At 52.2% G+C, this 57,671-nt stretch carries 57 protein-coding genes and 1 pseudogene (2 of these 58 cut by a window edge); 41 read left to right on the plus strand and 17 right to left on the minus strand.

Annotated features, from left to right (window positions below; genetic code table 11):
- The 11 genes from folC to rpnB form a co-directional block, all read left to right on the plus strand.
- Positions 1-198: the end of a bifunctional tetrahydrofolate synthase/dihydrofolate synthase gene (gene folC / locus FC814_RS05515; protein ID WP_105290559.1), read on the plus strand. The gene continues 1,071 nt to the left of window position 1, outside the view; only the last 198 of its 1,269 coding nucleotides appear in the window; its start codon lies off the left edge, out of view; it ends in the stop codon at positions 196-198.
- Positions 188-847 (plus strand): cell division protein DedD, encoded by a 660-nt coding sequence (gene dedD / locus FC814_RS05520; protein WP_137325623.1) that lies wholly within the window; start codon positions 188-190, stop codon positions 845-847. The genes folC and dedD overlap by 11 nt, the downstream gene beginning before the upstream one ends.
- A 349-nt stretch (positions 848-1,196) precedes the next feature.
- Complete coding sequence (cvpA, locus tag FC814_RS05525) at positions 1,197-1,685, plus strand: colicin V production protein (RefSeq protein ID WP_000262113.1); 489 nt, start codon at positions 1,197-1,199, stop codon at positions 1,683-1,685.
- Between the two features lie 36 nt (positions 1,686-1,721).
- Positions 1,722-3,239, plus strand: coding sequence for an amidophosphoribosyltransferase (gene purF / locus FC814_RS05530; protein WP_000334227.1), 1,518 nt, complete (start codon positions 1,722-1,724; stop codon positions 3,237-3,239).
- Between the two features lie 94 nt (positions 3,240-3,333).
- Complete coding sequence (gene ubiX / locus FC814_RS05535) at positions 3,334-3,903, plus strand: flavin prenyltransferase UbiX (RefSeq protein ID WP_000825691.1); 570 nt, start codon at positions 3,334-3,336, stop codon at positions 3,901-3,903.
- A gap of 264 nt (positions 3,904-4,167) precedes the next feature.
- A complete protein-coding gene (gene argT / locus FC814_RS05540) occupies positions 4,168-4,950 on the plus strand; it encodes a lysine/arginine/ornithine ABC transporter substrate-binding protein ArgT (RefSeq protein WP_000748236.1) in 783 nt (260 codons plus the stop codon).
- Positions 4,951-5,170: 220 nt separating this feature from the next.
- Complete coding sequence (gene hisJ / locus FC814_RS05545) at positions 5,171-5,953, plus strand: histidine ABC transporter substrate-binding protein HisJ (RefSeq protein ID WP_000737621.1); 783 nt, start codon at positions 5,171-5,173, stop codon at positions 5,951-5,953.
- Between the two features lie 89 nt (positions 5,954-6,042).
- Positions 6,043-6,729 (plus strand): histidine ABC transporter permease HisQ, encoded by a 687-nt coding sequence (gene hisQ, locus FC814_RS05550; protein WP_000965518.1) that lies wholly within the window; start codon positions 6,043-6,045, stop codon positions 6,727-6,729.
- Positions 6,726-7,442, plus strand: coding sequence for an ABC transporter permease (locus FC814_RS05555; RefSeq protein WP_000569947.1), 717 nt, complete (start codon positions 6,726-6,728; stop codon positions 7,440-7,442). The genes hisQ and FC814_RS05555 overlap by 4 nt, the downstream gene beginning before the upstream one ends.
- A 7-nt stretch (positions 7,443-7,449) precedes the next feature.
- On the plus strand, positions 7,450-8,223 hold the full coding sequence (hisP, locus tag FC814_RS05560) for a histidine ABC transporter ATP-binding protein HisP (RefSeq protein WP_137325624.1): 774 nt from the start codon (positions 7,450-7,452) through the stop codon (positions 8,221-8,223).
- Positions 8,224-8,419: 196 nt separating this feature from the next.
- Entirely contained in the window at positions 8,420-9,322 is a 903-nt protein-coding gene (rpnB, locus tag FC814_RS05565) for a recombination-promoting nuclease RpnB (RefSeq protein WP_137325625.1), read from the plus strand.
- A 47-nt stretch (positions 9,323-9,369) separates the two neighbouring features.
- On the opposite strand, the gene FC814_RS05570 is transcribed toward rpnB, so the two are convergent.
- The 3 genes from FC814_RS05570 to yfcG are packed head-to-tail and all read right to left on the minus strand — an operon-like array spanning position 9,370 to position 11,350.
- Positions 9,370-10,263, minus strand: a complete 894-nt coding sequence (locus FC814_RS05570) for a TIGR01777 family oxidoreductase (protein WP_001028348.1) — start codon at positions 10,261-10,263, stop codon at positions 9,370-9,372.
- A gap of 20 nt (positions 10,264-10,283) precedes the next feature.
- Entirely contained in the window at positions 10,284-10,646 is a 363-nt protein-coding gene (gene folX, locus FC814_RS05575; protein ID WP_000068453.1) for a dihydroneopterin triphosphate 2'-epimerase, read from the minus strand.
- Between the two features lie 56 nt (positions 10,647-10,702).
- On the minus strand, positions 10,703-11,350 hold the full coding sequence (yfcG, locus tag FC814_RS05580; RefSeq protein ID WP_137325626.1) for a GSH-dependent disulfide bond oxidoreductase: 648 nt from the start codon (positions 11,348-11,350) through the stop codon (positions 10,703-10,705).
- Positions 11,351-11,484: 134 nt separating this feature from the next.
- Between yfcG and yfcF the strand changes: the two genes are divergently transcribed.
- The 3 genes from yfcF to yfcD are packed head-to-tail and all read left to right on the plus strand — an operon-like array spanning position 11,485 to position 13,336.
- A complete protein-coding gene (yfcF, locus tag FC814_RS05585) occupies positions 11,485-12,129 on the plus strand; it encodes a glutathione transferase (RefSeq protein ID WP_137325627.1) in 645 nt (214 codons plus the stop codon).
- 55 nt (positions 12,130-12,184) lie between these two features.
- Positions 12,185-12,736, plus strand: a complete 552-nt coding sequence (gene yfcE / locus FC814_RS05590; RefSeq protein ID WP_010346680.1) for a phosphodiesterase — start codon at positions 12,185-12,187, stop codon at positions 12,734-12,736.
- Positions 12,737-12,793: 57 nt separating this feature from the next.
- Positions 12,794-13,336: an NUDIX hydrolase YfcD gene (yfcD, locus tag FC814_RS05595; protein ID WP_000437935.1), complete on the plus strand. Its 543-nt coding sequence runs from the start codon at positions 12,794-12,796 to the stop codon at positions 13,334-13,336.
- A gap of 31 nt (positions 13,337-13,367) precedes the next feature.
- On the opposite strand, the gene yfcC is transcribed toward yfcD, so the two are convergent.
- From yfcC to ackA, 3 genes are all read right to left on the minus strand, one after another.
- Positions 13,368-14,888: a putative basic amino acid antiporter YfcC gene (gene yfcC / locus FC814_RS05600; protein ID WP_001274494.1), complete on the minus strand. Its 1,521-nt coding sequence runs from the start codon at positions 14,886-14,888 to the stop codon at positions 13,368-13,370.
- Positions 14,889-15,077: 189 nt separating this feature from the next.
- Positions 15,078-17,222: a phosphate acetyltransferase gene (gene pta / locus FC814_RS05605; protein ID WP_016158687.1), complete on the minus strand. Its 2,145-nt coding sequence runs from the start codon at positions 17,220-17,222 to the stop codon at positions 15,078-15,080.
- Positions 17,223-17,296: 74 nt separating this feature from the next.
- Entirely contained in the window at positions 17,297-18,499 is a 1,203-nt protein-coding gene (gene ackA, locus FC814_RS05610) for an acetate kinase (RefSeq protein WP_000095696.1), read from the minus strand.
- Between the two features lie 337 nt (positions 18,500-18,836).
- Between ackA and yfbV the strand changes: the two genes are divergently transcribed.
- From yfbV to FC814_RS05630, 4 genes are all read left to right on the plus strand, one after another.
- A complete protein-coding gene (gene yfbV / locus FC814_RS05615) occupies positions 18,837-19,292 on the plus strand; it encodes a terminus macrodomain insulation protein YfbV (RefSeq protein WP_000106624.1) in 456 nt (151 codons plus the stop codon).
- Between the two features lie 83 nt (positions 19,293-19,375).
- The gene (locus FC814_RS05620) at positions 19,376-19,870 is read left to right on the plus strand and encodes a YfbU family protein (RefSeq protein ID WP_000426118.1); all 495 of its coding nucleotides are present in this window, start codon (positions 19,376-19,378) and stop codon (positions 19,868-19,870) included.
- Positions 19,871-19,880: 10 nt separating this feature from the next.
- Entirely contained in the window at positions 19,881-20,531 is a 651-nt protein-coding gene (hxpA, locus tag FC814_RS05625; protein ID WP_001203421.1) for a hexitol phosphatase HxpA, read from the plus strand.
- Between the two features lie 86 nt (positions 20,532-20,617).
- Positions 20,618-22,450, plus strand: coding sequence for an SLC13 family permease (locus tag FC814_RS05630; RefSeq protein ID WP_001012872.1), 1,833 nt, complete (start codon positions 20,618-20,620; stop codon positions 22,448-22,450).
- Positions 22,451-22,536: 86 nt separating this feature from the next.
- Here the strand turns inward: FC814_RS05630 and yfbR are convergent, their stop codons facing one another.
- Entirely contained in the window at positions 22,537-23,136 is a 600-nt protein-coding gene (gene yfbR / locus FC814_RS05635; RefSeq protein ID WP_000813872.1) for a 5'-deoxynucleotidase, read from the minus strand.
- 83 nt (positions 23,137-23,219) lie between these two features.
- On the minus strand, positions 23,220-24,437 hold the full coding sequence (alaA, locus tag FC814_RS05640; protein ID WP_000074519.1) for an alanine transaminase AlaA: 1,218 nt from the start codon (positions 24,435-24,437) through the stop codon (positions 23,220-23,222).
- Positions 24,438-25,357: 920 nt separating this feature from the next.
- Between alaA and lrhA the strand changes: the two genes are divergently transcribed.
- From lrhA to nuoN, 14 genes are all read left to right on the plus strand, one after another.
- Positions 25,358-26,296: a transcriptional regulator LrhA gene (gene lrhA / locus FC814_RS05645; RefSeq protein WP_000622296.1), complete on the plus strand. Its 939-nt coding sequence runs from the start codon at positions 25,358-25,360 to the stop codon at positions 26,294-26,296.
- Positions 26,297-26,924: 628 nt separating this feature from the next.
- Positions 26,925-27,368, plus strand: a complete 444-nt coding sequence (nuoA, locus tag FC814_RS05650) for an NADH-quinone oxidoreductase subunit NuoA (protein ID WP_000062994.1) — start codon at positions 26,925-26,927, stop codon at positions 27,366-27,368.
- 15 nt (positions 27,369-27,383) lie between these two features.
- Entirely contained in the window at positions 27,384-28,046 is a 663-nt protein-coding gene (nuoB, locus tag FC814_RS05655; protein ID WP_000386733.1) for an NADH-quinone oxidoreductase subunit NuoB, read from the plus strand.
- An 88-nt stretch (positions 28,047-28,134) separates the two neighbouring features.
- Positions 28,135-29,937 (plus strand): NADH-quinone oxidoreductase subunit C/D, encoded by a 1,803-nt coding sequence (nuoC, locus tag FC814_RS05660; protein ID WP_137325628.1) that lies wholly within the window; start codon positions 28,135-28,137, stop codon positions 29,935-29,937.
- A gap of 2 nt (positions 29,938-29,939) precedes the next feature.
- Positions 29,940-30,440, plus strand: a complete 501-nt coding sequence (gene nuoE / locus FC814_RS05665) for an NADH-quinone oxidoreductase subunit NuoE (protein WP_000545042.1) — start codon at positions 29,940-29,942, stop codon at positions 30,438-30,440.
- Positions 30,437-31,774 (plus strand): NADH-quinone oxidoreductase subunit NuoF, encoded by a 1,338-nt coding sequence (nuoF, locus tag FC814_RS05670; protein ID WP_137325629.1) that lies wholly within the window; start codon positions 30,437-30,439, stop codon positions 31,772-31,774. The genes nuoE and nuoF overlap by 4 nt, the downstream gene beginning before the upstream one ends.
- Before the next feature lie 111 nt (positions 31,775-31,885).
- Positions 31,886-34,612, plus strand: coding sequence for an NADH-quinone oxidoreductase subunit NuoG (gene nuoG / locus FC814_RS05675; protein WP_085461033.1), 2,727 nt, complete (start codon positions 31,886-31,888; stop codon positions 34,610-34,612).
- Entirely contained in the window at positions 34,609-35,586 is a 978-nt protein-coding gene (nuoH, locus tag FC814_RS05680) for an NADH-quinone oxidoreductase subunit NuoH (protein ID WP_000118685.1), read from the plus strand. Before nuoG ends, nuoH begins: the two co-directional genes overlap by 4 nt.
- A gap of 14 nt (positions 35,587-35,600) precedes the next feature.
- Complete coding sequence (nuoI, locus tag FC814_RS05685) at positions 35,601-36,143, plus strand: NADH-quinone oxidoreductase subunit NuoI (RefSeq protein ID WP_000172749.1); 543 nt, start codon at positions 35,601-35,603, stop codon at positions 36,141-36,143.
- 11 nt (positions 36,144-36,154) lie between these two features.
- Positions 36,155-36,709 (plus strand): NADH-quinone oxidoreductase subunit J, encoded by a 555-nt coding sequence (nuoJ, locus tag FC814_RS05690; RefSeq protein ID WP_000393513.1) that lies wholly within the window; start codon positions 36,155-36,157, stop codon positions 36,707-36,709.
- Positions 36,706-37,008, plus strand: coding sequence for an NADH-quinone oxidoreductase subunit NuoK (nuoK, locus tag FC814_RS05695; protein WP_000612644.1), 303 nt, complete (start codon positions 36,706-36,708; stop codon positions 37,006-37,008). Before nuoJ ends, nuoK begins: the two co-directional genes overlap by 4 nt.
- Complete coding sequence (gene nuoL / locus FC814_RS05700; protein WP_001056602.1) at positions 37,005-38,846, plus strand: NADH-quinone oxidoreductase subunit L; 1,842 nt, start codon at positions 37,005-37,007, stop codon at positions 38,844-38,846. The genes nuoK and nuoL overlap by 4 nt, the downstream gene beginning before the upstream one ends.
- A gap of 230 nt (positions 38,847-39,076) precedes the next feature.
- On the plus strand, positions 39,077-40,606 hold the full coding sequence (gene nuoM / locus FC814_RS05705) for an NADH-quinone oxidoreductase subunit M (RefSeq protein WP_000926452.1): 1,530 nt from the start codon (positions 39,077-39,079) through the stop codon (positions 40,604-40,606).
- Between the two features lie 6 nt (positions 40,607-40,612).
- Complete coding sequence (nuoN, locus tag FC814_RS05710) at positions 40,613-42,070, plus strand: NADH-quinone oxidoreductase subunit NuoN (protein WP_000156703.1); 1,458 nt, start codon at positions 40,613-40,615, stop codon at positions 42,068-42,070.
- Positions 42,071-42,138: 68 nt separating this feature from the next.
- Here the strand turns inward: nuoN and FC814_RS05715 are convergent, their stop codons facing one another.
- The 3 genes and pseudogenes from FC814_RS05715 to rbn form a co-directional block, all read right to left on the minus strand.
- Positions 42,139-42,642, minus strand: a complete 504-nt coding sequence (locus FC814_RS05715; RefSeq protein WP_085460970.1) for a YfbM family protein — start codon at positions 42,640-42,642, stop codon at positions 42,139-42,141.
- 101 nt (positions 42,643-42,743) lie between these two features.
- Positions 42,744-42,943, minus strand: a pseudogene (locus tag FC814_RS05720) (hypothetical protein); the annotation flags it as partial.
- Between the two features lie 145 nt (positions 42,944-43,088).
- Entirely contained in the window at positions 43,089-44,006 is a 918-nt protein-coding gene (gene rbn, locus FC814_RS05725; protein ID WP_137325630.1) for a ribonuclease BN, read from the minus strand.
- Between the two features lie 64 nt (positions 44,007-44,070).
- Here rbn and FC814_RS05730 point away from each other — a divergent pair, with 64 nt between their 5' ends.
- The 9 genes from FC814_RS05730 (at position 44,071) to pmrD (ending at position 52,342) form a co-directional block, all read left to right on the plus strand.
- Positions 44,071-44,532, plus strand: a complete 462-nt coding sequence (locus FC814_RS05730) for a GNAT family N-acetyltransferase (RefSeq protein WP_000568146.1) — start codon at positions 44,071-44,073, stop codon at positions 44,530-44,532.
- 54 nt (positions 44,533-44,586) lie between these two features.
- The gene (gene elaB / locus FC814_RS05735) at positions 44,587-44,892 is read left to right on the plus strand and encodes a stress response protein ElaB (RefSeq protein WP_000070617.1); all 306 of its coding nucleotides are present in this window, start codon (positions 44,587-44,589) and stop codon (positions 44,890-44,892) included.
- Between the two features lie 78 nt (positions 44,893-44,970).
- The gene (menF, locus tag FC814_RS05740; protein WP_001191450.1) at positions 44,971-46,266 is read left to right on the plus strand and encodes an isochorismate synthase MenF; all 1,296 of its coding nucleotides are present in this window, start codon (positions 44,971-44,973) and stop codon (positions 46,264-46,266) included.
- A gap of 88 nt (positions 46,267-46,354) precedes the next feature.
- A complete protein-coding gene (menD, locus tag FC814_RS05745) occupies positions 46,355-48,025 on the plus strand; it encodes a 2-succinyl-5-enolpyruvyl-6-hydroxy-3-cyclohexene-1-carboxylic-acid synthase (protein WP_137325631.1) in 1,671 nt (556 codons plus the stop codon).
- Positions 48,022-48,780 (plus strand): 2-succinyl-6-hydroxy-2,4-cyclohexadiene-1-carboxylate synthase, encoded by a 759-nt coding sequence (gene menH, locus FC814_RS05750; RefSeq protein ID WP_032225771.1) that lies wholly within the window; start codon positions 48,022-48,024, stop codon positions 48,778-48,780. The genes menD and menH overlap by 4 nt, the downstream gene beginning before the upstream one ends.
- A 14-nt stretch (positions 48,781-48,794) precedes the next feature.
- Positions 48,795-49,652, plus strand: a complete 858-nt coding sequence (gene menB, locus FC814_RS05755; RefSeq protein WP_000640000.1) for a 1,4-dihydroxy-2-naphthoyl-CoA synthase — start codon at positions 48,795-48,797, stop codon at positions 49,650-49,652.
- The gene (gene menC, locus FC814_RS05760; protein WP_001255575.1) at positions 49,652-50,614 is read left to right on the plus strand and encodes an o-succinylbenzoate synthase; all 963 of its coding nucleotides are present in this window, start codon (positions 49,652-49,654) and stop codon (positions 50,612-50,614) included. The genes menB and menC overlap by 1 nt, the downstream gene beginning before the upstream one ends.
- Positions 50,611-51,966: an o-succinylbenzoate--CoA ligase gene (gene menE / locus FC814_RS05765; protein ID WP_000577540.1), complete on the plus strand. Its 1,356-nt coding sequence runs from the start codon at positions 50,611-50,613 to the stop codon at positions 51,964-51,966. Before menC ends, menE begins: the two co-directional genes overlap by 4 nt.
- Positions 51,967-52,075: 109 nt before the next feature.
- The gene (gene pmrD, locus FC814_RS05770) at positions 52,076-52,342 is read left to right on the plus strand and encodes a signal transduction protein PmrD (protein WP_000455127.1); all 267 of its coding nucleotides are present in this window, start codon (positions 52,076-52,078) and stop codon (positions 52,340-52,342) included.
- Here the strand turns inward: pmrD and arnF are convergent.
- The 6 genes in view from arnF to arnC are tightly spaced (at most 2 nt apart) and all read right to left on the minus strand, a layout consistent with a single transcriptional unit that may run on beyond the window.
- Positions 52,336-52,722: a 4-amino-4-deoxy-L-arabinose-phosphoundecaprenol flippase subunit ArnF gene (gene arnF / locus FC814_RS05775; RefSeq protein ID WP_000523886.1), complete on the minus strand. Its 387-nt coding sequence runs from the start codon at positions 52,720-52,722 to the stop codon at positions 52,336-52,338. The genes pmrD and arnF overlap by 7 nt on opposite strands.
- Complete coding sequence (arnE, locus tag FC814_RS05780) at positions 52,722-53,057, minus strand: 4-amino-4-deoxy-L-arabinose-phosphoundecaprenol flippase subunit ArnE (RefSeq protein ID WP_137325632.1); 336 nt, start codon at positions 53,055-53,057, stop codon at positions 52,722-52,724. The genes arnF and arnE overlap by 1 nt, the downstream gene beginning before the upstream one ends.
- The gene (gene arnT, locus FC814_RS05785) at positions 53,054-54,706 is read right to left on the minus strand and encodes a lipid IV(A) 4-amino-4-deoxy-L-arabinosyltransferase (RefSeq protein WP_032225766.1); all 1,653 of its coding nucleotides are present in this window, start codon (positions 54,704-54,706) and stop codon (positions 53,054-53,056) included. The genes arnE and arnT overlap by 4 nt, the downstream gene beginning before the upstream one ends.
- Entirely contained in the window at positions 54,703-55,596 is an 894-nt protein-coding gene (arnD, locus tag FC814_RS05790; protein ID WP_137325633.1) for a 4-deoxy-4-formamido-L-arabinose-phosphoundecaprenol deformylase, read from the minus strand. The genes arnT and arnD overlap by 4 nt, the downstream gene beginning before the upstream one ends.
- A gap of 2 nt (positions 55,597-55,598) precedes the next feature.
- Entirely contained in the window at positions 55,599-57,575 is a 1,977-nt protein-coding gene (arnA, locus tag FC814_RS05795) for a bifunctional UDP-4-amino-4-deoxy-L-arabinose formyltransferase/UDP-glucuronic acid oxidase ArnA (RefSeq protein WP_137325634.1), read from the minus strand.
- A protein-coding gene (gene arnC, locus FC814_RS05800; RefSeq protein ID WP_000461630.1) for an undecaprenyl-phosphate 4-deoxy-4-formamido-L-arabinose transferase crosses the window boundary here: on the minus strand, positions 57,575-57,671 show its end. It continues 872 nt past the right edge of the window; only the last 97 of its 969 coding nucleotides appear in the window; its start codon lies off the right edge, out of view — the gene reads right to left on this strand; its stop codon occupies positions 57,575-57,577. Before arnC ends, arnA begins: the two co-directional genes overlap by 1 nt.

A 57,671-nucleotide genomic window follows, 5' to 3' on the forward strand; every position in this document is an offset into this window, starting at 1 on the left:
GAAGGGCCGCGCGGTGCCACGGCAGAACAACTGCTTGAGCATTTGGGTAACGGCAAATCATTTGATAGCGTTGCGCAGGCATGGGATGCCGCAATGGCAGACGCTAAACCGGAAGATACCGTGCTGGTGTGTGGTTCATTCCACACGGTCGCACATGTCATGGAAGTGATTGACGCGAGGAGAAGCGGTGGCGAGTAAGTTTCAGAATCGGTTAGTTGGCACAATAGTGCTGGTGGCGCTGGGAGTGATTGTGCTGCCAGGGCTGCTGGACGGGCAGAAAAAACATTATCAGGATGAGTTCGCGGCAATCCCGCTGGTGCCTAAAGCGGGCGATCGTGATGAGCCTGATATGATGCCAGCCGCTACCCAGGCATTGCCGACACAGCCGCCGGAAGGGGCTGCAGAGGAGGTGCGTGCGGGCGATGCTGTGGCACCTTCGCTCGATCCGGCAATCATTGCAGCCAATAATACCGAGTTTGAACCGGAACCTGCACCGGTCGCTCCGCCGAAGCCGAAACCGGTGGAACCGCCTAAACCGAAAGTGGAAGCACCTGCGCCGAAGCCAGAACCGAAACCGGTCGTGGAGGAAAAAGCTGCACCGACGGGTAAAGCGTATGTTGTGCAACTGGGTGCGCTGAAAAATGCCGACAAAGTGAATGAGATTGTTGGTAAATTGCGCGGTGCGGGATACCGGGTTTATACGTCGCCGTCAACGCCAGTACAGGGCAAAATTACCCGTATTCTGGTTGGGCCGGATGCCTCGAAAGAGAAGCTGAAAGGCTCGCTGGGTGAGCTTAAGCAACTTTCTGGCTTAAGCGGCGTGGTAATGGGCTATACGCCGAATTAATACGGTTTTGCCTGATGCGACGCTGGCGCGTCTTATCAGGCCTACGCAGGGGTAGAACCGTAGGTCGGATAAGGCGTTTATGCCGCATCCGACAGCCGTTGCCTGATGCGACACTGGCGCGTCTTATCAGGCCTACGCAGGAGTAGAACCGTAGGTCGGATAAGGCGTTCACGCCGCATCCGACATGTATTGCCCGATGCCGCAAAGGCAAAAAAAAACGATGGCGTTGAATGTTTTTTCAGCGCCATTTTTATTGATGCGCGGGAAGGAAATCCCTACGCAAACGTTTTCTTTTTCTGTTAGAATGCGCCCCGAACAGGATGACAGGGCGTAAAATCGTGGGACACATATGGTCTGGATTGATTACGCCATAATCGCGGTGATTGCTTTTTCCTCTCTGGTTAGCCTGATCCGTGGCTTTGTTCGTGAAGCGTTATCGCTGGTGACATGGGGTTGTGCTTTCTTTGTCGCCAGTCATTACTACACTTACCTGTCAGTCTGGTTTACGGGCTTTGAAGACGAACTGGTTCGAAATGGGATTGCCATCGCGGTACTGTTTATTGCCACACTTATCGTTGGCGCTATCGTGAACTTCGTGATAGGCCAGCTAGTGGAGAAAACAGGGTTGTCAGGCACCGATCGGGTGCTGGGCGTCTGTTTCGGTGCGTTGCGTGGTGTGCTGATTGTTGCTGCCATTCTTTTCTTTCTGGACTCCTTTACCGGAGTGTCGAAAAGCGAAGACTGGAGCAAATCACAGCTGATTCCACAGTTCAGTTTTATCATCAGATGGTTTTTTGATTATCTGCAAAGCTCGTCAAGTTTCTTGCCCAGAGCGTAAGTGCTCTGAGATGTGGCTTAACGAGGAAAAAGACGTATGTGCGGTATTGTCGGTATCGCCGGTGTTATGCCGGTTAACCAATCGATTTATGATGCCTTAACGGTGCTTCAGCATCGCGGTCAGGATGCCGCCGGCATCATCACCATTGATGCCAATAACTGCTTCCGTTTGCGTAAAGCGAACGGGCTGGTGAGCGATGTATTTGAAGCTCGCCATATGCAGCGTTTACAGGGCAATATGGGCATTGGTCATGTGCGTTACCCTACGGCTGGCAGCTCCAGCGCCTCTGAAGCACAGCCGTTTTACGTTAACTCCCCGTATGGCATCACGCTTGCCCATAATGGCAATCTGACTAATGCTCACGAGTTGCGTAAAAAGCTGTTTGAAGAAAAACGCCGCCACATCAACACCACTTCCGACTCGGAAATTCTGCTCAATATCTTCGCCAGCGAACTGGACAACTTTCGCCATTATCCGCTGGAAGCCGACAACATTTTTGCTGCCATTGCCGCCACAAACCGCCTGATCCGTGGCGCGTATGCCTGTGTGGCGATGATTATCGGTCACGGTATGGTTGCTTTCCGCGATCCTAACGGCATTCGTCCGCTGGTGTTAGGAAAACGCGATATTGATGAGAATCGCACAGAATATATGGTCGCTTCTGAAAGCGTTGCGCTCGACACCCTGGGCTTTGAGTTCCTGCGTGATGTCGCACCGGGTGAAGCGATTTACATCACTGAAGATGGTCAGTTGTTTACCCGCCAGTGTGCCGATAATCCAGTCAGCAATCCATGCCTGTTTGAGTATGTTTACTTTGCCCGCCCGGACTCGTTCATCGACAAAATTTCCGTTTACAGCGCGCGTGTGAATATGGGAACGAAGCTTGGCGAAAAAATTGCCCGTGAATGGGAAGATCTGGATATCGACGTGGTTATTCCGATCCCGGAAACTTCCTGCGATATCGCACTGGAAATTGCTCGTATTCTGGGTAAACCGTACCGTCAGGGGTTTGTCAAAAATCGTTACGTTGGTCGCACCTTTATCATGCCGGGTCAGCAACTGCGTCGTAAGTCCGTGCGGCGTAAACTGAACGCTAACCGTGCCGAGTTCCGCGATAAAAACGTCCTGCTGGTCGATGACTCTATCGTCCGTGGCACCACCTCTGAGCAAATTATCGAGATGGCGCGTGAAGCCGGAGCGAAGAAAGTGTACCTCGCTTCTGCGGCACCGGAAATCCGCTTCCCGAACGTTTACGGTATTGATATGCCGAGCGCCACGGAGCTTATCGCCCACGGTCGTGAAGTAGATGAAATTCGCCAGATCATCGGTGCTGACGGTCTGATTTTCCAGGATCTGAACGATCTGATCGAAGCCGTTCGCGCTGAAAACCCGGATATCCAGCAGTTTGAATGCTCGGTGTTCAACGGCGTCTACGTCACCAAAGATGTTGATCAGGGCTATCTCGATTTCCTCGATACTTTACGTAATGACGACGCCAAAGCAGTGCAACGTCAGAACGAAGTGGAAAATCTCGAAATGCATAACGAAGGATGATGCCTTCACTCAGGGTGCCAGTCTGGCACCCTGACTTGCAACTCTCACCGAAATCCTGCAAAGTCTGCCTGCAAGTCTGACAGGGCAACTCTTTATGAAACGACTCATTGTGGGCATCAGCGGTGCCAGCGGCGCGATTTATGGCGTGCGCTTATTACAGGTTCTGCGTGATGTCGCAGACGTTGAAACACATCTGGTGATGAGCCAGGCGGCACGCCAGACCTTATCCCTCGAAACGGATTTTTCCCTGCGCGAAGTGCAGGCATTAGCCGATGTCACGCACGATGCGCGCGATATTGCCGCCAGCATCTCTTCCGGTTCTTTCCAGACACTGGGGATGGTGATTTTACCCTGTTCAATCAAAACACTGTCCGGTATTGTCCATAGCTATACTGATGGCTTACTGACCCGTGCGGCAGATGTGGTGCTGAAAGAGCGTCGTCCGTTGGTGCTCTGCGTGCGTGAAACTCCGTTGCACTTAGGCCACCTGCGTTTAATGACTCAGGCGGCAGAAATCGGTGCGGTGATTATGCCTCCCGTTCCGGCGTTTTATCATCGCCCGCAATCCCTTGATGATGTGATAAATCAGACGGTTAACCGTGTTCTTGACCAGTTTGCGATAACCCTTCCTGAAGATCTCTTTGCCCGCTGGCAGGGCGCATAATTCCGCTGTTGCCCTGTTTCAGGGCAATTTTGCAACCGCGATCAAATCCTCGACATTTTGTTCCTGCCATTCAATCGAAACGCTGCGATTCAACCGCCATACCTGCTATCTTCAACTTTAGGACAATAGTGCAACGTCTTATTAACATATTTAACGTTGAATGTTAATGTTGCCGTCAAGATGGCATAAGACCTGCATGAAAGAGCCTGCAAACACACAACACAATACACAACATAAAAAAGCCATTTCACTTGAGGGTTATGTATGAAGAAGTCGATTCTCGCTCTGTCTTTGTTAGTCGGTATTTCCGCAGCGGCCTCCAGCTATGCGGCGCTACCGGAGACGGTACGTATCGGAACGGATACCACCTATGCACCGTTCTCATCGAAAGATGCCAAAGGTGACTTTGTTGGCTTTGATATCGATCTCGGTAACGAGATGTGCAAACGGATGCAGGTGAAATGTACCTGGGTTGCCAGTGACTTTGATGCGCTGATCCCCTCACTGAAAGCGAAAAAAATCGACGCCATTATTTCGTCGCTCTCCATTACTGATAAACGTCAGCAGGAGATTGCCTTCTCTGACAAGTTGTACGCCGCAGATTCTCGTTTGATTGCCGCCAAAGGTTCGCCGATCCAGCCGACGCTGGATTCACTGAAAGGTAAACATGTTGGCGTGCTGCAAGGCTCTACCCAGGAAGCGTATGCCAATGATAACTGGCGTAGTAAAGGCGTCGATGTGGTGGCCTATGCTAACCAGGATTTGGTCTATTCCGATCTGGATGCAGGCCGTCTGGATGCCGCTTTGCAGGACGAAGTCGCGGCCAGCGAAGGATTCCTCAAGCAACCTGCCGGTAAAGAGTTCGCCTTTGCTGGCTCATCAGTGAAAGACAAAAAATACTTCGGTGATGGTACAGGCGTAGGGCTACGTAAAGATGATGCCGAACTGAAAGCCGCTTTTGATAAGGCGCTTGGCGAACTGCGTCAGGACGGCACTTACGACAAGATGGCGAAAAAGTATTTCGACTTTAATGTCTACGGTGACTGATACGTCGCTGGGAAGCTGTACCTGATGGAATGATCATCATGGTGCACGCCAGGTTTGTTGCACTATCGTGGTGCATTGAAATGCATACTTAAGCATTTTTAATGAAAAATAATACGTCTAACGGGGCGGGATATTTTGCCTTGATGGTCAATTTTATGGCACGATAAGTGTAACAAACCTGTAAATATTCCCTATAAAAAGACTGTCAGTTGAGGACATTATGAAAAAACTGGTGCTATCGCTCTCTCTGGTTCTGGCCTTCTCCAGCGCAACTGCGGCATTTGCTGCGATTCCGCAAAACATCCGCATCGGTACCGACCCGACCTATGCGCCATTTGAATCAAAAAATTCACAAGGCGAACTGGTTGGCTTTGACATCGATCTGGCGAAGGAGCTATGTAAACGCATCAATACGCAATGTACGTTTGTCGAAAACCCGCTGGATGCGTTAATCCCGTCCTTAAAAGCGAAGAAGATTGACGCCATCATGTCATCGCTTTCCATTACGGAAAAACGTCAGCAAGAAATTGCCTTCACCGACAAACTGTACGCTGCCGATTCTCGTCTGGTGGTGGCGAAAAATTCCGACATTCAGCCGACAGTCGAGTCGCTGAAAGGCAAGCGGGTAGGCGTATTGCAGGGCACCACCCAGGAGACATTTGGTAATGAACACTGGGCGCCCAAAGGCATTGAAATCGTCTCTTATCAGGGACAGGACAACATTTATTCTGACCTGACTGCCGGACGTATTGATGCCGCGTTCCAGGATGAGGTCGCCGCCAGCGAAGGTTTTCTCAAACAACCCGTCGGTAAAGATTACAAATTCGGTGGCCCGTCTGTTAAAGATGAAAAACTGTTTGGCGTAGGCACCGGCATGGGTCTGCGTAAAGAAGATAACGAACTGCGCGAGGCACTGAACAAAGCCTTTGCCGAAATGCGCGCTGACGGTACTTACGAGAAACTGGCGAAAAAGTACTTCGATTTTGATGTTTATGGTGGTTAATCACCATCGGTGAAGGAAAGCCCGCTCCCTTCGGGTAACCGGAGGGAGACAAGAGGCGGTAATTCACCACACATAACAGGACAGGCAGCATGTTGTATGGGTTTTCAGGTGTTATTTTACAGGGTGCGCTCGTCACGCTGGAGCTGGCTATCAGCTCTGTAGTGCTCGCTGTAATCATCGGTTTAATTGGCGCTGGCGGTAAGCTCTCGCAAAATCGGCTTTCGGGGCTGATTTTCGAAGGATACACCACGCTGATTCGTGGCGTGCCGGACTTGGTGTTGATGCTGCTGATTTTCTACGGTTTGCAGATTGCGTTAAACACGGTGACGGAGGCGATGGGCGTCGGGCAGATTGATATCGACCCGATGGTCGCCGGCATTATCACTCTCGGTTTTATCTACGGTGCTTATTTTACCGAAACGTTCCGTGGCGCGTTTATGGCAGTGCCGAAAGGACATATAGAGGCGGCGACGGCGTTCGGTTTTACTCGTGGGCAAGTGTTTCGGCGGATCATGTTTCCGGCGATGATGCGTTACGCCCTGCCGGGGATTGGCAACAACTGGCAGGTAATCCTCAAATCTACAGCCCTGGTTTCGTTACTCGGCCTGGAAGATGTGGTCAAAGCCACGCAGTTGGCAGGAAAAAGTACCTGGGAACCGTTCTATTTCGCCATCGTCTGTGGCGTGATTTATCTGGTTTTCACCACCGTTTCCAATGGTGTGCTGCTGTTCCTTGAGCGCCGCTATTCCGTGGGTGTGAAGAGGGCTGACCTGTGATCGAAATCTTACATGAATACTGGAAACCACTGCTGTGGACCGATGGTTATCGTTTTACCGGCGTGGCGATCACCCTGTGGCTGCTGATTTTGTCGGTAGTGATAGGCGGAATTCTGGCGCTGTTTCTGGCGATTGGTCGCGTCTCAAGTAATAAATACATCCAGTTTCCAATCTGGTTATTTACCTATATTTTTCGCGGTACGCCGCTGTATGTTCAGCTGCTGGTGTTCTATTCTGGCATGTACACGCTGGAGATTGTTAAGGGCACCGAGTTCCTTAATGCCTTTTTCCGCAGTGGCCTGAACTGTACCGTGCTGGCGCTGACGCTCAACACCTGTGCTTACACCACTGAGATTTTTGCCGGGGCGATCCGTTCGGTGCCGCACGGGGAAATCGAAGCCGCCAGAGCCTACGGTTTCTCAAGCTTTAAAATGTATCGCTGCATTATTTTGCCATCGGCGCTGCGTATTGCGTTACCGGCCTACAGCAACGAAGTGATCCTGATGTTGCATTCTACTGCGCTGGCTTTTACCGCCACAGTGCCGGATCTGCTGAAAATTGCCCGCGATATCAACGCCGCCACGTATCAACCATTTACCGCCTTCGGCATTGCCGCTGTGCTCTATTTAATTATCTCTTATGTCCTGATAAGCCTGTTCCGTAAAGCGGAAAAACGCTGGTTGCAGCATGTGAAACCTTCTTCAACGCACTGAGAATACGATGTCCGAGAATAAATTAAACGTTATCGATTTGCACAAACGCTACGGTGAACACGAAGTGCTGAAAGGGGTCTCTCTGCAAGCGAACGCCGGAGATGTGATAAGCATCATCGGATCGTCGGGATCGGGGAAAAGTACCTTTCTGCGTTGCATTAACTTCCTCGAAAAACCGAGCGAAGGATCGATCGTGGTTAACGGCCAGACCATCAATCTGGTGCGTGATAAAGACGGCCAACTCAAAGTCGCCGATAAAAATCAGCTGCGCTTACTGCGCACACGCCTGACGATGGTGTTCCAGCACTTCAATCTCTGGAGCCACATGACGGTACTGGAAAACGTCATGGAAGCGCCGATTCAGGTGCTGGGTCTGAGTAAGCACGAAGCACGCGAGCGGGCGGTGAAGTATCTGGCGAAAGTCGGCATAGACGAACGTGCGCAGGGGAAATACCCGGTGCATCTTTCCGGCGGTCAGCAACAGCGTGTTTCCATCGCAAGGGCGCTGGCAATGGAACCGGAGGTTCTGCTGTTTGATGAACCTACCTCGGCGCTCGATCCTGAACTGGTAGGCGAAGTGTTGCGTATTATGCAGCAGCTCGCAGAAGAGGGAAAAACGATGGTTGTAGTGACCCACGAAATGGGCTTTGCCCGCCACGTCTCCACGCATGTAATTTTTCTTCATCAAGGGAAAATTGAAGAAGAGGGGTCGCCAGAACAGTTATTCGGCAACCCGCAAAGTCCGCGTCTGCAACAGTTCCTTAAAGGTTCGCTGAAATAATTACCTCTCCGGTGGCTAATGCTGCCGGAGTATTTTCAGGGGGAATTTGCGAGTCAGCTTCCGCTGAAATGTAAAAGTTGCAGTCCGCTAAAAATACTTCTGAATTCGCTGTCCAAAGATAAAAACTGCCTGCTGCATTAGCTATTAAGGATGGGTATTGTCACGTCATCTTAAATTTGAGGAGTGACGGAACGCCATGACAATATCGACAACTTCCACGCCGCATGATGCGGTATTTAAATCTTTTTTACGCCATCCAGACACCGCGCGGGATTTTATTGATATTCATCTTCCCGCACCGCTGCACAAACTGTGTGATTTAACGACGCTCAAACTGGAACCCAACAGTTTTATTGATGAAGACCTGCGGCAATATTATTCCGACCTCTTGTGGTCTGTGAAAACGCAGGAGGGCGCAGGCTATATTTATGTAGTGATAGAGCACCAAAGTAAGCCAGAAGAATTAATGGCTTTTCGCATGATGCGCTATTCCATCGCGGCAATGCAAAACCATCTTGATGCGGGCTATAAAGAGCTTCCGTTGGTGATCCCGATGCTGTTTTATCATGGTTGCAGGAGTCCTTACCCTTATTCTCTCTGCTGGCTTGATGAATTTGCGGAGCCAGCTATAGCCCGCAAAATTTATTCATCGGCTTTTCCGCTGGTGGATATTACCGTAGTGCCGGATGACGAGATTATGCAACATCGCAAAATGGCGTTGTTGGAATTAATTCAGAAACATATCCGTCAGCGCGATCTGTTGGGATTAGTCGATCAAATTGTTTCGCTGCTAGTTACAGGGAACACTAATGACAGACAGCTAAAAGCTCTGTTTAATTACGTATTACAAACAGGGGATGCCCAGCGTTTCCGTGCATTTATTGGTGAGATAGCGGAACGTGCACCACAAGAAAAGGAGAAACTGATGACCATTGCTGACAGATTGCGTGAAGAAGGGCGGAATGATGGATTAATTCTGGGCAAACGTGAAGAAGCCCTGCGTATTGCTCAGGAGATGTTGGAGAGAGGTTTAGACAGAGAGTTAGTTCTGATGCTGACCCGACTTTCGCCAGACGATCTTATCGCGCAAAGCTACTAATCCTGTAACGCCGGGAGTTAACTGGCGGATGTTTGCAGTAAACCACATCAGCGAACGACATCCGCCAGCGCCTCTTCTAAATCGTACCAGCGAAACGCAAAACCCGCTTCTTCCAGCCGTTTTGGCAACGCACGTTGTCCGCCCAAGACCAGAACCGATGATTCCCCCATCAGCAAGCGAATAGCTGTGGCAGGGACGCGCAAAATCGCCGGGCGATGCAGCGCATGACCAAGCGCATGGGCAAATTGTTCATTGTGTACCGGATATGGCGAGACCATATTAAATGGCCCGCGCAGATCGTTATCCAGCAGCCAGAGAATACCGTTGACCATATCATCAATATGAATCCAGGCCAGATACTGCCGACCGGAGCCAATCGGACCGCCCAGGCCAAGGCGAAACGGAGGCAGCATTTTACCGAGGATACCGCCATCCGAAGCCAGTACTACGCCGGTACGCAGCAGGCACACTCGTGTTTTGTCGCTTTGCGCCCGACAGGCAATTTCCTCCCAACGGGCGCAGAGTTTATGGGTAAATTCGTTATGTGGCGGTTCTTCTTCGGTGACCACGACTTCACCTAAGTCACCATAATATCCCGCCGCCGAGCCGGAAATGAGCACTGACGGCGGCGTGTCGCTGGCGTTAATCAAATCTACCAGTTTTTGCGTTATATTCCAGCGGCTTTGGCAGAGGCGATCTTTTTGCTCGCGAGTCCAGCGTTTATCGGCTATTGGTTCACCGGCCAGATTGATCACCGCATCAACGCCGTTGAGGTTGCTTTGATCGGCAAGCTCTTGCCATAGTGTCACCTGGGAGCCGAGAACTGAGCTGGCTTTCTGCGGGTTACGTGTTACAACCGTGACCTGATGGCCCAGTTCCAACAAACGTGGGATTAAATGACGACCAATTAATCCCGTTCCTCCAGTGATCACTATGTTCATGCAGCCTCCCGATATGGCGGTTAACGCTGCCAGCGTAAGGTCATGGATACCGAATCCGCGTAGCGCAGCGCGTGCAGTTTATCGATCTCCACTTCAGCATACGTCACCCAGTGATGTTCACGTGCGATATCGAGCACATCCTGAGTTAATTTTTCCAGCAAAGAGAAACGGTTATTCTCTACATGCTGAATAATGTTTTTCGTTACGGTGCGATAATTCAGCGCATCGTTGATATCTTCACTGGTTCGCGCTTTATCGGCGGGGTAGTGGATCGTCACATTGATAACAATATCCTGACGGTTGTTAATCTCTTCGTCCTTAATGCCAATAAACGTTCGTAAACGAAGGTTCTTTATCCGAATAATCGCGGCAGGTTGTGCCATTGCAGGTTCTCCGTTGTTTTATTTAGGATTAAATAATACACGAGAACCAGGTTCTGTTAACTATTCGAAATCTCATCATTTACTTGTGCTTTTAGTAGCGCCTGCCCGGTAGCAGGACGTGAGCGGATTCGTTCATACCAGTTTTTTACTGCCGGATACATTGCGAGTTCAATTCGCTGGCGAGTCCAGGCATTAACCCACGGCCAACAGGCAATATCTGCAATGCTGTAGTTTTCACCGCCCAGCCAGGGCGAGTTTTCCAGGCGCTTATTCAATACATGATACAGACGCTGAGTTTCAACCTGATAACGCTCAATTGCATAGGGAATAGTCTGTGGCGCTGCATGATTAAAATGGTGATTTTGCCCGAGCATCGGCCCCAGGCCTCCAACCTGCCAGAATAACCAATGTAATGTAGTGGCGCGCTCACGCGGTTGATGACCTAAAAATAGCCCTGTTTTTTCCGCCAGATACAACAAAATCGCACCTGATTCAAAGAGGCTTAATGGTTCTCCGCCGTCAGTCGGGGCATGATCAACAATCGCCGGAATTTTATTGTTGGGCGAAATGCGCAAAAACTCCGGGCGAAACTGACCACCTTTACCGAGGTCAACTTTGATTAAGCGATAATCCAGTCCCGCCTCTTCGAGAAACAACGTAATTTTGTGACCATTCGGCGTTGGGGCGAAATAGAGATCGATCATTGCAGCTCCGGTTATCTAATAATCTGAACACATCAAGTATAGAAAGCGCAGCGACTTGTGTAAGTTTTCATCAAGTTACCGTGACAAAAAGGCTCTATAGTTTGATAGCAAGCCCATTTATCGCTGAGGACATAATGAGTAAACCTGCTATCACGCTGTGGTCAGATGCCCATTTTTTCTCCCCTTATGTGTTATCCGCCTGGGTGGCGTTGCAGGAGAAAGGCCTGCCTTTTCATATAAAAACCATCAACCTCGACATCGGTGAACATTTGCGGCCGACGTGGCAAGGTTACGGACAGACACGGCGCGTGCCGTTGTTACAAATTGATGATTTTGAGTTGAGTGAATCCTCTGCCATTGCAGAATATCTGGAGGATCGTTTTGCGCCGCCGACCTGGGAGCGCATTTATCCGCTTGATTTGCAAAATCGGGCGCGAGCACGGCAGATTCAGGCCTGGTTACGCAGCGATCTGATGCCCATCCGCGAAGAACGTTCGACGGATGTTGTCTTTGCTGGTGCGAAAAAAGCGCCACTAACGGCGGAGGGAAAAGCCAGTGTAGAGAAACTGTTCGCGATGGCAGAACATTTACTGGCACATAACCAGCCGAATCTGTTTGGTGAGTGGTGTATTGCGGATACTGATTTGGCGTTAATGATTAACCGCCTGGTATTACAGGGGGATGAGGTGCCGGAACGTCTGGTGGATTATGCAGCATTCCAGTGGCAGAGGGCTTCAGTTCAGCGTTTTATTGCACTTTCGGCGAAGCAATCTGGCTGATAGAGGCGATAGAATCCAGTATCATAGCTTACGTTTTTTCGACGAGGAGTGAGTGATGAAACTGATGTTTGCATCGGACATTCATGGGTCGTTACCGGCGACGGAACGTGTTCTGGACTTGTTTGCCCAGAGCGGAGCTCAGTGGCTGGTGATTCTTGGCGACGTGCTGAATCATGGCCCGAGAAACGCCCTGCCTGAAGGGTATGCGCCAGCCAAAGTAGCCGAACGGCTGAATGAGGTGGCGCATAAAGTTATCGCCGTGCGCGGCAACTGCGATAGCGAAGTGGATCAGATGCTGCTGCACTTCCCGATAACCGCACCGTGGCAACAGGTATTACTGGAAAAACAACGTCTGTTTCTGACGCATGGTCATCTGTTTGGCCCGGATAATCTGCCGACTTTAAACCAGAACGACGTGTTGGTGTACGGTCATACCCATCTACCAGTGGCGGAACAGCGGGGTGAAATCTTCCACTTTAACCCCGGTTCGGTAAGCATCCCGAAAGGCGGTTATCCGGCGAGCTATGGCATGTTGGATGATGACGTACTAAGCGTAATCGCACTCAATGATCAAAGTATCATTGCGCAGATCGCGATTAATCCGTAATTTACCCACAACTCAAAATGCGCCGTAAGAGCGCCAGAAAAAGAAGGTTTCCTGATAATGGAACAGCGTCGTTTGGCAAGTACTGAATGGGTGGATATTGTCAATGAAGAGAACGAAGTCATTGCACAAGCCAGCCGGGAACAAATGCGGGCACAGTGTCTGCGTCATCGTGCAACTTATATTGTCGTGCATGATGGCATGGGCAAAATTCTTGTGCAGCGTCGTACCGAGACAAAAGACTTTTTACCCGGCATGTTAGATGCGACCGCTGGTGGTGTGGTCCAGGCCGATGAGCAACTGCTGGAATCCGCACGTCGCGAAGCGGAAGAAGAGTTGGGCATTGCCGGTGTCCCCTTTGCCGAGCACGGGCAGTTCTATTTCGAAGATAAAAATTGCCGTGTCTGGGGCGCGCTGTTCAGTTGTGTCTCTCACGGTCCATTCGCCCTCCAGGAAGATGAAGTCAGTGAAGTTTGCTGGCTAACGCCGGAAGAAATCACCGCACGTTGCGATGAGTTCACTCCAGACTCGCTGAAAGCACTGGCGTTGTGGATGAAGCGCAATGCCAAAAATGAAGCCGTAGAGACTGAAACGGCAGAATAAAAAAGAGCCGCAATTGCGGCTCTTAACATTTTTAATGGTAGCCCATTAACTGAGCGCCTATCACCACCACGCTGGACATAATAAACAGCAGTCCAAGCAGTGTCGCACCCACTTTCACCCAGTTACGGAAGTCCACCCGGCAAACACCGAGCGTGGCCATTAACGACGCCGAGGTCGGGTAAATGATGTGACTGAAGCCATCGCCGAACTGGAATGCCAGCACGGTAACCTGGCGGTTAACACCGACCAGATCGCCAAGCGGTGCCAGTAATGGCATGGTTAGCGCAGCCTGACCAGAACCGGATGTCACGAAGAAATTAAATACCGCCTGGAAGAGCAACATAAACCAGGCCGCGACCGCGTTATCCAGACCGCTAATGGCATTGGCAATGCTGTTGAGGATAGTATTCAGCACGCTGGCCTCACCAGCTTCACCGTTACCCACCAGCAGCAAAATCCCTTTGGCGAAACCTACCAGCAGGGCAGGGGCGATCATCATTCGCGCGCCTTCGGTAAAGGATGAAGCCATGGTATTTACCGTCATGCCGTTAAGACGGAAGACAACGCCGATGATGCCAATCACCAGCCCCATAGTGAAGAACTGGCTGGCGATTTCTGGAATAAACCATGCATTAACGATCACGCCCCAAATTACCCAGACCATCACGGCGGTCAGGACAATCAATACCAGCCAGTCACCAAAGGTAAATGGACGTTGTTCAACATCAGCCTGCTTTTCACGAAAGAAGCGGTCGGACTCATGCACGCGTGACAGAAGAGGATTCTTTTTCACTCGTGAGGCATAAACCATGGTAAAGATCAGGCCAATCAGAGTCGCGATAACCCACACTACAATGCGCAGGCCGGAGCCGGAAAGCACCGGAACGCCAGCAATCCCCTGGGCGACAACCACGCAGAACGGGTTCATCCACGAGCTGGCAAAACCGATTTGCGTGGCGATATAGGTCACCAGGACGGTAGTAATACTGTCATAACCCAGTCGTACCATTAGCGGGGCAATGATGATGGCAAAGGCGACAGCCTCTTCTCCCATGCCGAACACCGCACCACCGAGCGAAAAGAGAATAAACAGCGCCGGAATAAAGAGAATTTCATTCCCTCGTGTATGGCGGATAAGCGCCAGGATGCCGTTATCAATGGTTCCTGTACGCATCACGATGCCAAATGCACCGCCAATCACCAGCATAAACATGATGATGCCAACGGCTGTCCCGTATTTCGATCCGGAGGTTAACCCTTCAAACGGGAAGTTCATCAGGCCTGGACGTTCATCTCCGGTCGTGAACAGTTGTACGCGATGATACTCAGGTTCGCCGGCCTCGTTGGTCAGAATGCGAAATGAGTGAGGGTCTACGACTTTGCGTGTTTTCGTCTGACCATCAACCTGGTACTGCACTTCCTGACTGTCAAACATCCCCACCGGAACAACCCATGTGGCGAGGCTGGTTAAAATAGCGACAAAAAAGATAATCACCAGCGTATCGGGCATTGCCCATCTTCTGGTTGGTTTGGATTCAGTTATTGCGGACATAGCGCAAATTTTCCCTTGCACAAGACAAAGTGGTAAGTATGCAAAGTGATATGGCGCAATTCATTGATGCAGCGCAGTTAAGCAAGATAATCAGAAAGGAGTAATGCAAATTAAGAGAATAAAAAACCGGAAATAGTGACTATTTCCGGTTCAGATATCCGCAGCGTAAGGCTGCGGATGATGACGAGATTACTGCTGCTGTGCAGACTGAATCGCAGTCAGCGCGATGGTATAGACGATGTCGTCAACCAGAGCGCCACGGGACAGGTCGTTAACTGGCTTGCGCATACCCTGCAGCATCGGCCCGATGGAGATCAGGTCGGCAGAACGCTGTACCGCTTTGTAGGTGGTGTTACCGGTGTTCAGATCCGGGAAGATGAACACGGTAGCGCGACCTGCAACCGGAGAGTTCGGTGCTTTAGATTTCGCAACGTCAGCCATTACCGCAGCGTCGTACTGCAGCGGACCGTCGATCATCAGGTCAGGACGTTTTTCCTGCGCCAGACGAGTTGCTTCGCGAACTTTTTCTACGTCGCTACCTGCACCAGAAGTACCGGTGGAGTAGGAGAGCATAGCAACACGCGGTTCGATACCGAAGGCAGCGGCGGAATCTGCGGACTGAATCGCAATTTCTGCCAGCTGTTCTGCGGTCGGATCCGGGTTGATCGCACAGTCACCGTAAACGTAAACCTGTTCCGGCAGCAGCATGAAGAACACGGAAGATACCAGAGAGCTGCCCGGTGCAGTTTTGATCAGCTGCAGTGGCGGACGGATGGTGTTTGCGGTGGTGTGGACAGCACCGGAAACCAGACCATCAACTTCATCCTGTTCCAGCATCAGCGTACCGAGAACCACGTTGTCTTCCAGCTGTTCGCGGGCAACGGTTTCGGTCATGCCTTTGTTCTTACGCAGCTCGACCAGACGAGCAACATAGCTTTCGCGAACCACTTCTGGATCAACGATTTCAATGCCTGCGCCCAGTTCTACGCCCTGAGACGCGGCAACGCGGTTGATCTCTGCCGGGTTACCCAGCAGTACGCAAGTTGCGATACCACGTTCAGCACAGATAGCGGCTGCTTTAACGGTACGCGGTTCGTCGCCTTCCGGCAGAACGATACGTTTGCCCGCTTTGCGCGCCAGTTCGGTCAGCTGATAACGGAACGCCGGCGGAGACAGACGACGGCTGCGCTCGGAAGTGGCAGTCAGAGAATCGATCCAGTCAGCGTTGATGTAGTTAGCAACATATTCCTGAACTTTCTCGATACGCTCGTGATCGTCAACCGGAACTTCCAGGTTGAAGCTCTGCAGGCTCAGAGAAGTCTGCCAGGTGTTGGTGTTCACCATAAATACCGGCAGGCCGGTAGCGAAAGCACGTTCGCACAGTTTAGAAATGCGCGCGTCCATTTCGTAGCCGCCAGTCAGCAGCAGGGCACCGATCTCTACGCCGTTCATTGCAGCCAGGCAAGCGGCAACCAGCACGTCAGGACGGTCTGCGGAAGTCACCAGCAGAGAACCAGCACGGAAGTGCTCCAGCATGTGCGGAATGCTGCGTGCGCAGAAAGTGACGGATTTAACGCGGCGAGTGTTGATGTCGCCTTCGTTGATGATGGTCGCATTCAGGTGACGCGCCATATCGATCGCACGGGTTGCGATCAGATCAAAGCTCCACGGCACAGCGCCGAGAACCGGCAGCGGGCTGGATTCTTGCAGCTTCGCCGGATCGACGTTGTTGACTTTAGCTTTGGAAGAGTCGTCGAAAATCTCGGACAGATCCGGGCGAGTACGACCCTGTTCATCAACCGGTGCATTCAGTTTGTTAACGATAACGCCGGTGATGTTGGTGTTTTTGGCACCGCCGAAGCTGTTGCGGGTCAGTTCGATACGCTCTTTCAGCTGTTCCGGGGTGTCAGTGCCCTGAGACATGACGAAGACGATTTCCGCGTTCAGCGTTTTAGCGATTTCGTAGTTCAGAGACTGGGCAAATTGGTGCTTACGTGTCGGGACCAGACCTTCAACCAGAACCACTTCAGCGTCTTTGGTGTTAGCGTGGTAGTTCGCGACGATCTCTTCCATCAGCACATCTTTTTTATTGCTGGAAAGCAGACCTTCAACGTAACTCATTTTCAGCGGTTCAGCGGCTGTCGTGGTGGAAGAATTCGCACGCACAATAGTCGTTGTCTGATCGGGCGCATCGCCACCGGTACGCGGCTGAGCGATAGGTTTGAAAACGCTCAGACGAACGCCTTTGCGTTCCATTGCACGGATCACGCCAAGACTGACGCTGGTCAGACCGACGCTGGTTCCGGTAGGGATCAGCATAATAATACGGGACACGGTTTATCCTCTTTCGTTACCGCCGGTTTGGCGGGTTACAAAACAGCACCGCCAGCAGGGCTGGCGGTGTGGAATTAGGCGGTCAGGCGGCAGGCGTCTTGCGCGATAACCAGCTCTTCGTTGGTTGGGATCACAACAGCAGGGCGGGTGCCTTCTTTGTTGATGAAACCAGATTTGCCGAAACGTGCAGCCAGGTTGCGTTCATGATCAACTTCAAAGCCCAGCACGCCCAGTTTGCCCAGAGACAGTTCACGAACCATCGCGGCATTTTCACCGATACCACCGGTGAATACAACAGCGTCCAGACGGCCATCCATCAGTGCAGTGTATGCACCGATGTATTTCGCCAGACGGTGGCAGTAAACGTCCATTGCGCGCTTCGCGTCTTCTTTAGTCGCGTAGTTGTCTTCAACATAGCGGCAGTCGCTGGTGACTTCAGTCAGACCCAGCAGGCCAGACTCTTTGGTCAGCATTTTGTTGATTGCGTCAACGCTCATGCCCAGGGTGTCGTGCAGGTGGAAGATGATAGCCGGGTCGATATCGCCAGAGCGAGTACCCATTACCAGACCTTCCAGCGGGGTCAGACCCATAGAGGTGTCAACGCATTTACCGTTGCGGATAGCAGAAACGGAACCACCGTTGCCCAGGTGGCAGGTGATGATGTTCAGCTCTTCTACCGGTTTGTTCAGCATTTTTGCCGCTTCCTGGGTTACATAGAAGTGGCTGGTGCCGTGCGCGCCGTAACGACGGATGCCGTGCTCTTTGTACAGGTTGTACGGCAGGGCGTAGAGGTAAGACTCTTCCGGCATAGTCTGGTGGAACGCAGTGTCAAATACAGCAACGTTTTTGTCTTTCAGCTGCGGGAAAGATTTCAGAGCTTCTTCGATACCGATCAGGTGAGCCGGGTTGTGCAGCGGTGCAAAAGAAGCCGCATCTTTGATACCCTGAATAACAGACTCATCGATCACTACGGAGCTGGTATACTTCTCGCCGCCGTGTACGATACGGTGACCGATAGCGGTTAGCTGCGCAGAAAGTTCTGGTTTTTGTGCCAGAATATTATTAACGATAAAGTTGAGCGCTTCGCTGTGAGCGGCGCCTGCACCTAAAGCCGCTTCTTGTTTATTGCCGTCCATTTTCCATTTGATGCGTGCTTCGGGCAGGTGGAAACATTCGGCTAAACCAGAAAGGTACTCTTCACCATTTACAGCATCGATGATTGCAAATTTCAGTGAAGAACTACCGCAGTTCAGAACCAGTACTAACTTACTCGACATGGAAGTACCTATAATTGATACGTGGCTAAAAAAACGTCAGGGAGCCATAGAGCGTAGCGCATGATGACACCGACATTTATGATTAACATCATGCACTGCAAATTTTTTTTGCATGATGGAATAAATATCTTGAGTCTATGCCATTTTGCGTAATTTTCAGCCAATGGCATAATGTATATGAATTTGACGACTCAATGAATATGTACTACTTAGGCCTTCAGGCTGCTAAAGGATACCTGATAGTGGGTATGGAAGACAAAATGTTTTGAACGTTGTCCCGCTGAGTTGTGAATTTGCACAAATTTTTGAATCTTTATATGTGAAGTTGAGGTGAAGCATGTCAACGCCGGATAATCGTTCTGTTAATTTTTTTAGCTTGTTTCGCCGGGGACAGCATTACTCAAAGACGTGGCCGCTGGAAAAACGCCTTGCCCCGGTCTTTGTTGAAAATCGCGTCATCAAGATGACGCGCTATGCGATTCGTTTTATGCCGCCGATTGCTGTGTTCACTCTCTGCTGGCAAATTGCACTAGGCGGTCAGCTTGGGCCGGCTGTTGCTACTGCACTGTTCGCCCTGAGTTTGCCGATGCAGGGGCTGTGGTGGCTGGGCAAACGTTCTATTACGCCATTACCGCCGGCGATCCTGAGTTGGTTTTATGAGGTTCGTGGTAAATTGCAGGAGGCCGGGCAAGCATTAGCACCCGTAGAAGGCAAGCCTGACTATCAGGCATTAGCTGACACGCTTAAGCGCGCCTTCAAACAACTGGATAAAACTTTCCTTGATGATTTGTAATTGACCCCTGATTACGCATATAAAAGAAGGCAGACATCGGCCTTCTTTTTTTTCACCGTAGTAAAGTGATACAGGAGTCAACAATGGAAATGACCAACGCGCAACGTCTTATTTTGTCTAACCAGTACAAAATGATGACAATGCTCGATCCGGCAAATGCTGAACGTTACCGTCGCCTGCAAACAATCATTGAGCGTGGTTATGGATTGCAGATGCGCGAACTGGATCGTGAGTTTGGCGAGCTGAAAGAAGAAACTTGCCGCACTATCATCGACATTATGGAGATGTATCACGCACTGCATGTTTCCTGGTCTAATTTGCAGGATCAACAAGCTATCGATGAACGCCGTGTCACCTTCCTCGGCTTCGACGCCGCTACTGAAGCGCGTTATCTCGGTTATGTACGCTTTATGGTTAATGTTGAAGGGCGTTACACCCATTTTGATGCCGGGACTCACGGCTTTAATGCTCAGACACCAATGTGGGAGAAATATCAACGCATGTTGAACGTCTGGCATTCTTGCCCGCGTCAGTATCATCTGAGCACTAACGAAATTAATCAAATCATTAATGCCTGAGGAGGCTAGCGTGCGGTGCAAAGGTTTTCTGTTTGATCTTGATGGTACGCTGGTGGACTCCCTGCCTGCGGTAGAGCGGGCGTGGAGCAACTGGGCGAGACGCCATGGATTAACGCCGGAAGAAGTGCTGGCGTTTATTCACGGTAAACAGGCAATAACGTCTCTGCGCCATTTTATGGTGGGGAAATCGGAGGCGGAAATTGCTGCAGAGTTTACGCGTCTGGAGCAAATCGAGGCTACGGAAACCGAAGGGATCTCCGCACTACCTGGGGCGATAGCTTTGCTCAATCATTTGAATAAAGCGGGTATTCCATGGGCAATTGTCACTTCTGGTTCTATGCCAGTTGCTCGAGCCCGCCACAAAATAGCCGGACTTCCCGCACCGGAAGTATTTGTTACTGCGGAGCGGGTGAAACGTGGAAAACCAGAGCCTGATGCATATCTGTTAGGCGCGCAACTGCTGGGGCTTGCACCACACGAATGCGTGGTGGTGGAAGATGCTCCCGCAGGTGTGCTTTCAGGCCTGGCGGCGGGATGCCATGTTATTGCGGTTAATGCCCCGGCAGACACTCCACGTCTGAATGAGGTAGATTTGGTTCTCCATAGTCTGGAGCAAATTACTGTGACCAAACAGCCAAATGGCGATGTTATTATTTCGTGAAACACCTAATCATGATTTAGCCCCGTCTCGTCGGGGCTTTTTTGTGGCAGAATCAAGCCATCCCCCTCAATTAACAAGGATAAGTTGTGAACGGTGAATTGATCTGGGTTCTCTCATTACTGGCCGTTGCCATAGTCCTGTTCGCTACAGGCAGAGTGCGTATGGATGCGGTCGCTTTGTTTGTTATTGTCGCGTTTGCATTAAGCGGAACGCTGACGGTTCCCGAAGTTTTTTCCGGCTTTTCCGATCCCAACGTTGTGCTGATCGCCGCCCTGTTTATTATTGGTGATGGTTTAGTCCGTACCGGCGTTGCAACCGCGATGGGGACATGGCTGGTTAAAGTAGCAGGCAACAGTGAAATCAAAATGCTGGTTTTACTGATGTTAACTGTTGCGGGTCTTGGCGCATTTATGAGTTCAACTGGCGTCGTCGCTATCTTTATTCCCGTGGTGTTAAGCGTTGCCATGCGTATGCAAACGTCGCCGTCGCGCCTGATGATGCCGCTGAGTTTTGCCGGGTTGATTAGCGGCATGATGACGCTGGTGGCGACGCCGCCTAACCTGGTGGTGAACAGTGAACTGCTACGCGAAGGTTATCACGGGTTTAGTTTCTTTAGCGTAACGCCTATCGGCCTGGTCGTATTGGTACTCGGCATCTTATACATGCTGGTGATGCGTTTTATGCTGAAAGGGGATTCCCAGACCCCGCAGCGCGAAGGCTGGACGCGTCGCACCTTCCGCGATCTTATTCGTGAATACCGTCTTACCGGACGTGCGCGCCGTCTGGCTATTCGCCCCGGTTCGCCGATGATTGGGCAACGACTGGACGACCTTAAATTGCGTGAACGCTATGGCGCAAATGTCATTGGTGTTGAACGCTGGCGTCGTTTTCGTCGTGTTATTGTGAATGTGAACGGGGTTTCTGAATTTCGTGCGCGTGACGTTTTGCTAATCGATATGTCAGCGGCTGATGTCGATCTCCGGCAATTTTGCAGTGAGCAATTGCTGGAGCCGATGGTTTTGCGCGGTGAGTATTTTTCCGATCAGGCTCTTGATGTTGGCATGGCGGAGATTTCATTAATTCCTGAGTCAGAGCTTATTGGTAAATCGGTGCGCGAAATTGGCTTTCGTACTCGCTACGGGCTGAATGTCGTGGGGCTGAAACGCAATGGCGTGGCGCTGGAAGGTTCGCTGGCGGATGAGCCTCTGCTGCTGGGCGATATCATTCTGGTGGTCGGTAACTGGAAACTGATCGGTATGCTGGCAAAACAGGGGCGCGATTTTGTGGCGCTGAATTTACCGGAAGAAGTGAGTGAGGCATCGCCCGCACACAGCCAGGCACCCCATGCCATTTTTTGTCTGGTGTTGATGGTGGCCTTAATGCTAACCGATGAAATTCCTAACCCTGTTGCCGCTATCATTGCCTGCCTGCTAATGGGGAAATTCCGCTGTATCGATGCCGAAAGCGCCTATAAATCCATTCACTGGCCGAGCATTATTTTGATCGTTGGGATGATGCCGTTTGCTGTAGCATTACAGAAAACCGGAGGTGTTGCGCTGGCGGTAAAAGGACTGATGGACATCGGCGGCGGTTACGGACCGCATATGATGCTGGTCTGTTTGTTTGTCTTGTCGGCGGTTATTGGGTTATTTATCTCTAATACCGCGACGGCGGTGTTGATGGCTCCGATTGCGCTGGCTGCCGCAAAAACAATGGGCGTATCACCTTATCCGTTCGCAATGGTCGTGGCGATGGCTGCATCCGCCGCTTTTATGACGCCAGTTTCTTCGCCCGTTAACACACTGGTTTTAGGTCCGGGGAATTACAGCTTCAGTGACTTTGTGAAGCTGGGTGTACCGTTCACCATTATCGTGATGGCGGTTTGTGTGGTGATGATCCCGATGCTGTTTCCATTTTGACGAGAGCCTGATGTCGCATCCGTCGCTTATTGCCTGATGCGACGCTGGCGCGTCTTATCAGGCTGTGTCGGCTGGTATCTGGCTGCTTACAGCGGTGAATCCTGGCTAATCTCATCGAGCGAAAGATGGAAGCTGGGAACAAATACTTCCATGAAGTAGTCCATCTCCTGGCTGCGGCGCGCTTCAAGCGTCGCTTCCAGCCGCGTTTTTGCCAGCAAAAATTCATTATTTCCGGCTGCGAGTTCTTCAAGGCATTTCAGATACGCACACAGCGCATCCGCCTGTTTAACCAGTGACTTTTCTTCATCGCTATACGCATTCTCATCGATTAAAGGCGCAAAGATATCCCGCAACTCCTCAGGAACCATATCGACAAGTTTTTGCTGAGCGATTTTCTCAATGGCTTTATATTCCTGGGCGATTTGCGAGTTGAAGTATTTCACCGGAGTAGGAAGATCGCCAGTGAGAACTTCAGAGGCATCGTGGTACATCGCCAGCAGTGCGATGCGTTCTGCATTCACCTGTCCGCCAAATTTGCGATTCTTGATGGCTGCCAGCGCATGGGCGACCATCGCTACCTGCAAACTGTGTTCGGACACATTTTCCGTCCGCACGTTGCGCATTAGCGGCCAGCGGTTAATGAGTTTCAGGCGGGAGAGGTGGGCAAAAAAATGGCTCTGTTTCATAGTGACCTTACGAGTGATGACATCCTGAGGCCATTGTGGAGGGATAACACTGCCGGATGCAATCTCCGGCAGTGAATTTAAGATTACAACTGATGATAACCGGAAAGGAAACGAGCGAACTTGCTCAAGGACAGTTCGATATCATCAACACGCGGAAGCGTGACAATGCGGAAGTGATCCGGCCACGGCCAGTTAAATGCAGTTCCTTGTACCAGCAGAACTTTTTCCTGTAACAGGAAATCCAGTACCATCTTCTGATCGTCGTGAATATTAAAGCGTTTGGCGTCGATTTTCGGGAACATGTACAGTGCGCCGCGCGGCTTCACGCAGGAAACGCCTGGAATGTCGTTAATCAATTCCCAGGCGCGATTACGCTGCTCGTAAAGACGTCCACCCGGCATGATAAACTCGCTGATACTCTGATAGCCGCCGAGTGCGGTTTGTATTGCGTGTTGCGCGGGAACGTTGGCGCACAGTCGCATTGAGGCCAGCATTTCCAGACCTTCGATGTAGCCTTTGGCGTGTTTTTTCGGCCCGTTCAGCACCATCCAGCCCTGACGGAAGCCAGCGACGCGATACGTTTTCGACAACCCGTTAAAGGTAATGGTCAGCAGGTCAGGAGCTAACGGCGCAATCGAGTGATGCTCTGCGTCGTCATAGAGGATTTTGTCGTAAATTTCATCGGCGAAGATAATGAGATTATGTTGACGCGCAATCTCCACAATCTCCATCAAAAGCTCTTTGGAATATACTGCGCCGGTTGGGTTGTTCGGGTTGATAATAACAATGCCGCGCGTGCGTGGCGTAATTTTGGCGCGAATGTCATCGAGATCCGGGAACCAGTCAGAGGATTCATCGCAAAGATAGTGCACTGCTTTACCGCCGGAGAGCGAAACTGCCGCTGTCCATAGAGGGTAATCAGGCGCAGGAACCAACATTTCGTCCCCACTGTTCAGCAATGCCTGCATTGCCTGAACGATAAGCTCTGATACACCATTGCCAATGTAAATATCTTCCACGGTAACATCACGCATACCACGAGCCTGGTAGTGCTGCATGATGGCTTTACGCGCGGAATAAAGGCCTTTGGAATCGCAATAGCCCTGAGCTGTCGGGAGGTTGCGTATCACGTCAACCAGGATCTCATCGGGTGCGTCAAAACCGAACGGCGCTGGATTGCCGATGTTCAGTTTCAGTACTTTGTTACCTTCTTCTTCCAGGCGTTTTGCTTCTTTCAGCACCGGACCACGGATGTCGTAACAGACATTCTCTAATTTGCTGGATTTTTCAATGGGGGACATGAATCTTGACCTTTTTGCTGTTATCGCCACTCCCTGCCGTGGAAGTCAGCTTAGAACAATGTACTCTCCCAGGGCGGCGTTTTGAAGTTCTGCAGAACAAGATTTTGCTAGCAGAGAAAGAGGAATTGTGCTGTTAATAACTTAATTATCGCAAAATAATAAGATGCATATACTTAATAAGCGATGTTTTGTAGTGATTTATTCTGAATATTAATTCGCTGTATGGTTTTTTTGTCTGGCAGATAAATGCGTAAAATTTCTTCGGCTTAAGAAATCACGAACATAAAGTGTTGATGATATTTTCGTTATAAGTGAAAAATTAACGAGTAGTGATTGCCGATGTGTCGTATAGGTGATGACGGGGGTAATTATTGTTAAGAGGAATTAATGAATGCGGGTGATGCTAATTAATTATTATTTAATATTCAAAAAGGTTTTGTTGTGCATATTAATAATAGAAGATTACTTTGCCTAACATAACATAACTTTGCATCAGATAATTCGCAATGACCCTTATAAATAAAAGGGTTTTAGGGTAAAATGCCTGCTTTAATGACGGAACACCTGCTTTTGATGCGGTCTCATCCTTGCTGTTTGTACGCGTATACGTATTAGCCGCGCTGCTGCGAGGGAGAGGAGCAGGGAGCAACATTTACATTTACACAAACTCGCGCATGTCATAAATAGAAAAGAGTGAGTAACTTAATAGATATGCGATCCCTGAAGATATATTCTGTGATCTACTTCAGGCATTATAACGGAACAATGTGAGCCACATTTTTAGTGCAACTCATATGCATTTTTACTTTCATCCGGGTTCCGGATGAAACTGCCAGGGAGGCACATTACAAATGGAATTGCTTGTTTGTGTGTGCACAGCATTAACCAGCTCAGTATGAGCCGCCAGTAAGTGATAATATATGATAAGTGCAAATCGTCCGATAATTAACCTCGACCTCGATCTGCTGAGAACATTTGTTGCTGTTGCCGATCTGAACACTTTTGCTGCTGCAGCTGCCGCTGTGTGTCGTACTCAGTCCGCTGTTAGCCAGCAAATGCAACGTCTGGAACAACTCGTTGGGAAAGAACTGTTCGCTCGGCATGGTCGCAACAAACTGTTAACTGAACATGGCATTCAGCTTCTTGGTTACGCCAGGAAAATCCTGCGTTTTAATGATGAGGCTTGCTCATCATTGATGTTCAGTAATCTTCAGGGCGTGTTAACTATCGGTGCTTCAGATGAATCTGCTGATACGATCTTACCTTTCCTGCTTAATCGCGTAAGTTCGGTTTATCCGAAACTTGCGCTGGATGTCCGCGTTAAGCGCAATGCCTATATGGCAGAAATGCTGAAGTCCCAGGAAGTGGATTTAATGGTTACCACTCATCGCCCTGATACCTTTAAGGCGTTGAACCTGCGTACTTCTCCTACGCACTGGTATTGCGCTGCGGAATATGTGTTGCAAAAAGGCGAGCCGATCCCACTTGTGCTCCTGGATGATCCTAGTCCGTTCCGTGACATGGTTCTGGCAACGCTCAATAAAGCGGATATTCCATGGCGCCTGGCGTATGTTGCCTCCACATTACCGGCGGTTCGTGCTGCAGTAAAAGCGGGTCTTGGCGTGACGGCAAGACCGGTTGAGATGATGAGTCCGGATCTGCGCGTTTTGAGCGCGGTAGACGGTTTACCTCCACTACCAGATACCGAATATTTGCTGTGCTATGATCCATCCAGCAATAATGAGTTGGCGCAGGTTATATACCAGGCGATGGAGAGTTATCACAACCCATGGCAATACAGCCCGCTGACTACCCAGGAGGGGGACGATTCCCTGTTGATAGAAGGGGATTACGAATAATCGTCCGGCAATAACAATTTCTGATGACAAGTTTGTAAAAATAAGCCACTGGTGACGAATAAAACGTCAGTGGCTTTTTTTACAATAAATCCTTAAGAATTTTCCTTACGACGAACAAAATCGTTCATTTTTCAATCATCAGCCATTCTCCTCGCTGACGAACAAAAAATCGCCTGAAAAAAATCTCCTGCTACAATGATGTTAAAAAATGCGTAAAATTTTTGCTGTATTTTTGTTATGGATTAACAAAAGCGTGTCACAGATCAAGAAAATACTCTCTTTTGGGGGGAGGAATCGACACAAATTCCTGTCAAAATAGACCCGTATTTTTTCCATTGCTTCACAACGGACACGATTCAACAACATCTAATTTTCCTGGAGTTGTCAACAATCTGGGGCTAAAGGGCATTAAATGCAAAAGTTGTTGATATCATGTAAATTAATGTGAAGAAACCTTTGTTAAAGTTGACAAAAGGTTATAGAAAGGAGTAAAAGACCACATCAATTAGCTGTATAAAATAGTTTCTACAGTGATTGTAAGGTTTTTTTTATTCCTCCCCATGAATCGATGTGGCGTCCATCTGCCGTGAAGAGCAGTGAATCTGGCGCTACTTTTGATGAGTAAGCAATGAGTATGTCAACATCCACTGAAGTCATCGCTCATCACTGGGCATTCGCTATCTTTCTTATCGTTGCCATTGGCCTGTGTTGCCTGATGCTGGTAGGCGGTTGGTTTTTAGGCGGTCGCGCACGCGCGAGGTCGAAAAACGTGCCGTTTGAATCAGGTATCGACTCGGTCGGCTCCGCCCGCTTACGCCTGTCTGCCAAGTTTTATCTGGTGGCCATGTTCTTCGTTATCTTCGACGTTGAGGCGCTGTATCTGTTCGCATGGTCAACCTCCATTCGCGAGAGCGGCTGGATTGGCTTTGTAGAAGCGGCAATTTTTATTTTTGTGTTACTGGCTGGTCTGGTTTATCTGGTGCGTATTGGCGCGCTGGACTGGACGCCCGCGCGTTCTCGCCGCGAGCGTATGAACCCGGAAACGAACAGTATCGCTAATCGTCAACGCTAACCGCGAGGCATTAAGATGGATTATACGCTCACCCGCATAGATCCCAACGGTGAGAACGACCGTTACCCCCTGCAAAAGCAGGAGATCGTAACCGACCCTCTGGAGCAAGAAGTTAACAAAAACGTGTTTATGGGCAAGCTCAATGACATGGTTAACTGGGGTCGTAAAAACTCAATTTGGCCGTATAACTTCGGTCTTTCCTGCTGTTACGTTGAGATGGTGACCTCGTTTACTGCGGTGCATGACGTGGCGCGTTTTGGCGCAGAAGTATTACGTGCTTCGCCGCGTCAGGCTGACCTGATGGTGGTGGCAGGAACCTGCTTTACCAAGATGGCACCGGTTATTCAGCGTCTGTATGACCAGATGCTGGAGCCGAAATGGGTTATCTCTATGGGAGCCTGTGCCAACTCCGGTGGTATGTACGACATTTATTCCGTTGTACAGGGCGTTGATAAATTCATTCCGGTTGATGTGTATATCCCGGGGTGTCCGCCGCGTCCGGAAGCGTATATGCAGGCACTGATGTTGTTGCAGGAATCTATTGGTAAAGAACGTCGCCCGCTCTCCTGGGTCGTTGGCGATCAGGGCGTTTATCGCGCCAATATGCAATCAGAGCGCGAACGCAAGCGCGGTGAACGCATTGCCGTTACCAACCTGCGCACCCCTGACGAGATTTAATTTGCGCCTGTCGGCAAAGGCATTTTCTTCGCTTATTCCTAAATCTATTGCGCGAAGCCACGCCGACAGTCACCACGGACCATATGCAATGGTGAACAATATGACCGACTTAACCGCGCAAGAACCCGCCTGGCAGACCCGCGATCATCTTGATGATCCGGTGATAGGCGAACTGCGCAACCGTTTTGGGCCGGATGCCTTTACTGTTCAGGCGACTCGCACCGGGGTTCCCGTTGTGTGGATCAAGCGTGAACAATTACTGGAAGTTGGCGATTTCTTAAAGAAACTGCCGAAACCTTACGTCATGCTGTTTGATTTACACGGCATGGACGAACGTCTACGCACCCACCGCGAAGGGCTACCTGCTGCGGATTTTTCTGTTTTCTACCATCTGATTTCCATCGATCGTAACCGCGACATCATGCTGAAGGTGGCGCTGGCTGAAAACGACCTGCACGTACCGACCTTTACCAAATTGTTCCCGAACGCCAACTGGTATGAGCGTGAAACCTGGGATCTGTTTGGCATTACTTTCGATGGTCACCCGAACCTGCGCCGCATCATGATGCCGAAAACCTGGAAAGGTCACCCGCTGCGTAAAGATTACCCGGCGCGCGCTACCGAATTCTCGCCGTTTGAGCTGACCAAAGCCAAACAGGATCTGGAGATGGAAGCCCTGACCTTCAAACCGGAAGAGTGGGGGATGAAGCGCGGCACCGAAAACGAAGACTTCATGTTCCTCAACCTCGGCCCGAACCACCCGTCGGCGCACGGGGCTTTCCGTATCGTTTTGCAACTCGACGGCGAAGAGATTGTCGACTGCGTACCAGACATCGGCTACCACCACCGTGGCGCTGAGAAAATGGGCGAACGCCAGTCCTGGCACAGCTATATTCCTTACACCGACCGTATCGAATACCTCGGCGGCTGCGTTAACGAAATGCCTTACGTACTGGCTGTAGAGAAACTGGCCGGAATTACCGTGCCGGATCGCGTTAACGTGATTCGCGTAATGCTCTCCGAACTGTTCCGTATCAACAGCCACCTGCTGTACATTTCCACCTTTATTCAGGACGTCGGCGCGATGACGCCCGTGTTCTTCGCCTTTACCGATCGGCAGAAAATCTACGATCTGGTAGAAGCGATAACCGGTTTCCGTATGCACCCGGCGTGGTTCCGCATTGGCGGCGTAGCGCACGACCTGCCGCGTGGCTGGGATCGTCTGCTGCGTGAATTCCTCGACTGGATGCCGAAACGTCTGGCGTCTTACGAGAAAGCGGCGCTGCAAAACACCATTCTGAAAGGCCGTTCCCAGGGCGTTGCCGCCTACGGCGCGAAAGAGGCGCTGGAGTGGGGCACCACCGGTGCTGGCCTGCGCGCCACCGGGATCGACTTCGACGTGCGTAAGGCGCGTCCTTATTCTGGCTATGAAAACTTCGACTTTGAAATCCCGGTGGGCGGTGGCGTTTCTGACTGCTACACCCGCGTGATGTTGAAAGTGGAAGAGCTGCGTCAGAGTCTGCGCATTCTTGAGCAGTGCCTCAACAACATGCCGGAAGGCCCGTTCAAAGCGGATCACCCGCTGACTACGCCGCCGCCGAAAGAGCGCACGCTGCAACATATCGAAACCCTGATCACCCACTTCCTGCAAGTATCGTGGGGGCCGGTGATGCCTGCCAATGAATCCTTCCAGATGATTGAGGCGACTAAAGGGATCAACAGTTACTACTTGACCAGCGACGGCAGCACCATGAGTTATCGCACCCGTATCCGCACGCCGAGTTATGCGCATTTGCAGCAAATTCCGGCGGCGATCCGTGGCAGCCTTGTGTCTGACCTGATTGTTTATCTGGGCAGTATCGATTTTGTTATGTCAGATGTGGACCGCTAATTATGCACGAGAATCAACAACCACAAACTGAGGCTTTTGAGCTGAGTGCGGCAGAGCGTGAAGCGATTGAGCACGAGATGCACCACTACGAAGACCCGCGTGCGGCGTCCATTGAAGCCCTGAAGATCGTTCAGAAACAGCGTGGCTGGGTGCCGGACGGTGCGATCCACGCGATCGCTGACGTTCTGGGTATTCCGGCGAGCGATGTCGAAGGCGTGGCAACATTCTACAGCCAGATCTTCCGCCAGCCGGTTGGTCGCCATGTGATCCGTTATTGCGACAGCGTGGTCTGTCACATCAACGGTTACCAGGGCATTCAGGCGGCGCTGGAGAAAAAACTGAACATCAAACCAGGGCAAACGACGTTTGACGGCCGCTTTACGCTGCTGCCAACCTGCTGCCTGGGGAACTGTGATAAAGGGCCAAACATGATGATCGATGAGGATACTCACGCGCATCTGACCCCGGAAGCGATCCCTGAACTGCTGGAGCGGTATAAATGAAAAACATTATCCGTACTCCCGAAACGCATCCGCTGACCTGGCGTCTGCGTGATGATAAACAGCCAGTGTGGCTGGATGAATACCGCAGCAAAAACGGTTACGAAGGGGCGCGTAAGGCGCTGACCGGACTTTCTCCGGACGAAATCGTTACTCAGGTAAAAGACTCCGGCCTGAAAGGGCGCGGCGGTGCAGGCTTTTCTACAGGCCTGAAGTGGAGCCTGATGCCGAAAGACGAATCCATGAACATCCGTTACCTGCTGTGTAACGCCGATGAAATGGAGCCGGGCACCTATAAAGACCGCCTGCTGATGGAACAACTGCCGCACCTGCTGGTGGAAGGTATGCTCATCTCCGCGTTTGCGCTGAAAGCTTACCGTGGCTACATCTTCCTGCGTGGCGAATATATTGAAGCAGCAGTGAATCTGCGCCGTGCCATTGCTGAAGCGACCGAAGCAGGTCTGCTTGGCAAAAACATTATGGGAACAGGTTTTGATTTTGAACTGTTTGTCCATACCGGGGCAGGGCGCTACATCTGCGGTGAAGAAACAGCGTTAATCAACTCCCTGGAAGGGCGTCGCGCTAACCCGCGTTCAAAACCGCCATTCCCGGCAACCTCCGGCGCATGGGGTAAACCGACCTGCGTCAACAACGTCGAAACCCTGTGTAACGTTCCGGCAATCCTTGCTAACGGCGTGGAGTGGTATCAGAACATCTCGAAAAGTAAAGATGCTGGCACCAAGCTGATGGGCTTCTCCGGTCGGGTGAAAAATCCGGGTCTGTGGGAACTGCCGTTCGGCACTACCGCACGCGAGATCCTCGAAGATTACGCCGGTGGTATGCGTGACGGCTTGAAATTCAAAGCCTGGCAGCCAGGCGGCGCGGGCACCGACTTCCTGACCGAAGCGCACCTTGACCTGCCGATGGAATTCGAAAGCATCGGTAAAGCGGGCAGCCGTCTGGGTACGGCGCTGGCGATGGCGGTTGACCATGAGATTAACATGGTGTCGCTGGTGCGTAACCTGGAAGAGTTTTTCGCCCGTGAATCCTGCGGCTGGTGTACACCGTGCCGTGACGGTCTACCGTGGAGCGTGAAAATTCTGCGTGCGCTGGAGCGGGGCGAAGGTCAGCCGGGAGATATCGAAACACTTGAGCAACTGTGTCGATTCTTAGGCCCGGGTAAAACCTTCTGTGCCCACGCACCTGGTGCGGTGGAGCCGTTACAGAGCGCCATCAAATATTTCCGCGAAGAATTTGAAGCGGGAATCAAACAGCCGTTCAGCAATACCCATTTGATTAATGGGATTCAGCCGAACCTGCTGAAAGATCGCTGGTAAGGACCTTTTACCCCTCACCCTAACCCTCTCCCCGGAGGGGAGAGGGCCGGGGTGAGGGGAATGATTTCGATTAACGCTCAGTCTCTGACTGAGAAAACTGGAAGCATGCTAATGGCTACAATTCATGTAGACGGCAAAGAATACGAGGTCAACGGAGCGGACAATCTGCTGGAAGCTTGTCTGTCTCTGGGTCTTGATATTCCTTACTTTTGCTGGCATCCGGCGCTGGGAAGCGTCGGTGCTTGCCGCCAGTGTGCGGTGAAGCAGTACCAAAACGCGGAAGACACGCGTGGTCGCCTGGTGATGTCCTGTATGACACCGGCTTCCGATGGCACCTTTATTTCCATTGACGACGAAGAAGCGAAACAGTTCCGTGAAAGTGTGGTCGAGTGGTTAATGACCAACCACCCGCACGATTGTCCGGTATGTGAAGAAGGCGGTAACTGTCATCTTCAGGATATGACCGTGATGACCGGACACAGCTTCCGTCGCTACCGTTTCACCAAACGTACCCACCGTAATCAGGATCTGGGGCCGTTCATCTCTCACGAAATGAACCGCTGCATCGCCTGCTACCGCTGCGTGCGTTACTACAAAGATTACGCTGACGGTACAGATCTGGGCGTTTACGGTGCGCACGACAACGTCTACTTCGGTCGCCCGGAAGACGGCACCCTGGAAAGCGAATTTTCCGGTAACCTGGTCGAAATTTGCCCGACCGGCGTATTCACCGACAAAACGCACTCCGAGCGTTACAACCGTAAATGGGATATGCAGTTTGCGCCGAGCATCTGCCAGCAATGTTCCATCGGTTGTAACATCAGCCCCGGCGAACGTTACGGCGAACTGCGTCGTATCGAAAACCGTTACAACGGTACGGTAAACCACTACTTCCTCTGCGACCGTGGTCGTTTCGGTTACGGCTACGTCAACCTGAAAGATCGTCCGCGTCAGCCAGTACAGCGTCGTGGCGATGATTTCATCACCCTTAACGCCGAACAGGCAATGCAGGGCGCAGCCGATATTCTGCGTCAGTCGAAGAAAGTGATCGGCATCGGTTCTCCGCGAGCCAGCGTAGAAAGCAACTTTGCGCTGCGTGAGCTGGTGGGCGAAGAAAACTTCTATACCGGTATTGCTCACGGTGAGCAGGAACGTCTGCAACTGGCGCTGAAAGTGCTGCGTGAAGGCGGCATTTATACGCCGGCACTGCGCGAAATCGAATCTTACGATGCGGTACTGGTACTGGGCGAAGACGTTACCCAGACCGGCGCACGCGTCGCGCTGGCGGTGCGTCAGGCGGTGAAAGGTAAAGCGCGCGAAATGGCGGCAGCACAGAAAGTGGCTGACTGGCAGATTGCGGCAATCCTCAACATCGGCCAACGTGCGAAGCATCCGCTGTTTGTTACCAACGTTGATGACACCCGTCTGGATGATATCGCGGCGTGGACTTACCGTGCACCGGTTGAAGATCAGGCGCGTTTAGGATTTGCCATCGCCCATGCGCTGGATAACTCCGCGCCAGCGGTTGACGGTATCGAGCCTGAGCTGCAAAGCAAAATCGACGTCATCGTGCAGGCACTGGCTGGTGCGAAGAAACCGTTGATTATCTCCGGGACGAACGCCGGTAGCACAGAAGTGATTCAGGCGGCGGCTAACGTGGCGAAAGCCCTGAAAGGTCGCGGCGCTGACGTAGGTATCACCATGATTGCCCGTTCCGTCAACAGCATGGGGCTGGGCATTATGGGGGGCGGTTCGCTGGAAGAAGCGTTAACCGAACTGGAAACCGGACGCGCCGACGCGGTGGTGGTGCTGGAAAACGATCTGCATCGTCACGCTTCCGCAACCCGCGTGAATGCTGCGCTGGCTAAAGCGCCACTGGTGATGGTGGTTGACCATCAACGCACAGCGATTATGAAAAACGCCCATCTGGTGCTTTCCGCCGCCAGCTTTGCTGAAAGCGACGGTACGGTTATCAACAACGAAGGTCGCGCTCAACGTTTCTTCCAGGTTTACGACCCGTCCTATTACGACAGCAAAACGGTCATGTTGGAAAGCTGGCGCTGGCTGCACTCGCTGCACAGCACCCTGCTGAGCCGTGAAGTGGACTGGACGCAGCTCGATCATGTGATTGACGCCGTTGTGGCGAAAATCCCGGAACTGGCGGGTATCAAAGATGCCGCGCCGGATGCGACATTCCGCATTCGCGGGCAGAAACTGGCTCGTGAACCGCACCGTTACAGCGGTCGTACCGCCATGCGCGCCAACATCAGCGTTCATGAGCCGCGTCAGCCGCAGGATATTGACACCATGTTCACCTTCTCGATGGAAGGTAACAACCAGCCGACCGCGCACCGTTCGCAAGTGCCGTTTGCCTGGGCACCGGGCTGGAACTCCCCGCAGGCGTGGAACAAGTTCCAGGATGAAGTGGGCGGCAAACTGCGCTTTGGCGATCCGGGTGTGCGTCTGTTTGAAACCAGCGAAAACAGTCTGGATTACTTCACCAGCGTACCGGCTCGCTTCCAGCCGCAGGAAGGGAAATGGCGTATCGCGCCGTACTACCACCTGTTTGGCAGCGATGAACTGTCACAGCGTGCTCCGGTCTTCCAGAGCCGTATGCCGCAGCCGTACATCAAACTTAACCCGGCAGATGCCGCGAAGTTGGGTGTGAACGCGGGTACACGCGTCTCCTTTAGTTACGATGGCAACACGGTCACGTTGCCGGTTGAAATCGCCGAAGGGCTGACGGCAGGGCAGGTGGGCTTGCCGATGGGGATGTCCGGCATTGCTCCAGTGCTGGCTGGCGCGCATCTTGAGGATCTCAAGGAGGCACAACAATGAGTTGGTTATCACCGGAACTGATTGAGATCCTGCTGACCATCCTCAAAGCGGTGGTGATCCTGCTGGTAGTTGTCACCTGCGGGGCATTCATGAGCTTTGGCGAACGTCGCCTGCTGGGTCTGTTCCAGAACCGTTATGGACCTAACCGTGTTGGCTGGGGCGGTTCGCTCCAGCTGGTCGCGGACATGATCAAAATGTTCTTTAAAGAAGACTGGATCCCGAAATTCTCGGATCGCGTCATCTTTACTCTGGCGCCAATGATTGCCTTTACCTCGCTGCTGCTGGCCTTTGCGATTGTGCCAGTCAGTCCGGGTTGGGTGGTTGCCGACCTGAACATCGGGATTTTGTTCTTCCTGATGATGGCTGGTCTGGCGGTTTACGCGGTGCTGTTTGCGGGCTGGTCAAGTAACAACAAATACTCTCTGCTGGGGGCGATGCGTGCTTCTGCACAGACTCTGAGCTACGAAGTGTTCCTTGGGCTTTCCCTGATGGGCGTGGTGGCGCAGGCCGGTTCATTCAACATGACCGACATCGTCAACAGCCAGGCGCATGTGTGGAACGTCATCCCGCAATTCTTTGGTTTTATTACCTTTGCCATCGCGGGCGTGGCGGTGTGTCACCGTCACCCGTTTGACCAGCCGGAAGCCGAGCAGGAACTGGCGGATGGTTACCACATTGAATATTCCGGTATGAAATTCGGTCTGTTCTTCGTGGGTGAATACATCGGGATTGTGACCATCTCTGCACTGATGGTGACGCTGTTCTTCGGTGGCTGGCAAGGCCCGTTGTTACCGCCATTCATCTGGTTCGCGCTGAAAACCGCGTTCTTTATGATGATGTTCATTTTGATTCGTGCGTCGTTACCGCGTCCGCGTTATGACCAGGTAATGTCCTTCGGCTGGAAAATCTGCCTGCCGCTGACGCTGATCAACTTGCTGGTAACGGCGGCTGTCATTCTCTGGCAGGCGCAATAAGGGGCAATAAGACCATGACCTTAAAAGAATTGTTAGTAGGTTTCGGCACCCAGGTTCGTAGTATCTGGATGATCGGCCTGCACGCGTTCGCCAAACGCGAAACGCGAATGTACCCGGAAGAGCCGGTCTATCTGCCGCCCCGTTATCGTGGTCGTATCGTTCTGACCCGCGACCCGGACGGCGAAGAGCGTTGCGTAGCCTGTAACCTCTGCGCGGTAGCCTGCCCGGTCGGCTGTATCTCGCTGCAAAAAGCAGAAACCAAAGACGGTCGCTGGTATCCGGAATTTTTCCGCATCAACTTCTCACGCTGCATTTTCTGTGGTCTGTGCGAAGAAGCCTGTCCGACCACGGCGATCCAGTTAACCCCGGATTTCGAAATGGGGGAATACAAACGCCAGGATCTGGTTTACGAGAAAGAGGATCTGCTGATCTCCGGTCCGGGCAAATACCCGGAATATAACTTCTACCGGATGGCAGGTATGGCAATCGACGGCAAAGATAAGGGCGAAGCAGAAAACGAAGCCAAGCCTATCGACGTCAAGAGCCTGTTACCGTAAGGAGAGGGGCAATGGAGTTCGCTTTTTATATCTGTGGCCTGATAGCCATACTTGCGACCTTGCGAGTGATCACCCATACCAATCCGGTACACGCACTGCTGTACCTGATTATTTCGCTGCTGGCGATTTCCGGGGTGTTCTTCTCACTGGGCGCTTATTTCGCTGGTGCGCTGGAAATTATCGTCTACGCGGGTGCCATTATGGTGCTGTTCGTGTTCGTGGTGATGATGCTCAACCTGGGCGGTTCGGAAATCGAACAGGAACGCCAGTGGCTGAAACCGCAGGTGTGGATTGGTCCGGCAATTTTGTCGGCCATCATGCTGGTGGTGATTGTTTACGCCATTCTCGGTGTTAACGATCAGGGTATCGACGGTACGCCAATCAGTGCTAAAGCAGTGGGTATTACGCTGTTCGGGCCTTACGTACTGGCGGTGGAACTGGCTTCTATGTTGCTGCTGGCTGGTCTGGTTGTGGCCTTCCACGTCGGTCGTGAAGAGCGTGCGGGTGAAGTGCTGAGCAATCGTAAAGACGACAGCGCGAAAAGAAAAACGGAGGAGCGCGCATGATCCCCTTACAACATGGACTGATCCTCGCGGCAATCTTATTCGTTCTTGGCTTAACCGGTCTGGTTATCCGTCGCAATCTGCTGTTTATGCTGATTGGTCTGGAAATCATGATTAACGCCTCCGCGCTGGCCTTTGTGGTCGCCGGTAGCTACTGGGGCCAGACCGACGGTCAGGTGATGTACATTCTCGCCATCAGCCTCGCGGCGGCAGAAGCGAGTATCGGCCTTGCGCTGCTGCTGCAACTTCACCGTCGTCGCCAGAACCTGAACATCGATTCAGTAAGTGAGATGCGCGGATGAACATGCTTGCCTTAACCATTATTTTGCCATTGATTGGCTTCGTCCTGCTGGCGTTCTCCCGTGGACGCTGGTCTGAAAACGTCTCTGCGATCGTGGGCGTTGGCTCTGTGGGCCTGGCGGCGCTGGTGACCGCTTTTATCGGCGTCGATTTCTTCGCTAACGGCGAGCAGGCTTACAGCCAGCCGCTGTGGACGTGGATGTCGGTAGGCGACTTTAACATCGGTTTTAACCTGGTACTGGACGGCCTGTCGCTGACCATGCTCTCGGTGGTTACCGGTGTGGGTTTCCTTATTCACATGTACGCCTCCTGGTATATGCGCGGTGAAGAAGGCTACTCTCGCTTCTTCGCTTACACCAACCTGTTCATCGCCAGCATGGTGGTTCTGGTTCTCGCCGACAACCTGCTGCTGATGTACCTCGGCTGGGAAGGCGTGGGTCTGTGCTCCTATCTGCTGATCGGTTTCTATTACACCGATCCGAAGAATGGCGCAGCGGCAATGAAAGCGTTCGTCGTGACCCGTGTGGGTGACGTGTTCCTCGCTTTCGCGCTGTTCATTCTTTACAACGAACTGGGCACCCTGAACTTCCGCGAAATGGTGGAACTGGCACCAGCGCACTTTGCTGACGGCAATAACATGCTGATGTGGGCGACGCTGATGCTGCTGGGCGGTGCGGTCGGTAAATCTGCGCAGTTGCCGTTGCAGACATGGCTTGCCGACGCGATGGCTGGCCCGACGCCAGTCTCCGCGCTGATCCACGCCGCAACGATGGTAACCGCTGGTGTCTACCTGATCGCTCGTACCCACGGCCTGTTCCTGATGACCCCGGAAATCCTGCATCTGGTGGGTATTGTCGGGGCGGTTACGCTGCTGCTGGCAGGCTTTGCTGCACTGGTACAAACTGACATCAAACGTGTTCTCGCTTACTCCACCATGAGCCAGATTGGTTACATGTTCCTCGCGCTTGGCGTACAGGCATGGGATGCGGCGATTTTCCACTTGATGACCCACGCGTTCTTTAAAGCGCTGCTGTTCCTGGCATCCGGTTCCGTCATTCTGGCTTGTCATCACGAACAGAACATCTTCAAGATGGGCGGCTTGCGTAAATCTATTCCACTGGTTTATCTCTGCTTCCTGGTGGGCGGCGCGGCACTGTCGGCACTGCCGCTGGTCACTGCAGGCTTCTTCAGTAAGGATGAGATCCTCGCGGGTGCGATGGCGAATGGTCATATCAATCTGATGGTGGCAGGTCTGGTCGGTGCGTTTATGACCTCGCTCTACACCTTCCGGATGATTTTCATCGTCTTCCACGGAAAAGAACAAATTCACGCTCACGCCGTGAAAGGGGTAACTCACAGCCTGCCGCTGATTGTGCTGCTGATCCTTTCCACCTTCGTTGGCGCACTGATTGTACCGCCGCTGCAGGGCGTGCTTCCGCAAACGACGGAACTGGCGCACGGCAGTATGTTGACCCTGGAAATTACCTCTGGCGTGGTTGCGGTCGTCGGCATTCTGCTGGCTGCCTGGCTGTGGCTGGGTAAACGTACTCTGGTGACCTCCATCGCCAACAGTGCGCCGGGTCGCCTGCTGGGAACCTGGTGGTACAACGCCTGGGGCTTTGACTGGCTGTACGACAAAGTGTTCGTCAAGCCGTTCCTGGGTATTGCCTGGTTGCTGAAACGCGATCCGCTGAACTCAATGATGAACATCCCGGCTGTCCTTTCCCGCTTTGCAGGTAAAGGCCTGCTGTTAAGCGAGAACGGCTACCTGCGCTGGTATGTGGCATCCATGAGCATCGGTGCGGTCGTGGTGCTGGCACTGTTGATGGTACTGCGTTGAGTTGTTGGCTGAGTGAATATACCCGGCGTTGCGCCGGGTCTGTGAACTAAGAATAAATTTTAGGTAACTGTTCCTGAAGTACAGGCGTCATCGGCGAAGTCAGACCGGATACCGCCAGCGCACAGCAACCGGAGCGTACTTAAGTACGTGAGGATTGCGAGCACTGCCGGGATTCGGGCTGGCGAGTGAGATAGCCTGAGCAGGAGTAAATATAAGGGACATACTTAGCTATGTTATTACCCTGGTTAATACTAATCCCCTTTATCGGCGGCTTCCTGTGCTGGCAGACCGAACGCTTTGGCGTCAAGGTGCCGCGCTGGATCGCGCTGATCACCATGGGATTGACGCTGGCGCTGTCGCTGCAACTGTGGTTGCAGGGCGGTTATTCACTGACGCAATCCGCCGGAATTCCACAGTGGCAGTCTGAATTCGACATGCCGTGGATCCCGCGTTTTGGAATCTCTATCCATCTCGCCATTGATGGTCTGTCGCTGCTGATGGTCGTCCTGACCGGTCTGCTCGGCGTGCTGGCGGTACTTTGCTCGTGGAATGAGATCGAAAAATATCAGGGCTTCTTCCACCTCAACCTGATGTGGATCCTGGGCGGCGTTATCGGCGTGTTCCTTGCCATCGACATGTTCCTGTTCTTCTTCTTCTGGGAAATGATGCTGGTGCCGATGTACTTCCTGATCGCACTGTGGGGGCATAAAGCCTCTGACGGTAAAACGCGTATCACGGCGGCAACCAAGTTCTTCATTTACACCCAGGCGAGTGGTCTGGTGATGTTGATCGCCATCCTGGCGCTGGTTTTTGTTCACTACAATGCGACTGGCGTCTGGACCTTCAACTATGAAGAGTTGCTGAATACGCCAATGTCCAGCGGTGTGGAATATCTGCTGATGCTGGGCTTCTTCATCGCCTTTGCGGTGAAAATGCCGGTGGTTCCACTGCACGGCTGGCTGCCGGATGCGCACTCCCAGGCACCGACTGCCGGTTCCGTTGACCTCGCGGGGATCTTGCTGAAAACCGCCGCTTACGGTCTGCTGCGTTTCTCCCTGCCGCTGTTCCCGAACGCGTCGGCAGAGTTCGCGCCAATCGCTATGTGGCTGGGTGTTATCGGCATCTTCTACGGTGCGTGGATGGCCTTCGCTCAGACCGATATCAAACGTCTGATCGCCTACACCTCGGTTTCCCACATGGGCTTCGTGCTGATTGCTATCTACACCGGCAGCCAGTTGGCCTACCAGGGCGCGGTAATTCAGATGATTGCGCACGGCTTGTCGGCGGCGGGTCTGTTTATTCTCTGCGGTCAGCTCTATGAACGTATCCATACCCGCGACATGCGCATGATGGGCGGTCTGTGGAGCAAGATGAAATGGCTGCCAGCACTGTCGCTGTTCTTTGCGGTGGCAACGCTTGGGATGCCAGGCACCGGTAACTTCGTCGGCGAATTTATGATTCTGTTCGGCAGCTTCCAGGTTGTGCCGGTGATTACCGTTATCTCTACCTTTGGGCTGGTCTTTGCATCTGTTTATTCGCTGGCGATGTTGCATCGCGCTTACTTCGGTAAAGCGAAAAGCCAGATTGCCAGCCAGGAACTGCCAGGGATGTCGCTGCGTGAGCTGTTTATGATCCTGTTGCTGGTGGTGCTGCTGGTACTGCTGGGCTTCTATCCGCAGCCGATTCTGGATACCTCGCACTCCGCGATTGGCAATATCCAGCAGTGGTTTGTTAATTCCGTTACTACTACAAGGCCGTAAATCGCCATGACAATAACTCCACAAAACCTGATCGCACTGCTACCGTTGCTGATCGTCGGCTTGACGGTGGTGGTTGTGATGCTCTCCATTGCGTGGCGACGCAATCATTTCCTCAACGCTACGCTCTCGGTTATTGGGCTTAACGCGGCGCTGGTTTCGCTCTGGTTTGTCGGCCAGGCTGGCGCTATGGACGTTACGCCGCTGATGCGCGTTGATGGTTTCGCCATGCTTTATACCGGGCTGGTCCTGCTGGCGAGCCTCGCCACCTGTACTTTCGCCTACCCGTGGCTTGAAGGCTATAACGACAACAAGGACGAGTTCTACCTGTTGGTGTTAATTGCCGCGCTGGGCGGGATCTTGCTGGCGAATGCCAACCATCTGGCGTCTCTGTTCCTCGGTATCGAACTGATCTCTTTGCCGCTGTTTGGCCTGGTCGGTTACGCTTTCCGTCAGAAACGTTCGCTGGAAGCCAGTATCAAATACACCATCCTTTCTGCCGCAGCATCTTCTTTCCTGCTGTTCGGTATGGCGCTGGTGTATGCACAGTCTGGTGACCTGTCGTTTGTCGCGCTGGGTAAAAACCTCGGCGACGGTATGCTCAACGAGCCGCTGTTGCTGGCAGGTTTTGGCCTGATGATTGTCGGTCTCGGCTTCAAACTCTCTCTGGTTCCGTTCCACCTGTGGACGCCAGACGTATACCAGGGCGCGCCTGCGCCGGTTTCCACTTTCCTGGCGACGGCGAGTAAAATCGCTATCTTCGGTGTGGTGATGCGTCTGTTCCTTTACGCACCGGTGGGTGACAGCGAAGCGATTCGCGTGGTGCTGGCGATTATCGCCTTTGCCTCCATCATCTTCGGTAACCTGATGGCGCTGAGCCAGACCAACATCAAACGTCTGCTCGGTTACTCGTCTATCTCTCACCTCGGCTATCTGCTGGTGGCGCTGATTGCGCTGCAAACCGGCGAGATGTCGATGGAAGCGGTAGGGGTTTACCTGGCCGGTTATCTGTTCAGCAGCCTCGGTGCGTTCGGTGTGGTCAGCCTGATGTCCAGCCCGTACCGTGGCCCGGATGCTGATTCCCTGTTCTCTTACCGTGGTCTGTTCTGGCATCGCCCGATACTCGCGGCAGTGATGACGGTGATGATGCTGTCGCTGGCAGGTATTCCGATGACGCTGGGCTTTATCGGTAAGTTCTATGTGCTGGCTGTCGGTGTCCAGGCACACCTGTGGTGGCTGGTGGGCGCCGTGGTTGTCGGTTCGGCAATCGGCCTCTACTACTACCTGCGCGTGGCGGTGAGCCTGTACCTTCATGGTTCAGAACAGCCAAACCGTGATGCGCCGTCAGACTGGCAGTACACAGCAGGTGGTATCGTGGTGCTGATCTCTGCCCTGCTGGTTCTGGTGCTGGGTGTATGGCCGCAACCGCTGATTAGCATTGTGCGTTTGGCAATGCCGATGATGTGAGTCGTCAGTCAGTAAGCTGAGAAAGCCGCCGACATGTTCGGCGGTTTTTTTATGGTGCCCTGACACCATCACCCAACAATAACCGTCAGCGCATGATTCCCTTGCCGCAGCATACGTCGATACGCACTAATCAGTTTTTCCATATCAAGCATGATCGAAGCAAAGAGTTGCCCCTCTAACTCCTCTGAAAAGGTCACTCCCGGATAAATATCCATTTCATTGAGTCGCTTAATGGAAAACTGTTTACGCAGTTCATTTCGGTCGAGTGCCTCCAGCCGGTCAATAGTGGCGGCTAACTCCTGATTCCAGGTCAATCCCAGGAAACCATCGATGCCATCTTCGAGACTATGTTCACCGAGCACCGCACGACTCAGCGGATCATTCTTCGCTGGATCAAAAGCAGAGGTGCCCGTCAGGCCAAAATGTAAAAAGTCCCAGCGTTTATCAATATCCAGTCGCCTTGAGCCTGAAATCGTTTCATGAATATCGTCCATTAAAGATTTCTCATTAGACTCAATCAATTTGTTGGCCTTTTCTGAGTTAATTTCCGCAAAATACGCAATCATTCCCATCTTATTTCTCCCGTCAGATTTCCTTTTGCGCATCTTAAAACAGACGGGGGGAAATAAAATATACAAGCTGCTTTTTCTGGAGCCGCCTCGAGAAAATTTTATTATTTACTGTTGTACAACAAGGTTATAACACTATCCACCACCTGCGCCATTTTCTGATAGTTCAGTCTGTCTGCGGTATCACGGGCAGGTGATATTGTTTATTACGATAAAAAGCGGTGTCTGTAATCATGACGGCGGGGATATCTTGCTGCCAGTAATTAAGATGGCCAGAGAAATCGATACCGGGAATAAAACCAGGACATGGGCGAGTCTGTTATTTATCACTATTAATGATAAATATCATGCTCAAATATATTGTTGGCTTGATAGATTTATATAAAAGTAGCCTGAGTCATTGGCTGATGAAACAGGGCGATTTTGCCCTGTTATCAATTAATTAAAGATTATACGTGAAACACCGCGAAATCGCTCGCCAGTTCTGTTGCCGGGAAAATTGCCCGGCATTCGCGTAATAAATGCTGACAGCCTTTATCATCATAGCGTGAGCTGACGTGAGTAATGATCAATTTGCCGACACCCGCCTCACGAGCCAGAGTCGCCGCCTGACGGCTTGAACTGTGCCCACGGCTGTTGGCTTTGGCTTCCATCTCCATATCCAGCGTTGTTTCGTGAACCATTATGTCGACACCTTTAGCAAGATCTATTGCGGCATCGCAAGGGCCGGTATCACCGAAAATGGCGATTGATTTACCCGGTGTAGGCGCGGATAAGTAATCAGCGCCGTTAATCTGCCGACCGTCTTCCAGCGTGACTGTTTTGCCTTTTTTCAAATCCTGGAACAGCGGACCTGGTTGTACGCCGGCATCTTTTAACGCCTGGGCATTCAGCGCGCCTGGTTTATCATGTTCTTCAATACGATAGCCGTAACACTCCAGTGGATGCTCCATTGGATATGCCGTTACCTTGCGCAGTCCATCATCAGCTATTTCTCCAGCCGTAATTTCAACAATTTCCAGCGGATAATCGGTCCACGAGCCGCTAATGCGTAACGCTGTCTCAACAAATTCACGGATACCTTTCGGACCATAAATTGTTAATGGTTGCACAATGCCTGACATGGAACGACTGCATAGCAATCCTGGCAAGCCGAAAAGATGATCGCCATGAAGATGGCTTATAAAAATCCTGTCCAGTTTTCCTGGGTTAAATGCCGTGTGCAACATCTGGTGTTGTGTACCTTCACCACAATCAAATAACCAAAGCCCGGCTTGCGTCGGATGTTGCAGATTAAGCAATATTGCCGTGACATTACGTGTCCGGGTCGGAACACCTGCCGAAGTGCCTAAAAAAATTAATTCCATGAGTTCATCACGCTGCTGAAAATATTCCGGCTAGTATAAAGCAAACAGCACAAAGGAGCCTTCCATGATCGACTGGCAAGATCTGCATCATTCTGATTTATCCGTTTCTCAGCTTTATGCCTTATTACAACTGCGTTGTGCGGTATTTGTAGTGGAACAAAACTGTCCTTACCAGGATATCGATGGCGACGATCTGGTGGGAGAAAATCGCCACATTCTCGGTTGGCATAACGGGACACTGGTGGCGTATGCGAGGATTCTGAAAAGTGACGACGAACTGCAACCCGTTGTGATTGGTCGGGTGATTGTCAGCGAAGCCTTACGCGGCGAAAAAATTGGTCAGCAATTGATGAGTAAGGCGCTGGAATCGTGTACTCGCCACTGGCCGGAGAAGCCGATTTATCTGGGGGCGCAGGCGCATTTACAAAACTTTTATGGGCAATTTGGTTTCATCCCTGTGACCGATATTTATGAGGAAGATGGTATTCCGCATATCGGGATGGCGCGCGAGGTTATTCAGGCGTAATCGATAACCGTTGTCTATAGTTAGTGGCAGGTTTTACGCAAATGGAGAACGAGAATGTCTAATCAGTTTGGTGATACACGTATCGATGACGACCTGACGTTGCTGAGTGAAACACTTGACGAGGTACTACGTTCCTCTGGCGATCCCGCCGATCAAAAATATGTTGAACTAAAGGCGCGTGCAGAAAAGGCGCTGGATGATGTGAAAAAAAGGGTAAGCCAGGCTTCTGACAGTTATTACTATCGGGCGAAGCAGGCAGTTTATCGCGCCGATGACTACGTCCACGAAAAACCCTGGCAGGGAATTGGCGTTGGCGCGGCTGTTGGACTGGTGTTAGGACTATTGCTGGCACGCCGTTAAAACCTCCCTACACTGGGGTACTGCATTTTTTCTGTAGTACCCCGTATAATGTGAGGCTTTTAACAGGGAGAGGTTCGCGTGCAATCACTTACTACGGCGCTGGGAAATCTACTGCGCCATTTGTCGCAAGAGATTCCGGCGACACCCGGCATTCGGGTTTTCGACATTCCTTTCCCTCTCAATGACGCTTTTGATGCCTTAAGCTGGCTGGCCAGTCAGCAAACGTATCCGCAATTTTACTGGCAACAACGTAATGGCGATGAAGAAGCTGCCGTGCTGGGCGCAATCATCCGCTTTACGTCGTTGGGGCAGGCGCAACGTTTTCTTCGTCAGTATCCGGAACACACCGACTTACGCATCTGGGGATTGAATGCGTTTGACCCGTCGCAGGGTAATCTACTTTTACCACGTCTGGAATGGCGACGCTGTGGCGGTAAAGCCACGCTACGGCTGACGCTATTCAGTGAAAATTCCCTTCAGCACGATGCAGTTAAGGCAAAAGAATTTATCGCCACACTGGCGAATATTAAACCTTTGCCCGCGTTACGTTTAACCACCACGAAAGAACAACACTGGCCGGACAAAACTGGCTGGACGCGATTAATCGAACTGGCAACGAAAACCATCGCCGAAGGTGAACTCGACAAAGTGGTTCTTGCCCGGGCGACTGACCTGCATTTCGCAAGTCCGGTCAATGCAGCGGCGATGATGGCTGCCAGCCGGCGGCTCAATCTGAACTGCTACCATTTTTACATGGCCTTTGATGGCGAAAATGCTTTTCTTGGCTCAACGCCTGAGCGGTTATGGCGGCGGCGAGACAAAGCTCTGCGTACCGAAGCCCTGGCGGGAACGGTAGCAAATCATTCTGATGATAAGCAGGCGCAGCAGTTGGGTGAGTGGCTGATGGCGGATGATAAAAACCAGCGCGAGAACATGCTGGTGGTGGAAGATATCTGCCAACGATTGCAGGCCGATACCCAGACGCTGGATGTGTTACCGCCGCAGGTACTGCGCCTGCGTAAAGTGCAGCATCTGCGCCGCTGTATCTGGACTTCACTCAACAAAGCGGATGATGTGATCTGTTTACATCAGTTACAGCCAACGGCAGCCGTTGCTGGCTTACCGCGCGATCTGGCGCGGCAGTTCATCGCCCGGCACGAACCGTTCACCCGTGAATGGTATGCCGGTTCTGCGGGTTATCTCTCATTACAACAAAGCGAATTCTGCGTTTCCCTGCGCTCGGCGAAAATCAGTGACAATGTGGTGCGATTATATGCCGGAGCAGGCATTGTCCGAGGCTCAGACCCCGAGCAGGAGTGGCAGGAAATCGACAACAAAGCGGCAGGGTTGCGAACATTATTACAAATGGAATAGTAATGAGTCGCATCATTACCGATTCATATCAATAATCTATTTTTGTAGCTCCTTATACTTAGCCGCAATATTGATACCGGACAAACTCATGTCAGTAAGCGCATTTAACCGACGCTGGGCGGCGGTCATTCTGGAAGCATTAACGCGTCATGGCGTCAGACACGTCTGCATTGCCCCTGGCTCTCGTTCTACGCCGTTAACGTTAGCGGCGGCGGAAAATTCTGCATTCATCCACCACACCCATTTTGATGAGCGTGGGCTGGGGCATCTGGCACTGGGGCTGGCGAAGGTCAGCAAACAGCCGGTGGCGGTGATAGTAACTTCCGGCACGGCGGTGGCAAATCTCTACCCGGCACTGATTGAAGCGGGGTTAACCGGAGAGAAACTGATCCTCTTAACCGCCGATCGCCCGCCGGAACTGATTGACTGCGGCGCGAATCAGGCGATTCGCCAGCCGGGAATGTTCGCCTCTCACCCCATGCATAGCATTTCACTACCGCGTCCGACCCAGGATATTCCCGCTCGCTGGCTGGTATCTACCATCGACCATGCTCTCGGTACTTTGCATACTGGCGGAGTCCATATCAACTGCCCGTTTGCTGAACCGTTGTATGGCGAGATGGACGACACCGGGCTTAGCTGGCAACAACGTCTGGGCGACTGGTGGCAGGACGATAAACCGTGGCTGCGTGAAGCGCCTCGTCTGGAAAGTGAAAAACAGCGCGACTGGTTCTTCTGGCGGCAAAAGCGCGGCGTGGTCGTTGCGGGTCGCATGAGTGCGGAAGAGGGCAAAAAAGTCGCCCTGTGGGCGCAAACTCTTGGCTGGCCGCTGATTGGCGACGTGCTGTCGCAAACCGGGCAGCCGCTGCCGTGTGCCGATCTCTGGTTAGGCAATGCCAAAGCGATCAGCGAGTTACAGCAGGCGCAGATTGTGGTGCAACTGGGGAGCAGCCTGACCGGCAAACGGTTACTGCAATGGCAGGCAAGTTGTGAGCCGGAAGAGTACTGGATTGTTGATAATATCGAAGGGCGACTCGACCCGGCGCACCATCGTGGACGTCGGCTGATTGCTAATATCGCCGACTGGCTGGAACTGCATCCGGCAGAAAAACGCCAGCCCTGGTGCGTTGAAATCCCGCGTCTGGCTGAACAGGCAATGCAGGCGGCTGTGGCGCGCCGAGACGCATTTGGTGAAGCGCAACTGGCGCACCGCATCAGCGACTATCTGCCGGAACAGGGGCAACTGTTTGTCGGTAACAGCCTGGTGGTGCGTCTGATTGATGCGCTCTCGCAACTTCCGGCAGGTTATCCGGTTTACAGCAATCGTGGAGCCAGCGGTATTGACGGACTGCTCTCTACCGCCGCAGGTGTTCAGCGGGCGAGCGGTAAACCCACGCTGGCGATTGTTGGCGATCTTTCCGCACTTTACGACCTGAACGCACTGGCGTTACTGCGTCAGGTTTCCGCGCCGCTGGTATTAATTGTGGTAAACAACAACGGCGGGCAAATTTTCTCGCTGCTACCAACGCCGACAAGCGAGCGCGAGCGTTTCTATCTGATGCCGCAAAACGTCCATTTTGATCATGCTGCCGCGATGTTTGAGCTGAAATATCATCGCCCGCAAAACTGGCAGGAACTTGAAGCGACGCTTGCCGACGCCTGGCGCACCCCGACCACCACCGTGATTGAGATGGTGGTTAACGACACCGATGGCGCACAAACCCTCCAGCAATTGCTGGCGCAGGTAAGCCATTTATGATCCTGCACGCGAAGGAAAAACACGGCAAGCCAGGTTTACCCTGGCTGGTTTTTCTGCACGGTTTTTCCGGTGATTGCCACGAATGGCAGGAAGTCGGCGAAGCGTTTGCCGACTACTCGCGGTTGTATGTTGATCTCCCAGGTCACGGCGGTTCGGCGGAAATTAGCGTCGATGGTTTTGATGATGTCACCGATTTACTGCGTAAAACCCTTGTTAGTTACAACATACTTAACTGCTGGCTGGTGGGGTACTCGCTCGGTGGACGCGTGGCGATGATGGCGGCTTGTCAGGGGATGCCGGGGCTGAGTGGGGTTGTTGTGGAAGGCGGTCATCCGGGGCTGCAAAATGCTGAACAACGCACGGAACGTCAGCGTTCCGATCACCGTTGGGCGCAGCGTTTTCGCACAGAACCATTAACGGCAGTATTTGCCGACTGGTATCAACAACCAGTTTTTGCCTCGCTTAACGACGAGCAGCGCCGGGAACTGGTGACGCTGCGTAGCAACAATAATGGCGCAACCCTTGCCGCCATGCTGGAAGCAACCTCATTGTCCGTCCAGCCTGATTTACGTGCTAACCTTAGCGCCCGCACATTTGCGTTTTATTATTTATGTGGTGAACGTGACAGCAAATTCCGCGCTCTGGCGGCGGAACTGGCTGCTGACTGCCATGTCATTCCTCGCGCCGGACATAACGCGCACCGGGAAAATCCCGCTGGCGTAATCGCAAGTCTGGCGCAGATCTTGCGTTTCTGACTAAAGGACACAATATGATTTATCCTGATGAAGCAATGCTTTACGCACCGGTTGAATGGCACGACTGCTCCGAAGGTTTCGAGGACATTCGTTATGAAAAATCCACCGATGGTATCGCAAAAATCACCATTAATCGTCCGCAGGTGCGCAATGCCTTCCGTCCTCTGACGGTAAAAGAGATGATCCAGGCGCTGGCGGATGCGCGTTATGACGATAACATCGGCGTGATCATTCTGACTGGCGCAGGCGATAAAGCGTTCTGCTCTGGCGGCGATCAAAAAGTCCGTGGTGACTACGGTGGTTATAAAGATGACTCCGGCGTACATCACCTGAACGTGCTGGACTTCCAGCGCCAGATCCGTACCTGTCCAAAACCGGTTGTCGCGATGGTGGCTGGCTACTCCATCGGCGGCGGTCACGTTCTGCACATGATGTGCGATCTGACCATTGCGGCAGAAAACGCCATCTTCGGTCAGACTGGGCCGAAAGTCGGTTCCTTCGACGGCGGCTGGGGCGCTTCCTATATGGCGCGTATTGTCGGGCAGAAAAAAGCGCGTGAAATCTGGTTCCTGTGCCGTCAGTACGACGCAAAACAGGCGCTGGACATGGGCCTTGTGAACACCGTTGTGCCACTGGCGGATCTGGAAAAAGAAACCGTCCGCTGGTGCCGCGAAATGCTGCAAAACAGCCCGATGGCGCTGCGCTGCCTGAAAGCTGCGCTGAACGCCGACTGCGACGGTCAGGCAGGGCTGCAAGAGCTGGCGGGGAACGCCACCATGCTGTTCTATATGACGGAAGAAGGTCAGGAAGGTCGCAACGCCTTCAACCAGAAACGTCAGCCTGATTTCAGCAAATTTAAACGGAATCCGTAATGCGTAGCGCGCAGGTATACCGCTGGCAGATCCCCATGGACGCGGGGGTGGTTCTGCGCGATAGGCGGTTAAAAACCCGCGACGGGCTGTACGTTTGCCTGCGCGATGGCGGGCGCGAAGGGTGGGGAGAGATCTCCCCACTGCCGGGCTTCAGTCAGGAAACTTGGGAAGAGGCGCAAAGCGTGCTGCTTGCCTGGGTAAATGACTGGCTGGCAGGCGATTGCGAATTACCGCAAATGCCTTCCGTCGCCTTTGGCGTGAGCTGCGCGCTGGCAGAGCTTACTGATACGTTGCCGCAAGCAGCCAATTACCGTGCGGCACCGCTGTGTAACGGTGATCCGGACGATCTGATCCTCAAACTTGCCGATATGCCTGGCGAGAAAGTGGCGAAGGTCAAAGTGGGATTGTACGAAGCCGTGCGCGATGGCATGGTAGTGAATCTGTTGCTGGAAGCGGTTCCGGATCTGCATTTGCGTCTTGACGCGAATCGCGCCTGGACGCCGCTGAAGAGCCAGCAGTTTGCCAAATACGTCAATCCGGATTATCGCGACCGCATCGCTTTTCTCGAAGAACCGTGCAAAACACGCGATGATTCCCGCGCCTTTGCCCGTGAAACTGGCATTGCCATTGCCTGGGATGAAAGCCTGCGCGAGCCGGATTTTGCCTTTGTGGCGGAAGAGGGCGTGCGCGCGGTGGTGATCAAACCTACGCTCACGGGCAGCCTGGAGAAAGTACGCGAGCAGGTGCAGGCGGCGCACGCGCTGGGGCTGACGGCGGTGATCAGTTCTTCCATCGAGTCGAGCTTAGGCTTAACGCAACTGGCGCGGATTGCGGCCTGGTTAACGCCAGACACCATTCCGGGTCTGGACACGCTGGATCTGATGCAGGCGCAGCAGGTTCGTCGCTGGCCGGGTAGCCCGCTACCGTTAGTGGAAGTAGATGCACTGGAGCGGCTGCTATGATCTTCTCTGACTGGCCGTGGCGTCACTGGCGGCAGGTGCGGGGAGATGCCATCGCCTTGCGTCTCAATGACGAGCAACTCAACTGGCGCGAGCTTTGTGCTCGCGTCGATGAATTAGCGTCGGGCTTTGCGGCGCAGGGCGTGGTTGAGGGCAGCGGCGTGATGCTGCGGGCGTGGAATACGCCGCAAACGCTGCTGGCCTGGCTTGCGTTGTTGCAATGCGGTGCGCGGGTGCTTCCCGTCAACCCACAGCTTCCGCAGCCGTTGCTTGAGGAGTTGCTGCCCAATCTTACGCTGCAATTTGCGCTGGTGCCGGAAGGGGAGAACACCTTTCCGGCATTAACGTCGCTGCAAATTCAGGCTGGAGAGGGCGCATATGCAGCTATGTGGCAGCCGACACGCCTGTGCTCAATGACGTTGACCTCTGGTTCTACCGGGTTGCCGAAAGCCGCTGTCCATACTTATCAGGCTCATCTTGCCAGCGCCGAAGGGGTGTTATCGCTGATTCCGTTTGGCGAGCACGATGACTGGTTGCTCTCTTTACCGCTATTTCACGTTTCCGGGCAGGGAATTATGTGGCGCTGGTTGTATGCTGGCGCGCGGATGACGGTACGCGATAAACAGCCGCTGGAGCAAATGCTGGCAGGCTGTACTCACGCTTCGCTGGTGCCGACGCAGCTCTGGCGTTTGCTGGTTAACCGTAGTTCAGTTTCCCTGAAAGCGGTATTGCTTGGCGGCGCGGCAATCCCGGTCGAATTGACGGAACAGGCACGCGAGCAGGGTATTCGTTGCTTTTGCGGCTATGGTCTGACCGAGTTTGCCTCCACGGTGTGTGCGAAAGAAGCCGACGGTCTGGCAGACGTCGGTTCGCCGCTGCCCGGTCGGGAAGTGAAAGTTGTTAACGATGAGGTATGGTTGCGCGCTGCCAGTATGGCAGAAGGTTACTGGCGTAACGGGCAACTGGTGTCGCTGCTCAATGATGAAGGCTGGTACGCTACGCGCGATCGCGGCGAGATGCATAACGGTAAACTGACCATTGTCGGGCGCTTGGATAATCTGTTCTTTAGCGGTGGCGAAGGTATTCAGCCGGAAGAGGTGGAGCGGGTTATTGCTGCGCATCCTGCGGTTTTGCAGGTGTTTATCGTCCCCGTTGCAGACAAGGAGTTTGGTCATCGCCCGGTAGCTGTGGTGGAGTATGACCAGGACAGCGTGGATCTTAGCGAATGGGTGAAAGATAAGCTGGCCCGTTTTCAGCAACCGGTGCGTTGGCTGACGTTGCCATCAGAACTGAAAAACGGCGGCATTAAAATTTCACGCCAGGCGTTGAAAGAGTGGGTTCAACGCCAGCAGTAATGGAACATCCGTTTCACTTCTCATTTTTGCCATTCCATTGCCGTTGATAAAGAGTTTATCTGTTAATCTGTAACTTAATGTGAAAACTCTTAGTTAACAGGATAATGCAATGGAATGGCTGGTCAAAAAATCGTGTTGCGATAAACAAGATAAGAGACATGTAATTATGCTCTGCGATGCTGGCGGCGCGATAAAAATGATCGCTGAAGTGAAGAGTGACTTCGCCGTGAAAGTGGGGGATTTACTCTCGCCTTTGCAGAATGCGCTTTACTGTATTAATCGTGAAAAGTTGCACACGGTGAAAGTCCTCTCGGCAAGCAGTTACAGCCCCGATGAGTGGGAACGGCAGTGTAAATCGGCTGGGAAAATTCAGTAACGTTGTTTTGTCGTGGGAAGGAAAATCAGCATTAATCCGCTCGCAATACAGGTTACGCCCAGCAGCGCTTTCAGTGAAAAAGTCCCTTCCCAACCAGGAAGCACCATTGAAGCAATCCATACCAGTACATAACTCATACTCAGTAAGGCATAGGCTTTGCTGAGTGCCAGTTGATGTAACGCTTTATACCAGCAAAAAACGGAGATCAGATAACCAAGCAATCCGACCAGCAGAATCTGAGCACCGGTATCAAAAGCAAAAAACGCCGCGATAAAATCCCGCCACCGCGTCATCGATGGCAGATGACTTGCCGCATAACCCAGACTTAATTGTGCTGCAGAAGCAATCATGACGCTGAATAATCCCCACATCAGCCCCATTACACCGTACTCCCCAGGATCACAATGCCGCCAATAATGAATGCTACCCCGCACCAGTGACGCAGCGATACCGGCTCGCGCCACAGTTTTACTGCCGCCAGCGTCACCCAGACAAAATTCAGACTCAACATCGGGTAGGCAATGCCTACCGGAACGCTCTGCAAGACCAGTAGCCAGAGCACCATCGCAAGGCCAAGACAAGCCAGCGCCAGTCCCAGCCACAGTACGATATGTTTGCGCCGCTTTTTTATTGCCACAAAGCCGGTTGCCTGTTTCTGACACAACTGCCCGGCTACACTAAGCAGGCTGGCAAAGACTAAAATCATCCAGATCATTTTGGGCGGTACTGAATGAGCACCAGACGTCCCTGATGATCGATGGCATCAGCGGGCGGAATGGCGAGACTGTTGATGTCTTCATCGCGGTCAACCGAAAGCACGAGTGTAATCATCCCCTCCTGACGATGTTGATTAAGCCAGTTTGCGAACTCATCACCGCTGACAAATCTCCCTTGCGCATCCGGATAATTAAGGCCGTATTTCAATTCACCCGTCTGGCGATACATGATGATGTCATCGCGTTGCAGGCTCCATGCCAGACCAGCGGCAACGCCGACGCTGTCGGTAAGAATATAGCGGCTTGGCTGCAGTGATTCTTGTGTCATCTCGACAAAAAATTGCGGATGTTTTCCTTCCATAACTCTGTCAGGAATTGAAAATCCTACCAGCAACGCCATCCCCAGCGGGCAAAGCGCGGCATAAGGCCAGGTTTTATCCACGTTTGTTAAGGTATACCAGCCGAAAAATGCCCATAGCGAAAAAATCGACCATGCACAGAAGACTTTATAGCTCTCGAAGGTTTGCCACACTGGAGTGTTCATTGCTCCCCAGGGGGAGACTACAAACGTGGCAATAATGCCAGTGACACCAAAAGCGATGTTAATCCAGCCATTCATCCGCAACGCCAGAGGATTATTTTTTGCTGCCAGCAAAGCGTAATGCGCCATCAGCATTGCCAGAGGTGCAAAGCAGGAAAGAATATAGGTAGGTAATTTGCCTTTCGCGACGGAGAAAAACAGCAGCGGCATCACCGTCCAGCTCAACAAATAGACGGTTGCGGAATGCTTGCGGTTTTTCCAGCCTGTGTACAGTGCACCGGGGAGTAACCCCAGCCACGGCAGGCTACCGGCAATAATGACCGGCAAGTAGTACCAGAACGGGGCTTTATGCTGGGCATCATCCATCGCAAAGCGTTGAATATGCTCAACCCAGAAAAAATAATGCCAGAAGTCAGACTCCCGCTGCGCTATCGCCAGTCCCCAGGGGAGAACCGTCAGTACGCAACTGATAACCGCCAGCCAGCCGTAAATAAAGAGATCTTTCCAGCGTTTTTGCGTCGCTACCCATGGCAGCACGCTTAATACCGGCACGGCAAGGGCGAGAAAACCTTTAGTCATCACCCCCATGCCGCAGGTGATCCCCAGCAGTAAAAATCCCACGCTTTTGCCTTTCCACGTCTGTGCCTGCATTGCCAGCCAGAAGCTGCACATTCCCGCCACCAGCCAGAATGCAATAAACGGATCGAGCACGGCATAAGTGCCGATGGCATAGACAATAAACAATGAGAGATAAATCACTGCGGCGAGTAGTGCCAGACGTTTATCGCGCCATAAGCGCAGTGTAAACCAGGCCACCAGCGCGGCGGTTAACAGGGTCGCAAAGATAACGCCTGCCCGCACACCAACGTTATTCGCACCAAATAGCCATTGCCCAATGCTGTTAATCCAGTATCCGGCAATGGGTTTTTCAAAATAACGTAGCCCTAACAGATGGGGCACAATCCAGTCTCCGGATGCCAGCATTTCCCGACTGATTTCCGCATAACGCGTTTCATCTGGTTGCCAGAGCAGACGATAATTAATCGGCAAGAGATAATAGGCGGTGATAAACGCAAAGAATGCTGCGTAATAGCGAATGGATTTCATGGAAGCATTCCCGCAGCTTGTTGGCAACCCAGCCAGCCTTCACGTCCGGCAATACTTCCGCGAACAACTTGTCCGAGCGGCAACGTTTCTGATAACAGTTCGCTTAAAGGGCAAAATGTCACGCCTTCCTGAGCTGCGCGTTTCAGGAGATCCACAAAATAATGCTGATAAGCGCAGCCTTCAACTTCGGCATGAATGGTATAAACCGGCGTGCCTTTATCTCGCAGGATGCGGTTGAGTAACCAACCGTTAAAATCTTCCGCTTTCACATCCCGACCAATCACTTCATCCCAGGTGGGTAAGGTCACCGGAATTTGCGTAGTACCGGGTTTTCCTGATTCGAGCAATGGACGAAACGGCATCGCCCCACGACAATCGCTGTTGTAGCGCAAATGGAACGCTTCTTTTGCTTCGATCACCTGCTGGTCGGCACGCCAGCCCGCAGCGGCAGAACAGGTTACCGGTTGGCCGATAATCTCTTCAAGGGTGCGAAGACCACGTGCAATATCGTCGACCATCGTTTGGCGATCCCAGTTACCGCTCTGGGCTTGCCAGGCATGGTGATCCCAGGCGTGCAGGCCGACTTCGTGGTATTTAGCCGCTTCGCGAATGATATCGGCGTTGGCATAACCAATCTCTTTACCTGGCCATGCCGTACCGGCCAGTAAAATATCCCAGCCATAAAGCGATGCCGCGTTTGAGCGCAGCATCTTCCACAAAAACTGTGGTTTCACTAGTCGCCAGAGATGGCGACCCATATTGTCCGGGCCGACGCTGAAAAAAATGCTGGCCTGAATATTATGCTTACTCAAGATTTCCAGAAGACGCGGCACGCCTTCACGGGTGCCACGAAAGGTATCGACATCAATGCGTAAGCCCACTTTGGTCATGATCATTTTTCCGTAAGATCGACAGTGCGCAGGAAGAAATCCAGTGTTTCGTCGATGGTTTCCTGCATATCAATTTTCGGTTCCCAGCCCAGGCAGCGGTGGGCATTGCGGATGCTCGGTTTACGATGCCCTACGTCCTGATATCCTTTGCCATAGTAGCTGCTACTTTCGACAACCCGAAAGCCCGCAAACGGTGGGAAGTGATGGCGCAGTGGATGTTTTTCGAAGCTCGCCAGCAGCATCTCGCCCAGTTCCTCAATGCTCGCTTCGTTATCAGGATTGCCAATGTTGATAATTTCGCCGTCGCAGCGATTTCCCGCATTTTCGATAATGCGGTATAACGCTTCAATGCCATCCCGAATATCAGTAAAGCAGCGTTTTTGTTTTCCGCCATCAATCAGCTTAATCGGTGAACCTTCCACCAGGTTGAGAATGAGTTGCGTAATAGCGCGCGAACTGCCAATTCGCGCTGCATTCAGGTTATCCAGCCTTGGCCCCATCCAGTTAAACGGACGGAAGAGGGTGAACTGTAAACCTTCTTTTTCGCCATACGCCCAGAGCACCCGATCAAGTAATTGTTTTGAAACCGAATAAATCCAGCGCGGTTTATTCACCGGGCCGACGATTAAATTAGAATGGTCTTCATCGAAGTATTTATCGCTACACATCCCATAAACTTCTGAAGTCGACGGGAAGATGATTCGCTTACGGTACTTCACGCAATAACGGATAATGCGCAGATTCTCTTCAAAATCGAGTTCAAATACGCGCAGCGGGTTGCGGGTATATTCAATCGGTGTGGCTATCGCCACCAGCGGCAAGACGACATCACATTTTTTGACGTGATACTCAATCCATTCGGAATGAATACTGATATCGCCTTCGACAAAGTGAAAATGCGGATGATTCAGAAAACGGCTTATCGCATCGCTGCCGATATCCAGACCGTAAACTTCATAATGATCTTCGCGCAGCAGGCGTTCTGTCAGATGGTTACCAATAAAGCCATTCACTCCGAGGATGAGTACCCGGGTACGGCGTCGGGCAGCGCAGGTTGATTGGCTATTTAATCGTGAACCTTGCACCAGCCCCAGCGTTTGCGCTAATTGTGAGCCTTGCATGGTAATGCCGTCGCCCGCCTGTCCGGTGACGATTTCCAGCGTGCCATAACCACAGGCAATCAACAGCGGTGAAACAGAAATCACGCTGCCCGACTGTGCGGCAGTAGTAAGGGAATGAACGCGGGACGACCAGACTGTAAATTTCTGATTGCCAACATAGCTAAAGGCGCCAGGCCAGGGATCGGCAACGGCACGCACCATGTTGTGGAGTTCACAAGCCGGTTTATGCCATTCGAGGCGGCTGTCCTCCGGTGTTCTGCGACCAAAACAGGTGGCTTCGTTCTCACGCTGGGCGATTTCCAGAATATTACCGTGTTTAATAGCGGGTAACGTCTGTTCCAGTAACTGACGCGCGGCGTGGCACAATTTATGATGTAGCGTAATGGCAATATCATCCGGCGCAATGGTAACGCGTAGCTGGGCAATAATGGCCCCGGCATCGGCACGTTTCACCATTCGGTGCAATGTAACGCCCGTTTCCGTTTCACCGTTCACCAGCACCCAGTTCAGCGGCGCGCGACCACGATATTTCGGTAACAGCGAACCATGCAGATTAAATGCGCCTGCGGGAGCAAGCTGCAAAATCTCGTCGCTGATCAAATGGCGATAATAAAAAGAGAAAATCACATCAGGTGACAGTTGGGCTATGCGTTCTACCCACAGCGGATGGTTAACGTTATCCGGCGCGTAAACCGGAATGCCTCTTTCCGCCGCCAGACGAGCCACCGAACCATAAAACGCTTTTTCGCCAGGATTATCGGTATGAGTAAAAATGGCGCTAATTTCGTAACCGGCAGCCAGCAAGGCTTCAATGCCCAGGCATCCCATATCGTGATAGGCAAAAACGGCGGTTTTCATTATTCATTTTCCTTGCTGGATGGACGGATAACTTGCTGAACAAAATAGCGGGGGCGGGCGCGGACATCGGTGTAGATCCTGCCGATATATTCACCG

Origin of the sequence: Escherichia sp. MR, assembly GCF_005280595.1 — a bacterium.
Classification (GTDB): domain Bacteria; phylum Pseudomonadota; class Gammaproteobacteria; order Enterobacterales; family Enterobacteriaceae; genus Escherichia; species Escherichia ruysiae.

Excerpts from the sequence above, each read along its gene's own strand:
- lrhA (WP_000622296.1), top strand. The coding sequence starts at position 25,358 with ATGATAAGTGCAAATCGTCCGATAATTAACCTCGACCTCGATCTGCTG.
- menB (WP_000640000.1), top strand. The coding sequence starts at position 48,795 with ATGATTTATCCTGATGAAGCAATGCTTTACGCACCGGTTGAATGGCAC.
- yfcC (WP_001274494.1), bottom strand. The coding sequence starts at position 14,888 with ATGTCCGCAATAACTGAATCCAAACCAACCAGAAGATGGGCAATGCCC.
- elaB (WP_000070617.1), top strand. The coding sequence starts at position 44,587 with ATGTCTAATCAGTTTGGTGATACACGTATCGATGACGACCTGACGTTG.
- nuoN (WP_000156703.1), top strand. The coding sequence starts at position 40,613 with ATGACAATAACTCCACAAAACCTGATCGCACTGCTACCGTTGCTGATC.
- yfcG (WP_137325626.1), bottom strand. The coding sequence starts at position 11,350 with ATGATCGATCTCTATTTCGCCCCAACGCCGAATGGTCACAAAATTACG.
- rpnB (WP_137325625.1), top strand. The coding sequence starts at position 8,420 with ATGACAATATCGACAACTTCCACGCCGCATGATGCGGTATTTAAATCT.
- hisP (WP_137325624.1), top strand. The coding sequence starts at position 7,450 with ATGTCCGAGAATAAATTAAACGTTATCGATTTGCACAAACGCTACGGT.
- nuoE (WP_000545042.1), top strand. The coding sequence starts at position 29,940 with ATGCACGAGAATCAACAACCACAAACTGAGGCTTTTGAGCTGAGTGCG.
- ackA (WP_000095696.1), bottom strand. The coding sequence starts at position 18,499 with ATGTCGAGTAAGTTAGTACTGGTTCTGAACTGCGGTAGTTCTTCACTG.
- yfbR (WP_000813872.1), bottom strand. The coding sequence starts at position 23,136 with ATGAAACAGAGCCATTTTTTTGCCCACCTCTCCCGCCTGAAACTCATT.
- nuoG (WP_085461033.1), top strand. The coding sequence starts at position 31,886 with ATGGCTACAATTCATGTAGACGGCAAAGAATACGAGGTCAACGGAGCG.
- arnE (WP_137325632.1), bottom strand. The coding sequence starts at position 53,057 with ATGATCTGGATGATTTTAGTCTTTGCCAGCCTGCTTAGTGTAGCCGGG.
- arnF (WP_000523886.1), bottom strand. The coding sequence starts at position 52,722 with ATGGGGCTGATGTGGGGATTATTCAGCGTCATGATTGCTTCTGCAGCA.
- rbn (WP_137325630.1), bottom strand. The coding sequence starts at position 44,006 with ATGGAATTAATTTTTTTAGGCACTTCGGCAGGTGTTCCGACCCGGACA.
- nuoL (WP_001056602.1), top strand. The coding sequence starts at position 37,005 with ATGAACATGCTTGCCTTAACCATTATTTTGCCATTGATTGGCTTCGTC.
- nuoJ (WP_000393513.1), top strand. The coding sequence starts at position 36,155 with ATGGAGTTCGCTTTTTATATCTGTGGCCTGATAGCCATACTTGCGACC.
- menE (WP_000577540.1), top strand. The coding sequence starts at position 50,611 with ATGATCTTCTCTGACTGGCCGTGGCGTCACTGGCGGCAGGTGCGGGGA.
- yfcF (WP_137325627.1), top strand. The coding sequence starts at position 11,485 with ATGAGTAAACCTGCTATCACGCTGTGGTCAGATGCCCATTTTTTCTCC.
- arnA (WP_137325634.1), bottom strand. The coding sequence starts at position 57,575 with ATGAAAACCGCCGTTTTTGCCTATCACGATATGGGATGCCTGGGCATT.
- ubiX (WP_000825691.1), top strand. The coding sequence starts at position 3,334 with ATGAAACGACTCATTGTGGGCATCAGCGGTGCCAGCGGCGCGATTTAT.
- alaA (WP_000074519.1), bottom strand. The coding sequence starts at position 24,437 with ATGTCCCCCATTGAAAAATCCAGCAAATTAGAGAATGTCTGTTACGAC.
- pmrD (WP_000455127.1), top strand. The coding sequence starts at position 52,076 with ATGGAATGGCTGGTCAAAAAATCGTGTTGCGATAAACAAGATAAGAGA.
- FC814_RS05620 (WP_000426118.1), top strand. The coding sequence starts at position 19,376 with ATGGAAATGACCAACGCGCAACGTCTTATTTTGTCTAACCAGTACAAA.
- folX (WP_000068453.1), bottom strand. The coding sequence starts at position 10,646 with ATGGCACAACCTGCCGCGATTATTCGGATAAAGAACCTTCGTTTACGA.
- nuoM (WP_000926452.1), top strand. The coding sequence starts at position 39,077 with ATGTTATTACCCTGGTTAATACTAATCCCCTTTATCGGCGGCTTCCTG.
- nuoC (WP_137325628.1), top strand. The coding sequence starts at position 28,135 with ATGGTGAACAATATGACCGACTTAACCGCGCAAGAACCCGCCTGGCAG.
- nuoH (WP_000118685.1), top strand. The coding sequence starts at position 34,609 with ATGAGTTGGTTATCACCGGAACTGATTGAGATCCTGCTGACCATCCTC.
- menC (WP_001255575.1), top strand. The coding sequence starts at position 49,652 with ATGCGTAGCGCGCAGGTATACCGCTGGCAGATCCCCATGGACGCGGGG.
- nuoF (WP_137325629.1), top strand. The coding sequence starts at position 30,437 with ATGAAAAACATTATCCGTACTCCCGAAACGCATCCGCTGACCTGGCGT.
- FC814_RS05730 (WP_000568146.1), top strand. The coding sequence starts at position 44,071 with ATGATCGACTGGCAAGATCTGCATCATTCTGATTTATCCGTTTCTCAG.
- arnT (WP_032225766.1), bottom strand. The coding sequence starts at position 54,706 with ATGAAATCCATTCGCTATTACGCAGCATTCTTTGCGTTTATCACCGCC.
- nuoI (WP_000172749.1), top strand. The coding sequence starts at position 35,601 with ATGACCTTAAAAGAATTGTTAGTAGGTTTCGGCACCCAGGTTCGTAGT.
- yfbV (WP_000106624.1), top strand. The coding sequence starts at position 18,837 with ATGTCAACGCCGGATAATCGTTCTGTTAATTTTTTTAGCTTGTTTCGC.
- nuoB (WP_000386733.1), top strand. The coding sequence starts at position 27,384 with ATGGATTATACGCTCACCCGCATAGATCCCAACGGTGAGAACGACCGT.
- menD (WP_137325631.1), top strand. The coding sequence starts at position 46,355 with ATGTCAGTAAGCGCATTTAACCGACGCTGGGCGGCGGTCATTCTGGAA.
- yfcD (WP_000437935.1), top strand. The coding sequence starts at position 12,794 with ATGGAACAGCGTCGTTTGGCAAGTACTGAATGGGTGGATATTGTCAAT.
- arnD (WP_137325633.1), bottom strand. The coding sequence starts at position 55,596 with ATGACCAAAGTGGGCTTACGCATTGATGTCGATACCTTTCGTGGCACC.
- hisJ (WP_000737621.1), top strand. The coding sequence starts at position 5,171 with ATGAAAAAACTGGTGCTATCGCTCTCTCTGGTTCTGGCCTTCTCCAGC.
- argT (WP_000748236.1), top strand. The coding sequence starts at position 4,168 with ATGAAGAAGTCGATTCTCGCTCTGTCTTTGTTAGTCGGTATTTCCGCA.
- menH (WP_032225771.1), top strand. The coding sequence starts at position 48,022 with ATGATCCTGCACGCGAAGGAAAAACACGGCAAGCCAGGTTTACCCTGG.
- nuoA (WP_000062994.1), top strand. The coding sequence starts at position 26,925 with ATGAGTATGTCAACATCCACTGAAGTCATCGCTCATCACTGGGCATTC.
- hisQ (WP_000965518.1), top strand. The coding sequence starts at position 6,043 with ATGTTGTATGGGTTTTCAGGTGTTATTTTACAGGGTGCGCTCGTCACG.
- FC814_RS05715 (WP_085460970.1), bottom strand. The coding sequence starts at position 42,642 with ATGGGAATGATTGCGTATTTTGCGGAAATTAACTCAGAAAAGGCCAAC.
- FC814_RS05570 (WP_001028348.1), bottom strand. The coding sequence starts at position 10,263 with ATGAACATAGTGATCACTGGAGGAACGGGATTAATTGGTCGTCATTTA.
- purF (WP_000334227.1), top strand. The coding sequence starts at position 1,722 with ATGTGCGGTATTGTCGGTATCGCCGGTGTTATGCCGGTTAACCAATCG.
- cvpA (WP_000262113.1), top strand. The coding sequence starts at position 1,197 with ATGGTCTGGATTGATTACGCCATAATCGCGGTGATTGCTTTTTCCTCT.
- yfcE (WP_010346680.1), top strand. The coding sequence starts at position 12,185 with ATGAAACTGATGTTTGCATCGGACATTCATGGGTCGTTACCGGCGACG.
- nuoK (WP_000612644.1), top strand. The coding sequence starts at position 36,706 with ATGATCCCCTTACAACATGGACTGATCCTCGCGGCAATCTTATTCGTT.